Source organism: Haladaptatus salinisoli (assembly GCF_020614375.1).
Taxonomy (GTDB): domain Archaea; phylum Halobacteriota; class Halobacteria; order Halobacteriales; family Haladaptataceae; genus Haladaptatus; species Haladaptatus salinisoli.
Genome location: NZ_CP085330.1, coordinates 218,330 through 276,000 on the forward strand (window position 1 = coordinate 218,330; position 57,671 = coordinate 276,000).

55 protein-coding genes and 4 pseudogenes (1 of these 59 cut by a window edge) are annotated in these 57,671 nt (G+C 54.7%); 37 read left to right on the forward strand and 22 right to left on the reverse strand.

Going from position 1 to position 57,671, the window contains the following annotated elements:
• Nucleotides 1-386: the 5' portion of a DUF6653 family protein gene (locus LIX00_RS21635; protein WP_227357111.1), read on the reverse strand. Its footprint begins 94 nt before the window's first position; only the first 386 of its 480 coding nucleotides appear in the window; its start codon is at nt 384-386; the stop codon falls past the left edge of the window.
• 511 nt (nt 387-897) lie between these two features.
• Between LIX00_RS21635 and LIX00_RS21640 the strand changes: the two genes are divergently transcribed.
• The 3 genes from LIX00_RS21640 (at nt 898) to LIX00_RS21650 (ending at nt 3,225) form a co-directional block, all read left to right on the forward strand.
• The gene (locus tag LIX00_RS21640; RefSeq protein ID WP_227357112.1) at nt 898-1,818 is read left to right on the forward strand and encodes a DMT family transporter; all 921 of its coding nucleotides are present in this window, start codon (nt 898-900) and stop codon (nt 1,816-1,818) included.
• A 72-nt stretch (nt 1,819-1,890) separates the two neighbouring features.
• Nucleotides 1,891-2,574: a TetR/AcrR family transcriptional regulator gene (locus LIX00_RS21645; protein WP_227357113.1), complete on the forward strand. Its 684-nt coding sequence runs from the start codon at nt 1,891-1,893 to the stop codon at nt 2,572-2,574.
• Between the two features lie 144 nt (nt 2,575-2,718).
• The gene (locus tag LIX00_RS21650; RefSeq protein ID WP_227357114.1) at nt 2,719-3,225 is read left to right on the forward strand and encodes a GNAT family N-acetyltransferase; all 507 of its coding nucleotides are present in this window, start codon (nt 2,719-2,721) and stop codon (nt 3,223-3,225) included.
• A 459-nt stretch (nt 3,226-3,684) separates the two neighbouring features.
• On the opposite strand, the gene xacF is transcribed toward LIX00_RS21650, so the two are convergent.
• Nucleotides 3,685-5,133, reverse strand: coding sequence for a 2,5-dioxovalerate dehydrogenase (gene xacF, locus LIX00_RS21655; protein ID WP_227357115.1), 1,449 nt, complete (start codon nt 5,131-5,133; stop codon nt 3,685-3,687).
• 161 nt (nt 5,134-5,294) lie between these two features.
• Between xacF and LIX00_RS21660 the strand changes: the two genes are divergently transcribed.
• From LIX00_RS21660 to LIX00_RS21675, 4 genes are all read left to right on the forward strand, one after another.
• The gene (locus LIX00_RS21660) at nt 5,295-5,687 is read left to right on the forward strand and encodes a Gfo/Idh/MocA family oxidoreductase (RefSeq protein WP_227357116.1); all 393 of its coding nucleotides are present in this window, start codon (nt 5,295-5,297) and stop codon (nt 5,685-5,687) included.
• 21 nt (nt 5,688-5,708) lie between these two features.
• Entirely contained in the window at nt 5,709-5,846 is a 138-nt protein-coding gene (locus LIX00_RS21665) for a hypothetical protein (RefSeq protein WP_227357117.1), read from the forward strand.
• 30 nt (nt 5,847-5,876) lie between these two features.
• Nucleotides 5,877-6,638, forward strand: a complete 762-nt coding sequence (locus tag LIX00_RS21670; RefSeq protein WP_227357118.1) for an NAD-dependent epimerase/dehydratase family protein — start codon at nt 5,877-5,879, stop codon at nt 6,636-6,638.
• A 168-nt stretch (nt 6,639-6,806) separates the two neighbouring features.
• Entirely contained in the window at nt 6,807-7,568 is a 762-nt protein-coding gene (locus tag LIX00_RS21675; protein ID WP_227357119.1) for an IclR family transcriptional regulator, read from the forward strand.
• Between the two features lie 43 nt (nt 7,569-7,611).
• On the opposite strand, the gene LIX00_RS21680 is transcribed toward LIX00_RS21675, so the two are convergent.
• Nucleotides 7,612-8,781, reverse strand: a complete 1,170-nt coding sequence (locus LIX00_RS21680) for a mandelate racemase/muconate lactonizing enzyme family protein (protein ID WP_227357120.1) — start codon at nt 8,779-8,781, stop codon at nt 7,612-7,614.
• Between the two features lie 307 nt (nt 8,782-9,088).
• Here LIX00_RS21680 and LIX00_RS21685 point away from each other — a divergent pair, with 307 nt between their 5' ends.
• The 5 genes and pseudogenes from LIX00_RS21685 (at nt 9,089) to LIX00_RS21705 (ending at nt 14,651) form a co-directional block, all read left to right on the forward strand.
• Nucleotides 9,089-9,967 carry a fumarylacetoacetate hydrolase family protein gene (locus LIX00_RS21685; RefSeq protein ID WP_227357121.1) on the forward strand — a complete coding sequence of 293 codons (879 nt, stop codon included), beginning with the start codon at nt 9,089-9,091 and terminating at the stop codon, nt 9,965-9,967.
• 512 nt (nt 9,968-10,479) lie between these two features.
• On the forward strand, nt 10,480-11,538 hold the full coding sequence (locus LIX00_RS21690; RefSeq protein WP_227357122.1) for a sialidase family protein: 1,059 nt from the start codon (nt 10,480-10,482) through the stop codon (nt 11,536-11,538).
• A 327-nt stretch (nt 11,539-11,865) separates the two neighbouring features.
• Entirely contained in the window at nt 11,866-12,750 is an 885-nt protein-coding gene (locus LIX00_RS21695) for an aldo/keto reductase (RefSeq protein WP_227357123.1), read from the forward strand.
• 14 nt (nt 12,751-12,764) lie between these two features.
• Entirely contained in the window at nt 12,765-13,484 is a 720-nt protein-coding gene (locus tag LIX00_RS21700; protein ID WP_227357124.1) for a class I SAM-dependent methyltransferase, read from the forward strand.
• A gap of 79 nt (nt 13,485-13,563) precedes the next feature.
• Nucleotides 13,564-14,651 (forward strand): annotated as a pseudogene (locus LIX00_RS21705) (M24 family metallopeptidase).
• Nucleotides 14,652-14,765: 114 nt separating this feature from the next.
• On the opposite strand, the gene LIX00_RS21710 reads toward LIX00_RS21705, so the two are convergent.
• Both LIX00_RS21710 and LIX00_RS21715 read right to left on the reverse strand, forming a co-directional pair.
• Nucleotides 14,766-16,265 carry an alpha-N-arabinofuranosidase gene (locus LIX00_RS21710; protein ID WP_227357125.1) on the reverse strand — a complete coding sequence of 500 codons (1,500 nt, stop codon included), beginning with the start codon at nt 16,263-16,265 and terminating at the stop codon, nt 14,766-14,768.
• Between the two features lie 85 nt (nt 16,266-16,350).
• Complete coding sequence (locus LIX00_RS21715; protein WP_227357168.1) at nt 16,351-18,255, reverse strand: glycoside hydrolase family 127 protein; 1,905 nt, start codon at nt 18,253-18,255, stop codon at nt 16,351-16,353.
• A gap of 545 nt (nt 18,256-18,800) precedes the next feature.
• Here LIX00_RS21715 and LIX00_RS21720 point away from each other — a divergent pair.
• From LIX00_RS21720 to LIX00_RS21755, 8 genes are all read left to right on the forward strand, one after another.
• Nucleotides 18,801-19,937 carry an ABC transporter ATP-binding protein gene (locus LIX00_RS21720; protein ID WP_227357126.1) on the forward strand — a complete coding sequence of 379 codons (1,137 nt, stop codon included), beginning with the start codon at nt 18,801-18,803 and terminating at the stop codon, nt 19,935-19,937.
• A 158-nt stretch (nt 19,938-20,095) separates the two neighbouring features.
• On the forward strand, nt 20,096-21,424 hold the full coding sequence (locus LIX00_RS21725) for an extracellular solute-binding protein (protein WP_227357127.1): 1,329 nt from the start codon (nt 20,096-20,098) through the stop codon (nt 21,422-21,424).
• Entirely contained in the window at nt 21,414-22,337 is a 924-nt protein-coding gene (locus LIX00_RS21730; protein ID WP_227357128.1) for a carbohydrate ABC transporter permease, read from the forward strand. Before LIX00_RS21725 ends, LIX00_RS21730 begins: the two co-directional genes overlap by 11 nt.
• A complete protein-coding gene (locus LIX00_RS21735; RefSeq protein WP_227357129.1) occupies nt 22,334-23,194 on the forward strand; it encodes a carbohydrate ABC transporter permease in 861 nt (286 codons plus the stop codon). The genes LIX00_RS21730 and LIX00_RS21735 overlap by 4 nt, the downstream gene beginning before the upstream one ends.
• Nucleotides 23,195-23,211: 17 nt before the next feature.
• Nucleotides 23,212-23,823: a hypothetical protein gene (locus tag LIX00_RS21740; RefSeq protein WP_227357130.1), complete on the forward strand. Its 612-nt coding sequence runs from the start codon at nt 23,212-23,214 to the stop codon at nt 23,821-23,823.
• Nucleotides 23,824-24,590: 767 nt separating this feature from the next.
• Nucleotides 24,591-25,478 carry an SMP-30/gluconolactonase/LRE family protein gene (locus tag LIX00_RS21745; protein ID WP_227357131.1) on the forward strand — a complete coding sequence of 296 codons (888 nt, stop codon included), beginning with the start codon at nt 24,591-24,593 and terminating at the stop codon, nt 25,476-25,478.
• 677 nt (nt 25,479-26,155) lie between these two features.
• On the forward strand, nt 26,156-26,473 hold the full coding sequence (locus LIX00_RS21750) for an ArsR/SmtB family transcription factor (RefSeq protein WP_227357132.1): 318 nt from the start codon (nt 26,156-26,158) through the stop codon (nt 26,471-26,473).
• Between the two features lie 4 nt (nt 26,474-26,477).
• On the forward strand, nt 26,478-26,879 hold the full coding sequence (locus LIX00_RS21755; RefSeq protein ID WP_227357133.1) for a VOC family protein: 402 nt from the start codon (nt 26,478-26,480) through the stop codon (nt 26,877-26,879).
• Nucleotides 26,880-27,444: 565 nt separating this feature from the next.
• On the opposite strand, the gene LIX00_RS21760 is transcribed toward LIX00_RS21755, so the two are convergent.
• Complete coding sequence (locus LIX00_RS21760; protein WP_227357134.1) at nt 27,445-27,681, reverse strand: hypothetical protein; 237 nt, start codon at nt 27,679-27,681, stop codon at nt 27,445-27,447.
• A 249-nt stretch (nt 27,682-27,930) separates the two neighbouring features.
• Nucleotides 27,931-28,572, reverse strand: a complete 642-nt coding sequence (locus LIX00_RS21765; RefSeq protein WP_227357135.1) for a dihydrofolate reductase family protein — start codon at nt 28,570-28,572, stop codon at nt 27,931-27,933.
• 142 nt (nt 28,573-28,714) lie between these two features.
• On the opposite strand from LIX00_RS21765, the pseudogene LIX00_RS21770 reads away from it, so the two are divergent.
• The 4 genes and pseudogenes from LIX00_RS21770 to LIX00_RS21785 all read left to right on the forward strand — a co-directional run.
• Nucleotides 28,715-28,978: pseudogene (locus LIX00_RS21770) on the forward strand (ABC transporter permease); the annotation flags it as partial.
• Between the two features lie 182 nt (nt 28,979-29,160).
• Nucleotides 29,161-29,673: a hypothetical protein gene (locus tag LIX00_RS21775; RefSeq protein WP_227357136.1), complete on the forward strand. Its 513-nt coding sequence runs from the start codon at nt 29,161-29,163 to the stop codon at nt 29,671-29,673.
• 1,014 nt (nt 29,674-30,687) lie between these two features.
• Nucleotides 30,688-30,906 carry a hypothetical protein gene (locus tag LIX00_RS21780; protein WP_227357137.1) on the forward strand — a complete coding sequence of 73 codons (219 nt, stop codon included), beginning with the start codon at nt 30,688-30,690 and terminating at the stop codon, nt 30,904-30,906.
• A 188-nt stretch (nt 30,907-31,094) separates the two neighbouring features.
• Entirely contained in the window at nt 31,095-31,454 is a 360-nt protein-coding gene (locus LIX00_RS21785) for a DUF7344 domain-containing protein (RefSeq protein WP_227357138.1), read from the forward strand.
• A gap of 204 nt (nt 31,455-31,658) precedes the next feature.
• Here the strand turns inward: LIX00_RS21785 and LIX00_RS21790 are convergent, their stop codons facing one another.
• From LIX00_RS21790 to LIX00_RS21805, 4 genes are all read right to left on the reverse strand, one after another.
• On the reverse strand, nt 31,659-31,910 hold the full coding sequence (locus tag LIX00_RS21790) for an SWIM zinc finger family protein (RefSeq protein WP_227357139.1): 252 nt from the start codon (nt 31,908-31,910) through the stop codon (nt 31,659-31,661).
• Between the two features lie 262 nt (nt 31,911-32,172).
• Entirely contained in the window at nt 32,173-32,547 is a 375-nt protein-coding gene (locus LIX00_RS21795; protein WP_227357140.1) for a DoxX family protein, read from the reverse strand.
• A 150-nt stretch (nt 32,548-32,697) separates the two neighbouring features.
• Entirely contained in the window at nt 32,698-33,348 is a 651-nt protein-coding gene (locus LIX00_RS21800) for a helix-turn-helix domain-containing protein (protein ID WP_227357141.1), read from the reverse strand.
• 120 nt (nt 33,349-33,468) lie between these two features.
• Entirely contained in the window at nt 33,469-34,596 is a 1,128-nt protein-coding gene (locus LIX00_RS21805; protein ID WP_227357142.1) for a hypothetical protein, read from the reverse strand.
• 389 nt (nt 34,597-34,985) lie between these two features.
• Here LIX00_RS21805 and LIX00_RS21810 point away from each other — a divergent pair, with 389 nt between their 5' ends.
• A complete protein-coding gene (locus LIX00_RS21810) occupies nt 34,986-35,549 on the forward strand; it encodes a helix-turn-helix domain-containing protein (protein ID WP_227357143.1) in 564 nt (187 codons plus the stop codon).
• 96 nt (nt 35,550-35,645) lie between these two features.
• Here LIX00_RS21810 and LIX00_RS21815 read toward each other — a convergent pair whose 3' ends face one another.
• From LIX00_RS21815 to LIX00_RS21825, 5 genes are all read right to left on the reverse strand, one after another.
• Nucleotides 35,646-36,089 carry an NUDIX domain-containing protein gene (locus LIX00_RS21815; RefSeq protein ID WP_368410783.1) on the reverse strand — a complete coding sequence of 148 codons (444 nt, stop codon included), beginning with the start codon at nt 36,087-36,089 and terminating at the stop codon, nt 35,646-35,648.
• Between the two features lie 52 nt (nt 36,090-36,141).
• A complete protein-coding gene (locus LIX00_RS26550; RefSeq protein ID WP_497007354.1) occupies nt 36,142-36,462 on the reverse strand; it encodes an AF_0692 family protein in 321 nt (106 codons plus the stop codon).
• A gap of 503 nt (nt 36,463-36,965) precedes the next feature.
• A complete protein-coding gene (locus tag LIX00_RS21820; RefSeq protein ID WP_227357144.1) occupies nt 36,966-37,958 on the reverse strand; it encodes a Gfo/Idh/MocA family protein in 993 nt (330 codons plus the stop codon).
• The gene (locus LIX00_RS26025; RefSeq protein ID WP_255679372.1) at nt 37,955-38,077 is read right to left on the reverse strand and encodes a hypothetical protein; all 123 of its coding nucleotides are present in this window, start codon (nt 38,075-38,077) and stop codon (nt 37,955-37,957) included. Before LIX00_RS26025 ends, LIX00_RS21820 begins: the two co-directional genes overlap by 4 nt.
• Before the next feature lie 81 nt (nt 38,078-38,158).
• On the reverse strand, nt 38,159-39,112 hold the full coding sequence (locus LIX00_RS21825; protein ID WP_227357145.1) for a TIGR03557 family F420-dependent LLM class oxidoreductase: 954 nt from the start codon (nt 39,110-39,112) through the stop codon (nt 38,159-38,161).
• Between the two features lie 423 nt (nt 39,113-39,535).
• Between LIX00_RS21825 and LIX00_RS21830 the strand changes: the two genes are divergently transcribed.
• The 7 genes from LIX00_RS21830 to LIX00_RS26185 all read left to right on the forward strand — a co-directional run bounded on the left by LIX00_RS21830 (nt 39,536) and on the right by LIX00_RS26185 (nt 47,114).
• Nucleotides 39,536-40,948: an ABC transporter substrate-binding protein gene (locus LIX00_RS21830; protein ID WP_227357146.1), complete on the forward strand. Its 1,413-nt coding sequence runs from the start codon at nt 39,536-39,538 to the stop codon at nt 40,946-40,948.
• Nucleotides 40,945-41,856 (forward strand): carbohydrate ABC transporter permease, encoded by a 912-nt coding sequence (locus LIX00_RS21835; RefSeq protein WP_227357147.1) that lies wholly within the window; start codon nt 40,945-40,947, stop codon nt 41,854-41,856. The genes LIX00_RS21830 and LIX00_RS21835 overlap by 4 nt, the downstream gene beginning before the upstream one ends.
• The gene (locus tag LIX00_RS21840) at nt 41,853-42,695 is read left to right on the forward strand and encodes a carbohydrate ABC transporter permease (protein WP_227357148.1); all 843 of its coding nucleotides are present in this window, start codon (nt 41,853-41,855) and stop codon (nt 42,693-42,695) included. Before LIX00_RS21835 ends, LIX00_RS21840 begins: the two co-directional genes overlap by 4 nt.
• Nucleotides 42,696-42,697: 2 nt before the next feature.
• Nucleotides 42,698-43,804 (forward strand): ABC transporter ATP-binding protein, encoded by a 1,107-nt coding sequence (locus LIX00_RS21845; protein WP_227357149.1) that lies wholly within the window; start codon nt 42,698-42,700, stop codon nt 43,802-43,804.
• Between the two features lie 116 nt (nt 43,805-43,920).
• The gene (gene thrC / locus LIX00_RS21850) at nt 43,921-44,976 is read left to right on the forward strand and encodes a threonine synthase (RefSeq protein WP_227357150.1); all 1,056 of its coding nucleotides are present in this window, start codon (nt 43,921-43,923) and stop codon (nt 44,974-44,976) included.
• A gap of 200 nt (nt 44,977-45,176) precedes the next feature.
• A complete protein-coding gene (locus LIX00_RS21855) occupies nt 45,177-46,226 on the forward strand; it encodes a Gfo/Idh/MocA family protein (RefSeq protein ID WP_227357151.1) in 1,050 nt (349 codons plus the stop codon).
• A gap of 705 nt (nt 46,227-46,931) precedes the next feature.
• Nucleotides 46,932-47,114 carry a methyltransferase domain-containing protein gene (locus LIX00_RS26185; RefSeq protein WP_227357170.1) on the forward strand — a complete coding sequence of 61 codons (183 nt, stop codon included), beginning with the start codon at nt 46,932-46,934 and terminating at the stop codon, nt 47,112-47,114.
• Nucleotides 47,115-47,426: 312 nt separating this feature from the next.
• On the opposite strand, the gene LIX00_RS21865 is transcribed toward LIX00_RS26185, so the two are convergent.
• From LIX00_RS21865 to LIX00_RS21880, 4 genes and pseudogenes are all read right to left on the reverse strand, one after another.
• Nucleotides 47,427-48,188 (reverse strand): ZIP family metal transporter, encoded by a 762-nt coding sequence (locus tag LIX00_RS21865; protein ID WP_227357152.1) that lies wholly within the window; start codon nt 48,186-48,188, stop codon nt 47,427-47,429.
• A gap of 67 nt (nt 48,189-48,255) precedes the next feature.
• Nucleotides 48,256-49,446, reverse strand: a complete 1,191-nt coding sequence (locus tag LIX00_RS21870; protein ID WP_227357153.1) for an epoxide hydrolase family protein — start codon at nt 49,444-49,446, stop codon at nt 48,256-48,258.
• Nucleotides 49,447-50,183: 737 nt separating this feature from the next.
• Nucleotides 50,184-50,474, reverse strand: a pseudogene (locus LIX00_RS21875) (hypothetical protein); the annotation flags it as partial.
• A 217-nt stretch (nt 50,475-50,691) separates the two neighbouring features.
• Nucleotides 50,692-51,186 carry a hypothetical protein gene (locus LIX00_RS21880; protein WP_227357154.1) on the reverse strand — a complete coding sequence of 165 codons (495 nt, stop codon included), beginning with the start codon at nt 51,184-51,186 and terminating at the stop codon, nt 50,692-50,694.
• A gap of 249 nt (nt 51,187-51,435) precedes the next feature.
• On the opposite strand from LIX00_RS21880, the gene LIX00_RS21885 reads away from it, so the two are divergent.
• Nucleotides 51,436-51,816, forward strand: coding sequence for a DUF1428 domain-containing protein (locus LIX00_RS21885; protein WP_227357155.1), 381 nt, complete (start codon nt 51,436-51,438; stop codon nt 51,814-51,816).
• Between the two features lie 128 nt (nt 51,817-51,944).
• Here the strand turns inward: LIX00_RS21885 and LIX00_RS21890 are convergent, their stop codons facing one another.
• Entirely contained in the window at nt 51,945-52,325 is a 381-nt protein-coding gene (locus tag LIX00_RS21890) for a nuclear transport factor 2 family protein (protein ID WP_227356641.1), read from the reverse strand.
• A 140-nt stretch (nt 52,326-52,465) separates the two neighbouring features.
• On the opposite strand from LIX00_RS21890, the gene dacZ reads away from it, so the two are divergent.
• Nucleotides 52,466-53,272 (forward strand): diadenylate cyclase DacZ, encoded by an 807-nt coding sequence (dacZ, locus tag LIX00_RS21895; protein WP_227356645.1) that lies wholly within the window; start codon nt 52,466-52,468, stop codon nt 53,270-53,272.
• 12 nt (nt 53,273-53,284) lie between these two features.
• On the opposite strand, the gene LIX00_RS26190 is transcribed toward dacZ, so the two are convergent.
• Nucleotides 53,285-53,569 (reverse strand): DUF2061 domain-containing protein, encoded by a 285-nt coding sequence (locus LIX00_RS26190; RefSeq protein WP_368410777.1) that lies wholly within the window; start codon nt 53,567-53,569, stop codon nt 53,285-53,287.
• 445 nt (nt 53,570-54,014) lie between these two features.
• Between LIX00_RS26190 and LIX00_RS21905 the strand changes: the two genes are divergently transcribed.
• The 3 genes and pseudogenes from LIX00_RS21905 (at nt 54,015) to LIX00_RS21915 (ending at nt 57,566) form a co-directional block, all read left to right on the forward strand.
• A complete protein-coding gene (locus tag LIX00_RS21905; RefSeq protein WP_227356647.1) occupies nt 54,015-55,739 on the forward strand; it encodes an L-lactate permease in 1,725 nt (574 codons plus the stop codon).
• A 3-nt stretch (nt 55,740-55,742) separates the two neighbouring features.
• Nucleotides 55,743-56,168, forward strand: a pseudogene (locus LIX00_RS21910) (2-keto-3-deoxygluconate permease); the annotation flags it as partial.
• 63 nt (nt 56,169-56,231) lie between these two features.
• On the forward strand, nt 56,232-57,566 hold the full coding sequence (locus tag LIX00_RS21915; protein ID WP_227357171.1) for a nickel pincer cofactor-dependent isomerase, group 22: 1,335 nt from the start codon (nt 56,232-56,234) through the stop codon (nt 57,564-57,566).
• Nucleotides 57,567-57,671: the final 105 nt, after the last annotated feature.

A 57,671-nucleotide genomic window follows, 5' to 3' on the forward strand; every position in this document is an offset into this window, starting at 1 on the left:
CACACTGTTGTCGAGATTGGTTTTTGTTTGTATGCAGCATAGAGCCCATAGAGTCCGACAGGGATGCTCACCGTGTTGAGAATCTGTGGGTAGCCGAGACCGATGAGAGGATTCCCGTCATTCGTCCAGCGTTCTTCGGCCCTGACTACTTTGTACATCCAGTCATCTGATTCTTCGGTAGGTTCGCGGAACAGCACCGGATTGAGGATCATGAACAGCACGGCGAGTCCTAACACCTTCCATTTCCGGTGGTAGAGCGCGCCCACGATCACGAACCCCGCTGCCATCCGACTCCAGCCGCTCTTCGGATTGGAGTGTCTGGCCCAGATGGTCTCCTTGTCCGTCAAATTTCGGAACGCATCGGTCACTCGATTCACCACCTTCATGTGCACTGCCTATCTTTGTGAGGCGTTCCATATAATCATAAGCTTTCTTCGCCTAATCGTGAGGGGGCAGTCACAGTGGATCCCCGCCGACCTATTCTCGCAGCTGCATCGACCATACGCCGTTCTCGTGAGGTACTACCATACGTGAATCAGTTCGTGGCGCACCGTCGAACTGAATTGCTCTCAACCGTGTTGTTCGTAGGCGCCCATGTGAGCGCGATCGTGATCTCCTCTGTTGCAGGGTCGTACTTTGTAACTCCTGTCTGTCATTGCGCTCGATGTGAGATTTCCCAGTCGATCGTTTCGACCGGCAGGTTGGGAAAGTACCCGTTCGCTGCGCACCCGGAGTCAAACGCGGGAAATACGCGCCTCCGAGTAACGAAAAGCGTTCGATATATCTGTTTATATGTAAATACGAGAGATTATGACGATGATTCGGATTCAGTCATCTTGTGAATGCCAGGACTGGCTCACCGTAAATTAATTAATCGGTTAGTTAAATGGTGGGGATATGGATTCGCGCCATCGAAATGCGGCATTCTTCCTCACCGCGGCGATTCTCACTGGCGGGATGTATGTCGCCAATAAAGCTGGGCTTCCGTATCTCCCGCCCGTTTTCTTCGCCTCACTGCGATTTCTCACTGCCGCAACTCTCCTCCTTCCGTACGTTGCGATCCGCACGGAACCGCTCCACCCGCAAACGCACACCGATTATCTGACGATTCTCGCCAGCGGTGGGCTGGTGGTTGGAGCGGCGAACGTCTTTCTCTTCGTCGGACAGCAGTACACCACAAGCGCGACGGCGGCGATTCTCATCAGTCTCAGCCCGATTCTCACCGTCGGACTCGCCGCTGTCGTTCTGCCGAGCAACCGTCTTACACGGAGAGGTGTAGGAGGAGTTGTTCTTGGACTCGTCGGCGTCAGCATTGTCGCGCATCCAGATCCATCGAATTTCTTTTCAGTCACAGTGATCGGGATGGGGATCCTCTTTCTCGCCGCGGTTTCCCTCGCCATCGGCGGTGTCGCGCTCCGCCACTTACAGAGTTCACTGTCTCCGCTCGCGATTACGGCGTGGGCCACGCTCGTCGGCGGGCTCGCGATGTTCATACTGAGTCTTGCACGTGGTGAGCCCATACAGACCGTCTCGTGGACACCGGTTGCACTCCTCGCGGTCGTGTACAACGGGATTATTGCAACGCCGATCGGCTACGTCGCGTATTTCAGCTTACTCGAAGCCGTAGGACCCGTTCGAGTGAACCTCCTCACATACGTCTCTCCGCTCGTCACGGCACTCCTCGGATGGCTGCTTCTCGGAGAACAGCTTTCGCTACTAACCCTCGTTGGATTCGTCGTCATCGCGACGGGGTTTGTCCTCATCGAGTATCAAAGCCTCACACGAGAAGTCAGCCGACTCCGACGTGCGCTCCCTTAGGATGGGATGTCGTACGAGAACACGTCTACGCGTCGGTGGGCTTATGATGCTAACTAACCGATTAATGGACCAATGAGTTCCCCAGAGGATCGACAAGAACGAGCGGGATCAGCTGAGACTCGGGCAGCGATTATGGAGGCGACTCATCGAGCGCTCTGCAAGCACGGGTATGCCAACCTCTCGATCCAGAAGATCGCCGACGAGTTCGAGATGACGACTGCTGTGCTGCATTATCACTACGACACGAAGGAAAAGCTCCTTTCGGCGTTTCTGGAGTATCTTCTGGACAACCTCGTCGACGAACACACAAACCAGTTCGATATCGAGGCAATCGAGGACCCTCATGATCGACTCCTCGTGATCGTCGACGCCCTGCTCGTCGTCCTCGTTGGAATCGACAACCCGGATCGGCCGATCGAACGGGCCGATGACCGTCCGCCGCTCGGCGGAGAGGAACTCAGCATGGCGCTGTTGGAGTTGCGAGCGCAGGCTGGTCGAAACGAGTCTTTTCGTGAACAGTTCACCGTCAACTACGACTACGCCTGGGATCTGATGGTCGCGACGATCGAAGAGGGCGTAGAGCAGGGTGTGTTCCGCGAGGTCGACCCCGGACAGGTTGCGACCCTCCTCCTCGCGACGATGTTGGGCGGGCGTGCCTATCACGTCTCGCTCACGCACGACGATGTCGCTTCCACGGTGCGTAACGCACTTGTCGACCTCATCCTTGACGATCTTCTCGTCGCACGCGACGACTGAGCTCAATCCCATGCGAGCGGTTTACGTTGATTTTTCGAAGAGAGACTGAGAGCTTACGAAAACTTTACAAGGGAATCTAACTAATCGATTGATTAGATATGACGGCCCAACTCGACTCACGGTTCATCGCCTCGGAGGTCACCCATGCCTGAGATTCAAACTGGCTACATTCCCGGCGCACTCGGTCGTATCATCGAACTCCACGAAACCTACTACAGCGAGTACTGGGATCTCGATTACGAGTTTTCACGTGAAGTCGCCGTAGAACTCGCGGAGTTTCTCGGGCGCTATGATGATGCAGACAACCGACTCTGGTTGGTGATGAGTAACCCCGACACTGACGACGAACGGGAGGTCATGGGATCGCTCGTCATAGACGGTGGTCACAACGATGACGAAGAGGGCGCACGTCTCCGCTGGGTTGTCCTCGCACCAGAACTCCACGGGCAGGGCCTCGGCCGTGAATTGATGAATCGAGCAATAGCGTTCTGCGAAGAGGTTGGCTTCGAGCGGGTATATCTGTGGACGTATGAAGGTCTCGAAGCGGCGCGTCATCTATACGAGGAGCGCGGATTCACGCTCGTCGAAGAGGAGACTCGACAAGATTGGGGACCGGAAATCACCCACCAGAAATTCGAGATCTTCCTCTAAACGGTTCACTGTTTGATGGCCGAACGCAATCACCAAGGGAAACGATACAACCCCGCAAATACGTCATCACGGGTGCGAGAAACTGTACGCACCTGCCCCTTGGTTGGGAGTACCTTGGACAGTTTGGCCCGAATGTGATGTTCGAAGGTACGGGGTGTGGCGGTGTCGTGATCGTCGCTCTGCCTCGTCAGCGGGATGACTCGACCACCCCCGAGAACAGCGGTGTTCCCTTCTGGAACCAAAATAAGTAAGGGTCATTTGAGTGGAGTTGCGGGACGAACTTTCATCTTCAGCGGACCTATGATGCGTGGTTTCGGCCGAGTCAGTGAGGGAAGACTTTCTCAGATCGGCCCTCAATTCCCCCGTCTTGTCGAACGAACAATAGTAACGAGGGACTTCTGAGATCGCCGACAGCGAAACTCTCAAACATCGGCTCTCTCCCGGACTGAGTAATCTCGGTCAGTAACTGTCGTACACCGTTTTCTCTATCGTGTAGAAGTCCAGTCCCGCGTCGCCCTGTTCGCGCCACGTCTCGCTGGAGGACCGCTTGAAGCCGCCGAAGGGGACGTGGAGTTCGAGGCCTGTCGTTTTCTCGTTTACCTTCACCACGCCGGCTTCCGCCTCGTCGACGAACCGGTTCGCTTCTGCGTGGTCGTCGGTGACGATGCTCGCCGAGAGGCCGTAGGAAACGTCGTTCGCCACCGCCAGGCCCCCGTCAAAGTCGCTCACCTCGATGACGGCGACGACCGGTCCAAAGACCTCCTCTTGGGCGATGCGCATGTCCGGGGACACGTCGACGAACACGGTCGGTTCGACGAAGTAGCCCGACTCGACCTTCGCTCCCGCGGGGACGCCGCCGCCGGCGACCAGCGTCGCACCCTCGCCCTCGGCGATTTCAATGTACTTGAGTGTCGAGTCGCGTTCGCCTTGGCTTACCTGCGGCCCCATCTCGTGCTCCGCGCCGGGACCGATATCGACCGACTTCGCACGGTCGACGAGTTCGTCGACGAACTCGTCGTAGACGCTCTCGTGGACGATGGCGCGGGAACACGCGGTACACGACTGACCGGTCGTCCCGAACCCCCCGTTGGCGACGATTGTCGCCGCCTCTGCCGGGTCGGCAGAGGACGCGACGACGGTCGGGTTCTTGCCGCCGAGTTCCGTCTGAACGCGCTTGCCCCCCTTGGTCGCTCGCTCGTAGACTATCTCTCCCACCTCGCTACTGCCGGTGAACGACACCGCGTCCACCGCATCGTGTTCGATGAACTCGCTACCGATAGTGCTCCCCGATCCCGTGACGACGTTCAGCACGCCGTCGGGGAGACCCGCCTCCTCCAGCGCCCGCGCGAGTTCGAGGGCGACGCCGGGGGCTAACGACGCCGGTTTGAGAACGACCGTGTTCCCCGTTGCGAGCGCCGGCGCGAGCTTCCACGCGGGGATGGCGATGGGGTAGTTCCATGGTGTGATAAGGGCGGCGACACCGACCGGTTCCTTGACCGTGTAGAGATTCTGATTCAGAGTGCTAGAGCATTTTATCGTTCCGCCGAGGTCGGCCGCCTTCCCGGCGAAGTAGTGGAAGATGTCGATAGCGCGTTGAACCTCCCCGCTGGCTTCTGCGTAGGCCTTGCCCTCCTCCGCGACGAGCAGATCCGTTAGTTCGTCCTTGCGGTCATCGAGCAGAACTCCAGCCGAGCGGAGAATTCTGCCGCGCTCCGGCCCGGGCGTCGCCGCCCACTCCGCCGCTACGGCAGCGGCGGATTCGACTGCCTCGGTTGCGTCGTCTTCGGTGGAGGATTGATAGCGCGCGACGACCTCGCTCGGATTCGCAGGGTTCTCGACGTCGAAGGTTTCGCCAGATTTCGATTCGACCCACTCTCCGTTAACGTAATTCCGCTTGTACTCTGACATCATACGCCGATTCTTGTCGACCCTATACGATTCTTTCGGTACGAGGAGGTTTGACGCCGACAAACCGCGATGCCGGAAGTCCACTGCACCTTCGCCGGTCACCTCGAATTTAAAGTCATGGCAGTTAATGACTACCTGTGCCGCGTCAGACAGCGGACTGAGTGGTGTGGGAGTCGGGAACCCTTCAGATTGTGAGGGTGGGACTCGGCTGGAGGACGTGCGAGCAGACCATCCCGGCGGTCAAACAGCCGAAGTTTTGTGAGACGACCGCCGCCAGTGGAAGCCGCGAAAGGGCCAAAGACGTCGCCGACGAAACCTCGACCGTCACCGTAGCCATCACCTACGAGGAGTTCGTCGACGACGAGGCGATAGGGGTGTGCGATGTGGTGTACGTCTGTACGCCGGACGTGTATCACCTCCTCTACGTGGCAGTTGCGTCCGAACACAGGAAGGCAATTCTCCGCGAGAAGTCGGTAGAGGCGACGCTGGACCGAGCCGAAAAACTCGTCGCGGCCACCGAGAACGTACCGCTGATGATCCCCTATCGAATGTAGACTGACCCCTAAGTTCGTCGAATGCGCAAACTCGTCCGCGACGGAGCGATCGGCGACCGGGTCGCCGTCCGTGGTCACATGGGGCAGCGGATGCTCGACGTGGTTTCGACCGACCTCGACCAGTGGCGACTCGACTCGGAACTGGCCGGCTCCTCCTAATTTTATATTTCCCCGATGTGACGTGAGCGTATGGCCCAAATTGTCATCACCGGTGCGGCAGGAAGCGTCGGTTCAGTTGCTCGCAGTGGACTACAAGATCACGATGTGACCCCCGTCACCCATCGCGAGCACGACAATCTCGATAGTATCGTGCTTGATGTGGAAGATCGAGTGGCCCTCATGACAGCTTTCGAGGATCAGGATATAGTTGTCCACCTCGCCGGGAACCCCTCGCCGGAGGCCGAGTGGGAGAGCGTGTTGTCCACGAACATCGGCGGGACGTACAATATATACGAGGCGGCGCTAGCCAACGATGTCGACCGAGTCGTGTTCGCAAGCACGAACCATATTCATCAGATGTACAACATCGATCAGCGTAGCCGACCGGAGACGGTCCGCGAGAACGCGACCGCCGTCAGACCCGACGCGCCACACCGCCCGGATTCGTACTACGCCGTCAGCAAGGTCGCTGGTGAGGCGCTGGGGAACTACTACGCGATGCGACATGGACTTGAGGTCGTCAACCTCCGGATTGGGTGGCTCCTGACGGAGGAAGAATTACTTGAGCGCCAAGCTGACGATTCAGCAATTGCACGCTACGCTCGCGCAATGTGGTTGAGTCCAGACGACTGCAGGGACGGTATACGAAAGGCGGTCGAGACGCCGCTAGATCGGAACCCCGTCTCGGTGAACCTGGTGTCTGCCAACCAGGAGCGATACCTCTCGATAACCGAAACGCAGCGCCAACTGGGGTACGCCCCGGTCGACAACTCAGCCACTGTTGTGGAGTAATAACTCCATACTACTCCCGATCGTGGGACGGTCAGTCGCGACTCAAATATTCAAGGACGGAAGCAACATAACGGTGATACGGCTGTTTACTCAAACAGCGAACGCTTTTCGATACACTTCCGGCATCACCGGAACGATTATATGGATAAATTTCATCTGTTGTAGCGCATGCCAACGCAAGACACACCAGTCCAGGCGACTCAAACCACGATTCGCATCATCGAGGCATTACGTGAACTCGAAACCGCTGGCATCTCCGATATTGCCGACTACCTCTCCGTGCCAACGAGCACGGCTTTCGATCACCTGCGGACGCTCGAACGGAACGAGTTCGTCCGCAAGGAGGGCAACAAATACATTCTCGGAACCCGATTCTTGGAGATCGGCGGGTACTGCCGAAACAACGATCACCTCTACCAAATCGCCGAACCAGAAATACAGAAGATGGCCCACAAGACGGGCGAACACGCGAATCTCATGATAGAGGAATTCGGTCGGGGAATCTTCTACGCAAAGGCCGAAGGAGAAGATGCGTTCCAACTCGATACACACATCGGCAAACAAGTTCATCTTCAGACCACCGGTGCGGGGAAGGCTATTCTCGCCGAACTTCCCAAAGAGCGGGTGGAAGAAATCATCGACATTCACGGCCTCCCAGCGATTACCGAAAATACCATTACCGATAGAGACGTCCTTTTTGAGGAACTTGACACGGTTCGGGAGCAAGGGTTTGCGACGGATACCGAAGAACGGATTCAGGGTGTTCGATGCGTGGGTGCGGCGCTCACCGAAAGCAGTGGCGAGGTGATTGGCGCGGTGAGCGTCTCTGGTCCGAAGAGTGGAATGAAGGACAAGGATTTCTTCGAGAACATTCCGGAGTTGGTTTTGCGAACTGCAAACGTCATTGAGGTGAATATGAAATATCGATAATGTGACCGCATATGATCGTCTTCCGATAAAATTGAACGATCCGTTAATTCAGTTGGCGTGTCTCCCAGTCCTTTTCGAAGAGGTTGATGGTGTGTACGTGATCCTCGCTGTACTTGTGTTCCTCGACCATGTCCATGTCGAGTTCAATACCGTAGCCTGAGCCGTCTGGGATGTGGACGTGGCCGTCCTGTACGGATACTGGTTCTTGTAAGAGGTCATCGACCCATTCGACGTCGTACGTTTGGAACACTTCTTGGATCATGAAGTTCGGGACGGTCGCACACAGATGCGCGTAGATTGCCGTCGCGACCGGCCCCTGCGGGTTATGCGGTGCGAAGCTGACGTGATCTGCCTCGGCGATGCCTGCAATTTTCTTTCCTTCGGTTACACCACCAGTGTTCATCAGATCTGGCTGAACGATATCAACGTCAGTTCGGGTGACCAACTCGAAGAAGTCGTGTTTTGTCATATGGCGTTCGCCCGTTGCGATGGGGATCGGCGATTTGTCAGCTACTTCCCCGAGACTGTTGATAGAGTCCGGTGGACAAGGCTCTTCGAACCACGTCGGTTCGAACTCGTCGAGTTTGCGTGCAACGTCGACGGCTTGACCGGCGGTGAAGCGGCCATGGCCCTCAATGAGCAAGTCGACGTCCGGCCCAACAGCTTCTCTAACAGCCCGGACGATGTCGACTGAGTGGTTAAGTTCCTTTTTACTCATTCGCTGCCAGGCGGTACTGAAGGGATCGAACTTCATCGCGTCGTACCCGTCGTCGACGACACGTTTTGCTGCTCGGGCGAACCCTTCCGGTTGCCCGTCAGCATCGGTGTACCAACCGTTTGCGTACGCGCGCAGCCGGTCACCGTGAACCTTCCCACCGAGGAGTTCATAAACGGGCTTATCGAGCAGCTTTCCCTTGATGTCCCAGCAGGCCATGTCCACTGCCGAACAGACCGTCGTGTTAATGACGTTCTTCGAGAACCACTCATCGCGGTACATCTCCAGCCAAATTTGCTCAGTGTCGAATGGATCCTTCCCGATAAAGTAGCTCGACATCTCCTCGATTGCTGCTGCGACCGTCCGCGGTTTATCGTGTGTTGTGGCCTCTGCGAGTCCGGTGACACCCGCATCGGTTTCGAGCTGGACGAATACCCATGGTTTCCATGGATTCGCGACGATATACGTTTCTACGTCTGTGATACTCGTCTGCGACATACATGAATGGGGGATAAGCGACGTATTAAATCCACCGACTCCTCTCAAGTTAGGGAGTTATCTTGATCACCGGTACTATAGCCGTTCCCACTCAGATTGTAGCGCTGTTTCCGTTATTACCGGAAACGAAGTACGCAGCTGAATCACACTAAAACGGAGTGTTTCACGTCCGAACTCCTACCCATTACAGAAATAGAATTGTAACGCCAAGGCGCTTGTGTTTTCCGCTCATACCGGAAGCATAGCTTTAATTCAACTCATCTCCGGAAGAGAAAGGTATTTGTGAACAGCTCTCCGTGGAAGGAGTATGCGATATTATCGCATCGAACGAGAAGACTCCGTCTCACTCATCGCACGTGAGGATTCGACAGCATACGATCTTACAGCGACCGACCAAAGTCCCACCTCTTTCATCGAGTTGGCTTCTGCAGCGTCGCTGACCGACAGACGTATCGATGAAGTTGCCACCGACTTGGCGGAAGATGCTCCGATCGTAGACATCGAGACCGTCCGAACGCACCTTGTCCGTCCTATTGACCCCGACGAAGTGTGGGGAGCTGGGGTAACGTATGCCATCAGCCAAGAGGCGCGACAGGACAAAGGCGGACTCGCCGAGTCATACGTAAACGCTTACGAGGCTGACCGCCCCGAAGTATATCTCAAGGGAACCCCGAGTCGGACAGTTGGACCGAACGACGCAATTGGTATTCGGGGTGACTCCAATTGGGATGTCCCGGAACCGGAACTCACCTTGATACTCTATAAGGGGGACATCGTCGGCTACACCGTCGGAAACGACGTCTGTAGTCGAGATATCGAACAAGAGAATCTGCTCTATCTCCCACAGAGCAAGATCTACTCGAAGAGCTGTGCAATCGGTCCCTGTATTGCAACCGAGGAGACCGTTGGGGATCCGCTTGACGTGAAGATGGAACTGACCATTACACGCGACGGTGGAACCGTCTTCCGAGACTCTACTTCAACGAGCGAAATGGTTCGAACCTGTGAGGAACTGGCCTCGTATTTCAGCCGTTACAACAAAGTCCCGGAACTGACGGCACTGCTGACGGGAACCTCGATCATCCCCCCTGACAACGTAACGCTTGAAGAAGGTGACCAAGTCGCTATCGAAATCGAGAATATCGGAACCCTCGAAAACACCGTCGAGACTCTCGAAATTTCCTAAGAATCAAAGTCGCCATTAATAGTCCACGCCCGACGCCACTATAAGATTGACACCACTTTGGCATCCAAGCCGGCGATGAAGCTCGGTATCCCATTTTAGTTGGGATACCGCCAACATCACCTGTCAACCGTCTTCTCGACGGTCTGGGTGCGTAGTGATGTCGTGCCGCTAGTCCCACTTTGATATCACCAAAATGTTTATTACTATTAATACCAATTGTACTGAATACAGTAACGGTGATACACATGACATTACGTGATGAGAAGCAACACCAGACGGTAGACAGGCGAAGCTTCCTGTCGAAATCAACCGGTATCGTGGGCGGAGTGACCGTGATCGCAGGCGGTAAAGGTCACGCTGCCGCCGAATCCATGGGTCGCTCGTCGAGATCAAACAGCGAACGGGCGCATCGTGGTGATGCCCTGTTCAGGCCAGCAGAGTGGGCCAAACCGTACGGGACAATGTATCCTCGTGCGACGCGGTTGAATCACGATGACTCAGGACGTGACACGTTGCTGGCGACATTCGAACACTATGAGAGTTGGGGACGGCCGCCAGAGTACGACGATAAGCCGTATTTCCCGATCTACCGTAGCGTGAACGGTGGTCAGACGTGGTCAAAGTTCTCGGAGCTCCGCGATACGCAGAGTGAGTGGGGGCTCCGATACCAGCCTAACCTCTTCGAACTACCGACCGACGTCGGTCCTTGGGACGCCGGAACGGTACTCGCAGGTGTGAATTCGATCCCGAACGATCTATCTGAAACGTCGCTCGAACTCTACGCGAGCGAAGACCACGGGAAGACGTGGGAATACGTAAGTACGATCGTGACCGGCGGTGAAGCTAGGCCCGCAGAGGACGATCCGGTCTGGGAACCGGAATTCGCTATCTCTACAGACGGGGACCTTGTGTGTTACTACTCGGTCGAACGAGACGGATACTGGACACAGCGCCTCGCACACAAGGCGTCGTCTAACGGCGGTCTAACGTGGGAGTCTGAGACCATCGACGTAGCCCTCGAAGACAGACGGCCTGGAATGCCTGTCGTCCAGAAGCTCCCGAACGGGAGCTACATGATGGCCTGCGAGATTGTCGTCCCTGGTGGGGAGGTCCACGTCCGCACGTCGCCGGATGGCCTCGACTGGGGCGATCCGTCGGATCCCGGTACCCTCGTCGAGACGAACGATGGCCGGCAGCTCTGGAACGGACCCAGCATCACGTGGACGCCCCGGGGAGGTCCCGACGGAACGGTCCTCGTAGCGGCGAAGACGCTCCGCTATGGCGACGGAAGTCAGGCACCTGGAAGCGGCCGGACACTCCTCACTACGACCGACCTTTCCGGGAAAGGGGAGTGGACCCCGGTTTCAGGACCATTGTGGTACGACGACGAGATCGACGTCGAAGAGCAGTACCCCGACGCGGAATCGGCCGCAGGCGTCGGTTGGACGACCGACTTAGTCGTCTCGGAGAACGGGAAACAACTGCTCTCAATAACGTCGACGTACGCCAGCGAGGTCGATCTCTGTGAGATCAGATACGCGAAGCGGCCGCTACCGCTAAAAGACGTGTAGCGATCGCAGCAGGCCCTCTCTCTGACTTTCTCCACACGGACATTCGCGCTTCGTGTTTGTGCTCTCTGTGTTGGGACAAAGCCGGTGAACTCCCGTTCTGGCCACATCGCTCCGACCGCACCGTTCACCGTCCGTAACCGTCGACCAAACGAATCAGAGAACCGCGATCGGAACCGTCGCTTCGTCCGGGCGGCCGTCTGATACGCCCGGTACCAACGGGGCGGACTTCGCCGACGGCAGCAAGTGATCCGGTTCATCGACCGGTAGAATACCCTGATGGGTGGGTTATCCACCAACTGTTATGTGCATCGCCCCTGATCCACAGGTATGGAAACGCGTCCACTGGGCGAGATTGAGCATGACAGCACCGTGATGACGTTCGGCGCGATCGCGCTGAACTGGCTCGAACAGGAAGGGGCCGACCAGATGGTGGAACTCGTCCTGGATCACGGAGTCAATCACTTCGACGTGGCCCCGACTTACGGCGACGCTGAACTGAAGCTGGGACCGAAGCTCCGCCAACACCGCGAGGATATCTTTCTCGGGTGTAAGACTCAGGAACGGGGCTACGAGGGTGCGAAGCAGAAGCTCGAACAATCGCTCGACCGCCTCGGCGTGGACACCATCGACTTGTATCAGGTCCACGGCCTAGAGTACGAGGACGAACTCGATAGGATCTCCGACGACGAAGGTGCCCTCGAAGCGATGCGGGAGGCTAAGGCCGACGGCGTCATCGATCACATCGGGCTGACCAGCCACGGGAAACCCCAGCTCATCCTCGAGGCAATCGACCGCATCGACGATCTCGAGACGGTGATGTTCCCGCTAAACCCGGTCGTCGTCGGGAAAGACGACGAGGACCACGACTACCAGGCGGTGCTCGAGCGGGCAAACGAAGAGAACATCGGCACGCTCAGCATAAAGGCCTTCGCGAAGGGGTCCTGGCCGCCGACCGAGGAACTCCCTAAGCGGGACCGCCCGTACGCGAATTGGTACCAGCCCGTCGACACGCCCGAGGAGATCCGCAACCGATTCGACTTCGCCGCCTCGCAGGGCCTGACCAGCGTCGTCAGTCCCGGCGACCCGAAGCTCGTCGCGATGGTGCTCGACGCCGCGAGCCGGTATGACGGTATGGACGAGGCGGCCCAGCGATCACTCGTCGAGGAGGCTCGCCACGACGAGAGCCCCGTCCCAGAACAGCTCCACCATTGAACCCGGAGTTCCCGATGGACGTTCCCCAGACGGTGACGGTAGCGCTCGAAGACCGCCCCGTCGACGGGGCGACCTGCCTTGAGGCAGGTGCCGGCGTCGGGAACGCGACCGCCGGGCTGCTCGCGAATGGCGCCCGCCGAGTCTATGCTATCACTAACGACGGCGACCATGCGACGATGGTCCGCGAACGAATCGGGCGTGCGGAGGCCGACCGCACTGCTGTGATCGAAGCGGACCTCACGAACACCCCGCTCGCAGCCGACTCCGTCGACCTCATCACCGCCCACGCGCTGTTCAACGTGCTTCCGCCCTCGGCGCTTTCCGCAGTCGTCGAGGAACTAACTCGTGTCGCGGCTCCGGGCTGTCACCTCGTCATCGACGATTACGAACCGCTCCCCGAGGACGCTGCGGTGAGCGACCTGTTCGCCGTCCAGAACGCGGCCGCCGAGATCGCGGCCGGTCGTCCGGCAATGACCTTCTACCCGTCAGCAGTCCTCCGACGCCTCTTCGCCGGGTACGGCTGGGCGTTCGAGCGGGAACGGACGCTTCTCGATCCCGTCCCCTGGACCGCCAGCCACGTCGAGGCCCACGCGAACGCGGCCCGATCTAGAGCCACGGAGTTGACGGTAGAACTGGGCGATCCACTGATTGCCGAGGTCGATCGCCTCGTCGATGCGATCGGTTCAGAGTCCGCGGGAACGATGTACAGCGTCGTCATGCGGCGCCTGGACTGACCGGTTGAGGACTCAGACCGGGCGACGATCCCATCGGACTTTATGGGGAGCGCGGACTTTGATCCACCAACGTCGACCCATGACCGAACAAACTAAGCTCGATCGGTTAGACGAGTATCTCGCGACGAACGAACTCGAGTCGGTGTGGTTCGCGACGCCGCCCATGTTCGCCTGGCTCACCGGCGGCAGCAACCTAATCGCCCGCGAAGGGGCAGCAGGCGTCGCCGCCGCCGGCTACGACGGCGGGGAGATCACCGTCGTCACTGCGAACATCGAGGGCCAGCGGCTCCTCGACGAAGAGATCGACGCCGACATCCGCCTCCTGGAGTACCCGTGGCACGAGAGCGGCGTCGAGGAAGCTGTCACGGAGGTCGCGTCGAAGCCCGCGGCTGCGGACTTTGCGTGTAGTGACTTTGACCGGATCGAACAATTAGAATTGACGCAGCCGCTGACCGAGGCCGAAGTCGAGCGCTATCGGGCGCTGGGCCGCGAGACAGCCGCAGCTGTCGAAGCGGTCGCGAAAGACGCGGCGCCGTCCAACACCGAGCGCGAACTGGCCGCACAGCTCCACCAGGCGCTCCAGCGACGCAGCATCGAGTCCCCGTGGTCCTCGTCGGCGGCGAGGACCGCGTCCAGCGCTACCGGCACTTCACCCCGACTGACACGGACGTGGGCGGCTACGCGATCCTGACCGTCGTCGGTGCCCGCCGCGGTCTCAACGCCGCCGTCACGCGAACGGTCGCGTTCGACGCCCCGGACTGGCTTGAGGAGCGCTACGAGGACGTCGCCAGAGTCGCGGCGACCGCCGCTGCTGCGACGCAACGTACGGGCGCCGACGACCGCACTGCCGGCGACGTGTTCGAGGTGATCCAATCGGCGTACGAGGAACTGGGCTACGGGGCCGAGTGGGAGAACCACCACCAGGGCGGCGCACTCGGCTACACTTCGCGGGAGTGGATCGCGACGCCAGACCTCGACGCGCCCGTCGAACTGCCGATGGCCTACGCTTGGAATCCGACCGTCGAGGGCGCCAAGTCCGAGGACACGGTCCTCGCGACCGCTGACGGCGTCGAGGTACTCTCAACGACTGGCGAGTTCCCGACGCTGACGGCAAACACCGTCGGCGTCAACGGCGAGATGGTGCTCCCTGATATCCTCTGGAAGTAGTGTCGGTGACTGACAGATTGCGCTTCCCTGGCGGCTAGGCAATGGCGCGCGGGATTACGAACACGTCGGTGAGAGGCGAGTTATTCGAAGCAGAGTCGAGAATGGGGGGTCCGTCTACTGAACGGAGATGCCGGCTACCGTAGAGGGTTCCAGTTCCACGGTCAGGGTATCGCTCTCTACCGTGACGTTGAGGTCCTCCGCAGCGAACGCGTCGGCGTTGCTCGCGTCGATTTCAAGGTCGGGCTCCTGTCCCTCGAACAGGACCTCGGCGTCGACGTCCGCGGCCGTCAATGCCGCTCCCTCGATGTCGATTTCGACGGTGTGGGCCCCACGGCAGTCCAAGTTGGTCACTGTGACGTAGGTGTCGCCTTTATCATCGACGGAGGCAGAGGCGCGAACTAACGGCAGTTCGTCGTCGTCGACGTCGCGCGTGGGTGTGTCAATTGATGTTTGAACTGCCTCGTTGCCCTTGTGCGGCGCATACAGATCGAAGACGTGGTAGGTCGGTCGCGCCCATGCCTCATCGCCCTCCGTCTCAACCAGACACTGGAGTACGTTAACAGTCTGAGCGATGTTAGCCATCGTCATCACGTCGCTGTGGTGGTTGAAGATATCGAGGACGGCTGCGGCAGAGAGCGCGTCGATGACGGTGCCGGGCTGTTCGAGACCACTCTCGGCGACGGCCTCGGTGTGCCAGGCACCCCACTCGTCGATGATGACGCCGATGTCGCGGGTGGTCGCCACGGCGTCAATCGCCGCAGCGATGCGCTCGACGTGTTCGTCCATTTCCAGGGCCTCGACGAGGAACTTGTCGTACTTCTCCTCGTCAGCCTCTGCGACGGACATCGTGCGTCCGTAATAGTGGTGGAGCGTGAGGTGATCAAGAGGGAACTCGACGCCCCAGTTCGTGTTCCCGATTTCCTCCATGAAGCGCCGGTTCCAAGTGTGATTCTCGAAGCCACAGGCGATCAGCTCGAGGTCGTGATCAAGCATTAGATTGTCCATCGACCCGACGTAGGTCGCGAACCGGCGGTACTCCCGGGCGTACTGTTCGGGCGTCATCTGGCCGCCACAGCCCCAATTCTCGTTGCCCAGTCCCCAGTACCGGACCTCGTATGGCTCCTCGCGACCGTTCTCGCGACGACGGTCGGCGAGTTTAGTGTCGCCGTCGTAGCAGGTGTACTCGACCCAGTTGGCCGCTTCCTGCGGGTCCCCGGAGCCGACGTTGGTGGCCAGGTAGGGTTCCGTACCGATACGTTCGCACAGGTCCAGGAACTCGTGAGTGCCGAAGGTGTTCGGTTCCTCGGGGGCCTTCGAGCGATCCTGTGACCAGAAGAGGTTCCGCCGACGGGGGCGCTCGTCACGCGGACCGACGCCGTCCTCCCAGTGATAGTCGTCGGCGAAACAGCCGCCGGGCCAGCGCAGGACGGGCATATTGAGGTTGTCGAGCAGCGAGACGACGTCCTCACGGAATCCCCCGCCGTCGCTCTCCTGGCTGTGCCAGATGCCGTCGTAGATACATCGCCCGAGGTGCTCCGAGAAGTGACCGTGTAGCTCGGGTTCGATACGGTCGATACCCGCCTCTGTGTGGACGGTTATGCGAGCGTTTGTCATGCAAGTAGTCGATATTTCGTCCCTAGGATATAAAACAACTGGTTTGCCTGAATCACATAAGCGCTGCGCCGACGTCGTCGGGCCGCTACGTAACGCGAATCCACACCTGCATCTCGCCGGGTTCCCGGCTGTCCCATGCGTAGTAGGGCACCATCGAGAGCTGTATGGACTCGATGTCCGTCTCCTCGTCCGGGCGGTATAGCGACCCGTCCCATCCGTCGAGCGACGGCACCTCGGCGTCCGCCTGGAGGACGGTCACTCCATCGAGCAGTTCGTCGCGGTGCTCTTCGTCGATTGCGGCTTCCGAAGAGAGTGCATACTGGTGTATCGGTCGGTCGTTGTCGACCGCCTCAGCACAGTAGACGAGTGGACCCCGTTTGACGGCGACGCGGCCCGCATCACTCTTGACCTCGGGGTGGGCGCGGACCAATTCCGCGTCCTGATTAAAGTGGACGTCGATCGTTTCGCCGCTCCACTCGCCGTCGAGTTCGACGTAGTCGTCGTTCTGGTTGACATTTCCCCCGTCAACTGAGATGGAGACGTCGGCCGCCCACTCGGGGATCCGAAGGCGGATCGGGACTGGTCCGTCGGTGTCGACAGTGAGCGTGACCTCTCCAGACCAGGGCAGAGAATTCGACTGGGTGAGCTCGACGTCAGTCCCATCGACCGTGGTTGTCACGGTACTGCCGACGTACTGGTTGACGGTGAGCACCCCGTCGATGTTCGAGTATATGTACTGCCCAAGCGACGCGAACATGCGCGCCGCGTTTGGCGGACAGCAAGCGCACGTGAACCACCCTTTCCGATGGTGATCACCGGAGCTCTCCAGCGGGTTTTCGTAGAAGAACCGTGTACCGTCGAGCGAGATTCCAGCAAGAAATCCGTTGTACATCGTTCGCTCGATCAGATCCGCGTACTTCGCCTCGCTCGTGAGTTCGAGCAATCGCTGATTCCAAAAGATACTCCCGATGGCAGCACACGTCTCGGCGTAAGCATCCTCATTTCGGAGGTCGTAGTCCTCCGTGAAACCCTCGTGTTCGCGCTCAGGGCCGATGCCTCCTGTCACGTACATTCGCTTCGTGGTCATGTTCTCCCAGAGACGCTCCACTGCGTCGAACAGCTCCTCGTCGCCGGTCTCTGCGACGAGGTCGGTAACCCCCGCGAAGAGGTACACCGCTCGCACCGAGTGGCCCTCAACTTTCTCCTGCTCTCGGGCGGAAGTGTGGGCCTGCGCGTATGTGCCGACGTACTCACCATCTTCGTCGAGGAGGGGGCTACCTCCACCTTCGGCAGGGATGAGCGCGCCGTCGTTCCACGAGCGACCGCCGATCTCGCTGGGGTGTTCGAGTTCCCACTTGAGTCGGTCATCGTGGCCTCGGAGGTCGACGAAGTACTGCGCGAGGTCGAGATAACGTTTCTCGCCCGTGGTCCGGTACAGTCTGACGAGCGCGAGCTCGATCTCCTCGTGTCCCGGAACGCCGTCTATCTGGTCGCCGAAGATGTCGTCCACGTGGTCGGCGAAGTCAACGGCCACGTCGAGCAGTGACTCCTCACTGGTGGCCTCGTAGTGAGCGACTGCCGCCTCAATCAGGTGGCCGCCGCAGTACAGCTCATGCATGATGTTAAGATTCGTCCACTTCATCTCCGGCTCGACGAGTTGGAAATACGTGTTGAGGTAGCCGGGGTCCTCCTGTGCAGCGGCGACGAGGTCGATCACTTCGTCGACCCGCTCTCGGAGGTTGGTGTCATCGGCCTTCGCGAGTTCGTAGCTTGCCGCTTCGAGCCACTTGTATGCGTCGCTGTCTTGGAACCACATCCCTTGGAAGCCGCCGTCCTTCCCGTCGCGGGCCCGCCGGAAGTTCTCCAGCGTTCCGGACTCCTCGAGCTGTTCGTACTGGTACTCAATAGTCACCTCCCGGTTCCGGGTTATCCGGGGTGACCAGAACTGGTCGTCAATTTCGACGTCTGAAAGTGCTATCTCGTCTATCAGTTGGCTTGTATTCGCTCATTGTATCTCGTTGACGGGTTATCGTCGGTCTGGTCGACTGTCCCGTTCCTGCGGTCCGCTAAGTATGATTTTCGTCCAGTGCAAATTGTACTCTTGGTCACTTCCCTATTAACGGTACAGGGAACTATCTGATCAGTAACTTGTTGCTTGGATAGGGGCAGTGGGTTGTACACCGCGTCTCCGGTTTCGTCGAACAGATGGATTCTATCCGGGTCAATAGAGATGCCGGTCGTCCGGCCGGGGTCGAAGTGTTGCGACCCGGTACCCGTGCGAGTAATCCGCCCTCGCCCTCGCCGATATCGAGATGGGCGATAGTGTACGAGCCCATCTGCTCGAAGACGGTGACTTCGGCCGTGCAGTCGCCCTCCTGTGGCGATACGACCGGTCTTGAAAACTTCTTTGTCTTAGAGCCTTGTTGCATCGTATCCCGTCTTTACCGTTAATATTCAGACAGATATCGTGGTATAGATATTCTACTACACATCTTGGAGAAGATATAAGTACTGGAAACGATAACAACGTCAACTATGAGCGGGATACGCCTAGAAAATGTTAGAAAACGGTATAGCAGGAATATCGTCGCAGTGGACGAATTCAACCTGGATATCGAAGATGGCGAATTCGTTACTATCGTAGGACCATCCGGATCGGGAAAATCAACGATCCTCCGAATGATAGCCGGCCTCGAAGATATTACGGAGGGTGCGATTTACATCGGCGACCAGCGAATCAACGACGTTCAACCTCAGGATCGTGACATCGCTATGGTGTTCCAAAATTACGCACTCTATCCCCATATGACCGTTGAACAGAACATGTCCTATGGATTAAAACTCAATTCGGATCGGTCAGATGAACAAATTGAGAAAGGAGTGCGGGAAGCTGCGGAAATGATGGGGATCGAAGAACAGTTGGACAAAAAGCCTAGCGAACTCTCCGGCGGCCAGCAACAGCGAGTGGCTACCGGTCGCGCAATTGTCCGCGACCCATCCGCCTTTCTGATGGACGAACCACTCTCAAATCTCGATGCGAAACTCCGGGCTCACATGCGTACCGAGCTCCAACGAATCCAAGAAGACCTCAATACGACCACGGTTTACGTGACACACGATCAGGAGGAGGCAATGACGATGAGCGATCGAGTCGTGATTTTAAATCACGGAGAACTCCAACAAGTTGGCACGCCGAGAGAGGTGTTTTCGGAGCCGAAAAATACGTTCGTCGCCGAATTCATTGGAAGTCCTTCGATGAATTTCTTCGATGTACAGTTATTGGATTCGACGCTCACTGGCTCCGACATTACGTATTCACTATCGGAATCTTTTGCTAGTCGCATTCGGAAACGGAGTACGAACGACGAACTAATTCTCGGAATTCGGCCCGAACATATGGCGTTCGCGGATGAAAGCACTTCCAACGGGATCGAAGCAGTGCTCGAAGTGTGGGAACCGATCGGAGATGACAATTACTTGTATCTACGAAGTGGCGATACTGAATTCAAGATGCGCGTCTTGGGTCAGATCGACTGCTCGGAAGGCGATAATATCCATGTTTCGTTCGACGAGTCTGACGCCCATATTTTCGACCGCTCGACGGGGAAGAACATATTATTGACCGATTCACCCAACACCGTTACTTCCGACGCGACTACGCAGGCAAAGTGAGTCCCCAGAAGAATCACCGTCCTATGCAGTCTCCTCTATCTGTAGATTCTACATAGAATAGTATTCTTGGTAGCTACATCATTCTCCTTCCGACATCATTTTTTATGGTGTATGGATTACCAAAACGTTTAACACGGTGTGTCGCGCTGATTGTTAACATGGTAACGTCAGGTGTAGGGAATAACACCTTGTCGAGGAGACAATTTCTCGGTGGTACCGGTGTAGCTGGTGCTACAGGATTGGCCGGTTGTAATTCATACAACGCAATTGTCGGTGAAGCGAAGAAAAGCGCCGAGACAACGATTCAATTCTGGACGCTCTTCGGTGGTGGCGACGGAGCGACGATGGCATCGATTGTAGACCGATTCAATGAACAACAACCGCTAGGGGATGTCTGGATTGAACGACAACGGATCCCTTGGAGTAGATACTATACGAAGTTGTACACCGCTCTGGTCGCAGACAAAGGTCCGGATATTGCAATCATGCACCAGGCGCTAATGGGACGATTTCAGCAAATGCTCGTTCCATTCAATAAGTATCTAAGTGAATCTGCCGAGAAAAAATACGTTTCGACGTTATGGAAACGCATGCGTTTCGGCGATGACCAGTTAGCGCTCCCGCTGGATGCTCATCCAATCGGAGTATACTATAACCCGAAGCTTTTCGAAAAGGCCGGTCTTGATCCACAGTCTCCTCCCACAAATTTCCGGGAGTTTAAAAAAGCCTGTGATACGATCGTGAACAAAACTAATGCTCACGCGTTCGCTCCAACTCCCTATCTCGATCCCATTGGGATGCTTAGAACGTTTATCGCCTTCACCCATCAGCGCGGCGGAGAACTGTTCAACGATTCTTTAACGAAAGCTACGTTCGATGATAAGGCCGGTATGGGAGTAGCGGAGTTATTTAGCGACATAACTGGGAAGTACGGTTGGGATATCCCAAACGCATCGGAGAATAGAGCAGACATTGCGTTCCAAGATAACAAATTAGCAATGACGATAAACGGCACTTGGTACGCGGCTGTTTTGGAGTCACTCGAGGGTTTTGAATGGAGCATGTTCAAGCCATTCGTCGCACCAGGAAAAAAACAAGGTTACACCGAATCAGGAAGCCACACTATCGTGTTACCTCGAAATCCAAATCGAAACGAGCAAAAAACACAGATCGCGGTCAACGTCGCCGAATGGATTACGCAGAAGAATCCTGTATGGGGAACTCGAGCCGGACATTTACCGGCGGCGACCGACGCGTTGAATTCTCAGGCTTTGCGCAATTCACCACTATGGCCGAAATCACTGGCCAAGTTCTTTGAGATGGCGAGCGATGATCAGTTTGCCTACCTACCGCGGACCCCATTCAATGTCAACAACGATTCGACGTGGAGCTTTTTCCCTGATATCTACGCGCACAACGTACCGCCTCAAAAGGGAATACAGCGAGGAGTTAACAGCATCCAGAATTTAATCAACGATGTCAATTAAAGATCGATTCGGTTGGGACAGTCAGCACCGTGTAAGAAAGACTTTTCGACAGCGAGAGACGATTGACGGAATCCTGTTTTCTCTCCCGTATCTCGCTTTTTTCTGTTTATTCCTCCTATATCCATTATTACAGGGATTCTATATGAGCCTCTTCGAGTGGGATCCGCTCTTTCCCTCCCAGTCACAGTTTATCGGCATACAGAACTACGTCTCAATGTTCCAGGATCCAGCGTTTTGGAACGCATTATGGAACACCGTGTACTTCGTCGTTCTCACAGTGCCGACGATGGTAATTTTGAGTTTAGCGCTCGCCCTTGGAGTCAACAAGAAGGTGTTCGGTTGGCGGTACCTACAGACAATCTACTTTAGTCCATATATCCTAACCGTCTCCATTGTTGGAATCGTCTGGTCGCTGTTCTTAATGACCGGATTTGGCCCTCTCAATTATTATCTCGGGTTCATAATGGACAATCCACCAGATTGGCTCGGTTCACCAACGTTGGCGATGCCAGTGCTCGCCCTGGTCACCGACTGGTGGCTTCTCGGCTTCAATTTCGTCATCCTACTGGCTGCACGCCAAAACGTTCCGCAACGACTGTACGAAGCAGCCAGGCTTGATGGAGCAACCCCGTGGCGAGCGTTTCGAGATATCACGCTTCCACAGATGCGCAATGCGATCGCATTCGTCGTCATCATTCAGTTTATACAGCAGTTTCAGGTGTTCGGTCAGCCGTACGTGATGACGAACGGTGGGCCTAACAACGCCACCATGACGCTTGTTTTCTATCTCTATAATGCGGCATTTAGCCAACAGCGGTTCGGCTACGCCGCAGCAATCGGCTATCTGTTATTCGCTATTCTCGTCGGCGTCTCGTACATCAACTATCGGTACATCGGGAGTGATTCAGCATGAGTAGTTCCACCGTCCGCCGGATCAGTGGTATCAATAATGGCAATACACTGCGTACGATAGCGATCCACATTGGGTTGTACGGCGTTGCACTTCTGTTCGTGTTGCCGTACCTCTATATGATTTCACTATCCCTCCAGCCTGAGAGCATCGCAATCAGTTCGACACCTCATTTCATTCCGCCCGAGATCACTTTCGCGAATTACTCGGAATTGATCTCTAGCTCACTGATCATCCCGTGGGTGATCAACACCTTTATCGTCGCAACGGTCGCGACGGTACTCGTCCTGATCGTCGATTCGATGATCGCCTTCTCGCTCACACGGTTAGATTGGCCCGGCCAATCGGTATTGTTGAGCATCATTGTTGCCAGTTTCCTTGTCCCTTTCTACGTGAATCTGGTGCCGCTGTTCACCATAGTGGCTGATCTGGGTCTCGTCAGTAACTTACTTGGCGTAATCCTTCCTGCAGTGGCGAATCCGCTTGGGGTCTTCTTACTTTATCAGTTTTTCCGTGACATCCCCGACGAGTACGACGAGGCCGCTCGACTAGACGGGTTCTCGAATTTCCAGATCTATACCCGTATTATCCTCCCGATTTCGAAGCCGATCCTTTCTGCCTTGGCCATCTTCGTGTTCATCTTCAACTGGAATCAATTCGTTTGGCCCGTGGTGGTACTACAGAGTCAGGGTTCGTTCACTCTCCCGCTCGGATTGGTCGTGCTCCGAGATACCTTCACGTTCCAACCGGGTCTTATCATGGCTTCAGGGGTCATCGCCGCGCTACCGTTGTTCATATTGTTCTTGATATTACAGGATCGCATCATCGAAGCAGTGCAGTTCCAAGGGACAACCGGATGACCACCACAACCACGAGTATGGATCATTTTCGCCGCTCGTTTCAGCAGACGGGGGTTTTTATCTATCAACATAGTCTTTCTCTTGTACTAATAAGCATCTGCTGGTTCGTCGGGTCGATTCCTATCGTAACGTCCGGTCCGGCCACACTTGGCGCGTACTCAGCAATACGTTCGATCCGAGATGGCGACCGGATTGAGACGAGAATGATTCGTCGAACGCTGCGTCGCCATGGCCTCAACGCGACTCTACTAGGGCTTGTTCCCCTTATCGTCGGTGTGATCACGGTAATTTACTTTCAAAAATATACTGTAACGAATTCCACCTTCTATATCATCTTCTCTATTGGTGGTGTGTACTTGTTCTCTTTTATCTCTATCATATCGCTGACGACATTTGTCCGCCTTTCCGATGGGTGTACATTTGTAGAAGCAGTAAAAGAGAGCTACGGCTGGGTAATTCACAACCCACTACTTTCTCTGCTGATCATGCTAACTTCAGGTGTTCTCCTCCTAATTGGTATCGTTTCGATCGTCGGGCTAGTCATCATAATCCCTGCAATTTTATTCAGCTTTCATTTAGAAGTCGTCCAGACCAGTGTGTCGCAAATCGCCCATAACGGTGATCCATAACGGAAGAGGTCGACCGTGGATTTACCAGCGTCATCGATCGGATATCAAACCAGAGAACGGGCCGTTATCGTTGGATTCCAATAGAATCTGTCGAGAATACCAAGGACTCCTCAGGACGATCCAGTGCACATGCATTCGGCGAGATAAGAATGATCTCGTCAAGCCATACATTCTCTTTGCCGATGCGCGAAAACGCTGGTTTTTCATCCGCGGCCATGGTAAGGAGATGTCGAGGGATGACAGCTGCGACTGGTTGGTCGTCCACGGCGTCGGTGATTTGCAGGCCATAGACGATAATTTCGCCCGCCTTGCATGGACGAGTGACGATGACACCGCCAGTCGCCGTGAGCCAGCTTCCGTGTATTCGACACGAACCTCGTCTCGCAACGTTCGTCGGCACCACGCAATTCTGGTGTGCTCTCGGAGGTCGTCGTGACACTGCCAGAAGTGGGGGAACGTTGACGCCGCGCGCGTCGGCACGGATCCGTCGGGGTCGCACTACTTTTCGTCGACTCCGACGTCGTCCGGATCAATTGAAGATTGCCACTCACCGGATAGCTCGACAGTCGGATCGTGGGTCAACACTCGTAAGGGTTCTTGCAGGATTTGATTCATCGCAACTAAATCGCTCTTGTGCATTCAGCGAGTTTGTCTACTTATATACGTATTATAACATTCATAATTATTATAAGCTATAGACTTGCCCGAGGTGTATACTTAATTAGATTCAAAGAGTATCTCGATGTAGATTCAGGAGGATATTGACTATGGTACGAATAGAACGTGTCGCAGACGTGCACGCCGAAACCGGCGAAAATCCTCTGTGGCATCCGGACGAGAAACGGCTCTACTGGCTCGATATTCCGCCGGGGAAACTCTACAGCTATGATCCCAAAACGGATTCAAACGAACTCGCCTACGAGATGCCTGACAAGTCCGCCATTGGAGGATTCACTGTCGAAGCCGATGGAGCGCTACTGCTCTTCGGGGCTGGTGGTCGCATAACCAAATGGGAACCGGCGACGTCTAGGACGACTGTTGTCGTTGATGGCATCGACAGGGAAGCAAATGGCCGATTTAACGATGTTATTGCCACGCCCGAAGGACGGGTTTTCTGCGGGTCGATGCCGACCGAGAACCATCTTGGTTCACTCTATAGACTCGACAGGGACAGATCGGTGACAACCGTCCTTTCGGACATCGATATCGCCAATGGCATGGGGTTTACCGCCGACGAAAAAACGTTTTATTTCACTGAATCGAACGCCCGGCGCATATATGCGTTCGACTATTCCCGTGAAAGCGGAGAACTTTCCTCTCGTCGAACCTTCGTCCAAAAACCGGCGGATAACGGTATTCCCGACGGGATGGTTGTTGACGCTGACGGTTGTGTATGGTCAGCACGGTGGAACGGTGGCGTCGTCGTACGGTACGATCAAAACGGGAGATCCATCAGCAAAATCGAATTTCCGGCTCGCAAAGTGTCAAGCGTCGCCTTCGGCGGCCCGGATTTCGAAGATCTTTACGTGACAACCGCACTTGGGGAGGGTGGTTACCGACCAAAAGAGGGTGACGGTGCCGGAGCTCTCTTTCGAGTAAGTGAACTTCATGTAGGTGGGGTTCCAGAGTACTATTCAAGAGTCGCGACTAAGTAGTTCAGACCAAACGAGGCTGACTGAAGCAAAATTGAAAAGTATTGTTTCAAAATTTCTTACCTGAATGTCTGCCGGTATTTTGTATCGATCTCACTAAGTACCACTTTTACAACTGAACTCCGGAATGGTCTTAATAACGTGAATAATATTTAAGCAATAAAGCGGCTTATGTGATCGCCTACCAGCAGAACGTCTCACGGACTTAACCGCCAAGTATGGATTCTAACAGAGAATTGTGTACTACTAGCTTCAGAATTTTGAAAAAATTCGGGTTACGGCACTTCCGTGTTAAGTCACCTTTTCGCACGCGAGCGCCGAAAGACTACTTTCGAAGATCGAGTAAGAAATTTTGAAACCCATTGATATCTCTGGGCGAACGGAGAGACGCAGCAGTTCTGGCGTCCAAATAACCGCCGCAAGCTCAGATCGGTCGCAAGAGCGTGCGATCATGCTTCTCCAGGGGTTACCATAATTTTGAATATAAATTTAATCATAGACCCGAAGGAAAAGTGGTCAGCCGGCGGACCATGACTAACACAAGGTGGACCTCGTTTTCAACATGTACTTGACTGAAGTCCGATGGACCGAGCCAGTAGCCTGATTATTTTGCTTGGTCCACTTCACGGCTCACCGGCAGGTTTATCTCTATATGCAACCAAACAGTTGCACGTTGTCCTATGGACTCTAACGACGACGTATTCCAAGCGCTGTCCGACAGCACTCGGCGGTTGATCCTAGAGGAGTTGACGGACAACAACGAACAGACGCTCTTCGAACTCTGTGCGCGCCTGACCATGGAGCACGATGTCGACATGTCTCGACAGGGCGTGAGCAAGCACCTCGACGTCCTCGAGGAGGCCGGTCTTGTGACCTCGATGCGTCGCGGCAGAACCAAGGTCATGGAGTTCGCTGGCAATGACCAAATCAAGGAAGCAGCAGCCTGGATGGATCGTCTGACCGAGAGCGACACCGATGCGAAATCCGAGAGGAGCTAACATAATGGAAATATACGTAACAAGCGTACCCGTGGACGACCAACAGAAGGCCTTGGAGTTCTACACGAACGTTCTGGGCTTCGAGAAGAAGACCGACGAATCAAATGGCGGGACGAGATGGTTAACTGTGGTTGGGCCAAAATCGCCCGACGGTGTTGAGCTTCTCTTGGAACCCATCGAGGATGAAGCAATTTCCGAAGAGCTGGAAGCGTACCGCGACTCGCTCGTCACTAACGGCATCCCTTGGACCTCGTTCGCGTGCGAGGACGTAGAGGCTGAATACGAACGCCTGAGCGAGCAAGACGTCGAATTCACCCAGGAACCGATGACCGCCGGGGGCGTCACGATGGCCGTCTTCGATGACACCTGTGGGAACCTCATACAAATCATCCAACAGAGAGGCTGATAGGGGCGACTGAGCCACGTCACCTACCCAGTTAATTCGGATGGATGTTAAAAAATTAGAATATGAAATTCCAGAAGAACAACGACGGTATCTCAAATAATCATGAACTATGACGGGTAATAAGAGAGCATAAGGGGAGGAGGGAGAGTCGTAACAAGAAATCAGAGGCGCGTCGGGCGATGCGGATTCGGTCAAAATGGCAGTCATCCGTTAGTATGGGTGATCGCTTTCTAGTAGGTGGTAGCACTCTCAAACAAAGCAGTCGCTCAGAGCGTGGTCTGGTACGATCTCGATTGAGTGACATCATTCGGATTCCTCGTTGGGATACGCATAGAGCAATTCGCGCTCACAATCCTCATATTCACTTGCAGACCCACTGAAGATGAGATATCGCTCTCGGGTGGTGGCTCCGATCGCGATGGTCTCCAGAGAGCGTCCGTCGTAGTCGAATTCACGACTCTGTTGAACCCTTAACAGATAACACGAACCATGGATTGATGACAGAGGAGGTTTTGGGCAGGGGAAGATACACCCACGAAAAAATTTTGACATCACTCATTCACGCCTATGCTTCAGTGCCTCCCTGCAACGTCCGATACGCTTGAACTCCTTTAGCGAAACTCGCGGTACCTAATATAGCAAACGCGATTGTCACCATCGTGATCCCGTAATTTAGATAGTAACCAACTGCTTTGAGAAATGCGAGAACGCCCATAACCGGAAGCAGATGAAAATAAACATTTTCCTGACCACCAATAGTAAAAGCCCCACTAAGTGCAACAATCCCGAAAAGCACGGTCATAACTGGTGCGTCCGTACCCCACTGACTAACCGAGTACCCTGTTGCCGCACCGCCAGCTAATAGGAGTCCCCACCCGTTAATCCGTTTTCGCCATACCCGTGTATCCATAGTATGGTGAAATATCTCCCTTGATAGAAATGCTATCGGTGTACGATTCGCATCACGAACTCAACAGCCAGTGTGAGATGAAAGATATGCACTCTGACTGAGAACGAGTTTGAACGACTCGCTGTCGTGTCTTAGGTACGTTTATTCTTTCCTTTCCTCTGACTGGGGAACGTATGTACTGATGGCAATTCCCGAACCGACCGTCTTCGTATCCACAAGTCGTAGAGTAGTCACATCGCTCGTCTCTCCGAAGAGGCGCTTGCCACTTCCCAGGATGATGGGGAAGGTCATGAGCCGATACTCGTCGACCAGATTGTGTTGCATTAGCGTGTGCACGAGCCGTGCGCTCCCGTAGACCAGGATATCACCACCCGGCTCTTGTTTCAACTTGGAGACTTCATCCGCGACGTTCTCTTTGATAAGCGTCGAATTGTTCCATTCAAGAGGTTCTTCGAGCGTCGTGGAAACGACGTACTTGGGCATACTGTTCATTTTGTCAGCAAACCCTTCGTCATCGGTCATGGAAGGCCAAGCCGCTGCAAACCCCTCATAGGTCACCCGACCTAGCAGAAGCGCATCGCTTTCCAACACTTCCTCGAGTTTGAACTCGTCGCCTTCGGGGCCACGGTCGAATTGAAACGTCCAACCACCATGCTCAAATTCTTCTCCACCCCCTGGGGCTTCCATCACGCCATCCAATGATACGTACTCCGAGACAACCACTTTTCGCTGCGTTTCGGACGTCTGGTCTGGACTGCTCTCTGCCGTGCCAATGTCACCCATCTGTAATCTTCCCCATTCTTTTGTAGACTAAGAGAAGATCGCACGGAGTATAGAGATATCGGCAGTTTTCAAATATCCTGTCTCGAACAGTTCAAGGAACGGAATCCCATAATGTAGTCAACAGCCATTGGTTGGCACTCACGTCATCGTCGCCGTTCCGTTGGATATCGCTGCAACGCATAATGAGCACGTTAAGCGGATGGTATTAGGTATCGGTAACGTCGCACAGACAATACCGACGCTCGCAATTATCGCCCTCGTCTTCCCACTCCTCGGACTTGGGTTCCTCCCTTCGCTCGTGGGTCTGTTCGCTTACGCACTATTGCCAATTCTCACGAACACGGTAACGGGCCTCGAAAACGTCGATGAGAGTACGGTCGCGGCGGCGCGTGGCATGGGAATGACTGCTGGTTCCGACTAGGGAGACTATCAGTCGAAGAATTATTGTGAGTTGTCTGAGGGTGCAATAACTTGGGTAGTTCACTGAACAGGCTACGAAGGGCGATATCACACTGAAGTGATCCTCAACGGTGCTCAAAGAGCAATTCGTTGCTCATATTTAATAGTTTGTAAGCTGCATCATCAGGTATGGTGGGGAATTCGAATCCGAATGAAGAAGAGTCGATCGGGGCATCATCGGATACGCGTGATGAGTTGCGGACGATAGGCTTTCGACTCCGCGAGATTCAACGATTGTTGGGAATGCGCGTGAAGCAGGAAAATCGGCGACTCGAGACCGAAGGAATTGACCCCGTTTCATCAACTGGCTTCTTTAAGGATATAGATCGGTTAGGGGAGATCTCACAGACCACGATCAATGAAGCTGTAGATTCGCTCGGGGACCTTGGCCTTGGTGACTCCGTTCGTGGAACGCTTAGTGATGGAACCACAATCGAAGGAACAGCGAGCCCGATTGATTATACCCCAGCTGAACACCTTCGGCTGGAAGTTGAATCGGTCGACGATCCATCTATCCGGTATGAACTCATCTCTCATTATAAATCTGGAAAATGGGAGCCAATTCGAGTGCGACGGTATCAAACCGGTGATGACGATTGGATTCCCCGTGGTGTAATCACGAACATTCGCACACCTCCTTAATTATCCCAAACTACCGTCGATTTTCGGTCTTCACTTGATTCATATATTGTTGTGTGATATCCGGATTATTTTATTGTGAGCTTAGAGAGGTAGAGATTCTTAGCCGTTGAGGAAGGGTTCGTCAGCAAGTAAACCAGTTTGAGGAGCACGAGAACGGACATTGCAATCGTCGCGACGACACCGTAGCCGAATCCCGCTCGCAGTCTATGTCCTGTCATACTCACGGAGACTCCGAGCGACCAAATAAGGCTAAGACAAGCTCAGACTGACGGACTGAACGATCCACACCAGGTGAGTGCAACCTAACCCAGTCGGCGATCCACGGGATGCCAGATGGCGTCGAAATCAGTCACCAAGACAAGGATCCCCATCGCTCCGACGAGGACGCTGAGGTTCTTCCAGTCAGGCCCGACGTACAGTATCGCCACGAGCATCACCGGAATCAGGATAGGGCCGCGAGTCGTTCCCCAACGCCGACGAGGAGGAGTACAACAAGTGACCCTTCCGGGGAACGTCGCAAACGTGTTTGTGTGCCCTCTGTCGCACGTTCGGAGAGGATATACATGCACTCGAAGGAACGGAATACGAGGGGTGGGAGGTCGAGTCACTACGAACGGAGTTGATCCATACTTATCTGCCGTATCTGGAAGATCGGAAGGTTCTCGAATACGACGCACGGTCAGAGATGGTTCGGTATCATAGCCATCCGACAGTTAAAGCTGCTCTCGAAACAATCAACGATCAATAACGTTACTGACTGAGCTTTTGCAGAAAAAATCGTAACTGATACAGTCGCTGCCTCAAACAGCCTACAGAAGAGTATGAGATATGAAACGATACAACAAGAGTCTCATTGTTGGCGTTCGACTGGATAAGATCCGAATTTCATCCAAAATATGGTGCGTGATTGTAGTACTCTCGGAAATAGTGGATACCGATGAGAGTATATTCCTATGGTGCTTCTCTCTTGAACGGGGATTGCAAGCACCCTGACATTGAATCTCCGTGATACTAATGGATCCTACTGACAATCTCAAAGAGGTGAGTGCAGCAACAGTCGCCTTTGAAAATGATCTGAAAGCACTCATCTTGGGGGCCTTCGCAGATGGAGCAGCAATCGAAGGGACGTGGGAAATTACTCTCCCCGTCAACGATGCGCCGAATTGGACGGTCGAAATTGCCAAGGTCCGTACTGATGTTCCCACATACGATTCTGAGTTTATCGAAGAATAAGCACTACGATAAATCGTGTCCAATGAGGGAGGACAGATTATGGCAACTGATGTATTACACCATTGTTAGTTAACAGATTGCGAATCTTTAAGCATCGGTACTTCATATCAGCACCTACTCCGCTGAAGTCGGAGAGAAGCTGGCGAGTCGTGTGTTGTGGCGTAGGCTGAGTATGTGCTAAGAAGATTATGAAGACTGAAACGCCAAATGCATCGACAAGCAGCACTGCCACGGGTGAACTCACTCCGACAACCATTTTCGATCTCCTCGCAAATGACCATCGACGATATACGCTTCATTACCTCTCACAAAAAGTCGGGGCAATCTCACTCGGCGATCTCGCAGAACAGATCGCTATCTGGGAAGATGCACCCACGTACGAGCAATACGAGCGTATCCTCACCGGCCTTCACCACAGGCATCTCCCGAAGTTGGTTGCTGCTGGGATCGTGCACTACGATGTAGAAGCCGAGTCGATTGAGCTCCTAGAGACTGCTGATCCGCTACTACCTCATCTCAAGCTCGTCGCGCCGACTGATATTCAGTAACGATCAAATTATCACTCTTCTTCATGCCCCGTAATGGAGAATCTTACTTTTGGGGACGTTCGCTGGTCGGTGATCTTCAAGGCCGTCAGTTGCCATGACATAGATAAAAAAAGGACAGAAGCGAGAATTAGTTTGGCAATTCATTGCGACCTGCACGAACGCACGGGAAGCACGGGAAACCACTAAGGCCGTCACGGTCGCAGTCTACTGACGATTCGTCGTCTCAGCGTCGTTGGTGTCGTCAATATCGTCGTCTTCGCTGTCCTCCGACGGGAAGGCCTCCAGCGTCCCGTCGTCAGTCGCGTTCTTGACGCCAGCCATGACCTTGCAGAATGCGTTCTGGTGAACGTGGTGCGTGTAGGTGCACGCCATCGCGTCGTCCGTCACGTCGTCTAGCGTGACGACGTAGTGGTGTTCAACGGGCTTGTCGTTGCTCTCGTTGGTCACTTCAACCATCCTAGGGGCTTCGACGTTGTAGGAGAATTGTTCCTACTGTGCGCGTTTCTGTATTGTCTCGTCAGCGTCACGGGCTACGGATTGTTTTGTACTCACGGTTTTTCGCTCTAGTTTCAGAAGACCAGTACCGGATGTGCCATCACCCGGCGCGTTTCGACACGGCCGGGGCGCTGTTCTTTCTACCAAGTACTATGTGAAAGATGGTACGAAAAGCGCTAATATACTACGCAGTTTGACTAGACCAGTCGGGTCTCACACGTGCTCATGGTTGGAACGTGAGCAACTCGGGAATCATGACGACGAGTCCGGCCACGAGGAAGACCGCCGCTGGGATTGATGCCGAAAGTGGATCGTCGACCCGAACAAGATGCGTCAGGATCGCCCCGATCATCGTCGTAGCGATCAAGAAACCACCCAGGACACCGAGTATTGGTGCGAATACGAGCCCAGCGAGTAGCCCGAGACCACCAAGAACCTCAACACCGCCAGTCACGATGAGGAACCACTGTGGGTACCCAAACTGGTCGAATTGCGTTGTATGGAAGTCAGTGCGAATGAACTTCACGCCGCCCGAGGCCAACATGATGAGTCCAAGTAGTCCTTGTATGACGAGAATGGCCGTTTCAATTGTGCTCATAGGCATTTGCGACTAAGGCAGCGGCAGGAATCAGGATGCTCCACCATATATGGGGTCGGCTATATACTGAGGAGCAACTCACTGCATGAAATGAAGACCGAATAGTCAACACTCTCTCTCCATGGATGAGGACTACTCTCGTGAGAAAGCTCACGGGACGAGTTCAGCAAAGATTGTCGCTTGGGCTTTTCGGAGGTGCTCGCCCACAGTTTCGGGGCCACAGCCGAGTTCTTCGCCAATATCTTTGTAGGTGGCTGTTCGTGGATCTTGAAAATAGCCTAGTTTGAGTGCAACCGTCACTGTCTCCTGTTGGCGTTCGGTCAATTGTTCGAACAGCCGTGTGGTCGATGGAGAATACTCGCCAATGGCTTCGACAGTGAGGTCGAAAGTTTCAGGAATCTCTGTGAGCGCCGTTTGGATCGTCTGTTGCTCTCCCAGCAGTGTTACCCGCAAGTCGTCGTCTTCGGTGAATGTCATCGGAGTATCGACAACGAGTCCGTGCGTCTGTACGATGGAGTGGAACGTTGTAGCGGTCTCGCTCCATTTCTGGTGAACGTACGCATAGAGACTGCGATCCACCTCAGAGAGATCATACGCAAGAACATCAGAATGAGCATCCAGTAATGCCTCCGCTCGCTCGCGATTTCCGTCGAATTGGACGAGAAGCACACCGGTTCCGTCATCGAGCATCCGTATGTGATCTAGTGTTCGCCGCTTCACTACCGAATCGTTGGCAAACGCTTGTACGATGGGATCATATGCAGACTCAGTGGAAGTGAGAAGGATTGTCACAAATCTCATGTTGAAGAGAATGACCTGCAACAGCAAATGGTTTTAGTGAGGCCACTGTGCCTCGATTCTGTCGTTGATCCCGTGGATTCGATATCTCAGTAAATGTCCCTGTCCAACCAAACTCTGAGATCAGTTTTCACCCGTTATCGTCCTGCCCAGCCCACAGTACCGACACCGGCCTCGTCTGCGGTAGTAGTACGCGAGCGCCGCCACCCCGAGTGCGGCTCCCCAGATGGGCCACAACAGTACCGGACCAATGGCTGCCCAGCCGTCAGTGAGAGTGAAGAAGGATGTACCGAGTACCGTCTTGCGTACGAACATCAGGCCAGCAGTGGTCACCAAGACAGAAACTAGTGAGGCGGGAACGACCGCCAACCAGATGGGAACCCGCGTTCCAGCTAGGCGTGGGAGCCAGCGGGGAAAGGTCTCGCCCCACGGCTGGATGAGCCCGAGTGTGAGAATCGCGCCGCCAAGCGCTACCGTGCTAAGAGCTACTCCTGACCAGAGCCCCCCACTGGCCTGGCCCGTGCGAAGGATTTCCTCGGAGATACCTAACGGGATGCCCAGTTCCCACGCTAACCGTGTTGTGGCATACAAGAGGGGCACAATGACTGCGACGACGGTAGCCCATCTACCCCACCGTGCTGCCGCGGCTGGCGTCGTCCATCCGGTATCGCTGTCAGTGCGCCCGCAATTCCCGCAGGCGTTCCTGCTCCGGCGCTGGTAGGCGACGGCCGCTGCAATCCACAAGAATCCACCTCCTATGAGGATGAATTGATTCACCACCGGCCAGGGTATGGCGTCGAAGAAGTTCTCTGACGGCCAGCCGAAGGGCGCGCCGATCAATACGATAGGTACGAGAGCCGTGGCGAGGAGTCCGCGGGCATCGGGCACCACCAGCAATAGCACGGCTCCGAAACTCCACGCGATGGTGAGGAGCACTGTCCGCGAGAATCCATGCCCCCACGTCCGGGCCATCGCAAGCGCCACCACCGCACCGACCAGCCCCATTGCAGTAATCACTGGCGCAGCAGTCTCAACCTGTACACCCGCCATAATTGATAACGTAGCTCCTCCCGGGTCGTTCTCAGCCCCGAATGGAAATCCACTACCACCGAACGTCCAGTATATTCCGAGCGCGCCGTATATCAACGACCAAACGCTGGCTGCATATGCAACCCACGCTGGCCACCGTACTAGTGTGTGAGAGACCCTTCTCGCGCTGTTTGCCATCTTGTCGTGGAATAGGTCAGTCATCAGTCGTTTCCTCATCGTTTCTTACTGAAGCCGATCTGTTCGCCGAGCTGGCTTGCATATCGTCAACCACACTGGTGTAAACACAGTGAATAGTTCCTCTCATTATGGTTATCCCTCTTGTACTCATAAAGAAATCTGGAAAGGGCATGTGAATGGTGCCGAAGTTCTTCGGCAGTTTTTATATTGCCAGCGGCGTTCGCGTTTCTAAGAGATGGTGATAGGAGGATGGGTGCTAGGCTTACCAACAGATCGATGATTTATCAACACGCTGTACACCGCGTTCCGATGGTCATCCATTCGAGAGATTACCCTTGAGATACATAACTGTCTTAACGGACCCAGGTGACCGGAAATTCGTCTCTCCTTTCGCTTCTCTGAGCAGGAATGTAGTGGCACGCGAATACCTATACCATTTCAATTTATTGGATGACGGGACGGTTGTCCTTCTCTATCAACTTCAGGGTGATCTGGACCACGCGAGGGCAACGTTCGCTGCAAGCTCGACAGTAATACACTATGATGTCCCAGAGCAAGGGAACGGACTCACGTACCTACATTGTGAGATGCAAGAGCCACTCACATCCTTCCTCTCGATACTACACGAAACGGATGTTCTTATGCCCATGCCGGTACAGTTCCTGAGCGATGACCGCTTGCGGGTGAAGTTTATTGGAGATTACAAGCCACTGCAACGAATCCTTGAGAGAGTATCTGAGTTCGTCGATATAGAAATCGAGCAGGCCGGCGAGTATGTGTCCCCAGGTCACCTCAACTCAGTGCTCACTGATCGTCAGCATGAAATCCTGTCCACAGCCATCGAATACGGGTACTACGAAGTCCCACGACAAGCAACAATACAAGAAATCGCTGACGGATTAGGGCTAAGTCAGGCAACAGTCGGCGAACATCTGCAGAAAATCGAAGCGAGAATTCTCTCTCAGGCCGTGCGGTAACCCTCCTTATCAATTGGGGCAACAGTGTGTTCTGTGGACTTCAGTTGGAAGTAAGTGTCGTAGTTCCAGTACGGTCCGGCAGAACTCAAACTCCACTTAGCCGGAGTTGCGTGCTTTTTCGGTGCGATCTATGAAGTGTTCGATGAACTCTGGAACATCAGTTCGAGCTTTGATTTCATCATAGGAAAGCCAATGCACTGCAGCAACTTCATCGGGAGCTCGAGGATAGGCATTACCCGCTACGTATTCACAGAGAACGACAATATTGAGACAGCAAGTACCGTCATCGGCCTCGAACGTTGTGCTACAGATATACTCGATGTCTCCGACCTTGACACCGACTTCCTCATAGAGTTCTCGGGCAGCTGTTTTCTCGATCGTTTCTGTGCCGCCAGGCGACTGTTCGACTTTACCTCCTGGAAACGCCAATAGGCCAGCAGCGTGGTCTTCATTTTCACCGCGTTCGATGAACAGATACTCATCATCTTTAACAACGACACCATCAACATTTACGACGTATCCATATTCTTCAATCATCATATTGCACTGATCAGTATGATTTCCGTTGTTTTGATTTGCCTATTATCGATTCCTAGGACAAAAGAGTCCACCAAATACTGATCCCAAGACTGTCGATGTACCCATAATCGAGTAATCGTAATCCCAGATAATTTGGATTGAACAACGACTGGGTTACGAATGCTTCTTCTATAATGGCATATGTAAGACCGAGAAGCACCATGCTTAACCATCCAAGTTCAAATCGACGTACTGTTTCACGAATTAATAGAGCGCCACCGCCATAGAGAGGGTCAAGCGCCAACAAGGCCCACAGCCATGTGATTGGTAGGTTACCTAGGAGGAATTCACCGATGTCGAAGGAAGTTGATGAACTGGCTCGGAATATCGACATTTCAACATCCGATCTTCACTTGATGAAGACCCTTTCTTCTAACCGTCCACGAGGCAGTCTTCCTCACCTATTTCTCGTTCTTCGTCGGGTTCCCAAAACTTCCTGTGAGCCACGCACTGAGAAGGCGATCCTCGTTGACTTTGAGTGCATCTCGGATTTGTGGCCACGTAGGTTTGCGTTCGTTATTGCCCATTGCAGTGGAACGTCGAGCTTGAGCGACGATATCCGGACTACTACCGGAAACACGGTGTGCCGGATGGAAAAGAACACCTCATAGTGGGATCATAATTAACGCACATTTGAGTGAATGAAAGAATTTAGACGATCATTACACTACTTCATTTATACACTCTTCGTCGAGAACTGTCGTAGCGTACCAGCTACCTTCGCTATTTCACTCCGGTCAAAGTGGAGCACTGAATGTACCACAGCGCCGCTGGACGATGCGGACGCGTACCGTGCCGTCGTCCTGAAGCAGCCAGCGCAGTTTATCGCCATTGTGCTTAGGGATATTTGACGGATACCGCGGTATTGCTCTCATAAGCTTCCTTCGCTGCGTTGGCAACTGCTTGAGCGCGGGCACCGTCTTTGATGGTTGCTAGCATCTCACCGTTACCGTCTATCGCTTCGGCGAACCGGTCGATTTGACGACGTACCGTTCCATCTATTCGATCGTTCACGATTGGCCAGTGACGGCTATCTGGATGGTCGTATCTATCACCGTGAACTGTTAGTGTATCACCGGGCGTCTCCACACTCGCCTTCCCATTCGTACCGACGATTTCGAACGCGGCTTCAATTCGCCCCGGCGTTTCAGACGGAAGCGTCCCATACCCCTCTAAGACACCGATTGCTCCGTCCTCGAATTCTAACAGCGATTGCGTTGCATCAGGAACGTCGATATCGGATAGTTCACCACGTCGAGCGATGCTCGTTACACGAACCACTCGTCCTTGTGTGCTCCAAAGCATGGCGTCAATGTCGTGGATGTTCATGTAATAGAGCGGATGCCCGCGCGCACCGATTCGACGAGATTCCTCGATTGTGATGCCACGTTTGGCCCGCACGGCGACGACATCGCCAAGTTCACCGGTGGTCACCGCCTCGCGCACTGCAGCGTACGCTGGATCATACCGAAGCACGAAACTCACGCCGGTGACCATATCCGTTCGAGTTTCCCGCTCAGCCAACGCTATGGCTTCGTCAATCGATTCGGTGATCGGTTTCTCTAGGAGGAGGTGAATTTCGTGGTCGAGTATCGCATTCGCTTGCTCAGCATGAACCGTTTCCGGCGTCGCGACAATCACAGCATCGACATCGAATACTTCCGAGTACTCTGTCTCTGCTCGATTCGCATCGTATCGCTCCGCGATGGCGTTCGCCCGGGAGGCATTAATATCGACGACCGCATCGAGTTCGAGCGTTGGGTGTTCGCTCGCTGCACGCGCGTGGTTTTCACCCATGAATCCAGTTCCGATGACGGCGACCCGAGTCACGGGCGACCACCCTCCGCTTTTGCCATCCGTTCGAGTTCCGGAGTCGGTTCGAGTGGGATCACGAACGGCTCTTCGAGTGGTATTTCGTATGTGCGAGGTACAACGCGTTCGATCTGCATGAGCGTCGTTCATCACCCGACAATATCAACATTGGTAACACACCGCGTGAACAGGTAAAATCAGCAAACTCGCGTACGGATTCAAATGGAGGGAAGGATTTCATCTGCCGCGACCCGATAGAATTCATCCTGCTCGTAACTCACGTCGGTGATGACCACGTGATCCGCACCCCTTGATTCCTGTACGCCGATCCACCGTATCACATCGTCAGGCGATTCCGCGATGAGGAATGCGTTGTTCACGTCCTCACGTGAGACCCGCTTCGTCGAGGCTTGGAGTTCCCGGGGATCACTCTCGTCCAAATTCTCGGGGAGAACAGTCGAAGCGAACGAATCCATGATCCGATCAGTCAGCCGTTCTTTGTCCCCAAATCCGCCGACGGACTGAAATACGACATCCCCGTCGCCTCCATGGTCGCGGTAGGGCCGTACCACTCGCGATTCGACGTCTGGAACGCCGGCGATAGTGATGAGATGATCCCCGTATTCGGCGGCGAGCCGAGCACTCCTTGGCCCCGTTGCGGCAAAATAAATCGGCATCTCCTGCTCGGGCTGTTCGTAGGGATAGATCGGTTTGAAGACGAAGTGCTCCCCGTCGTAGCCGAAGAAATCATCGCTCGACCAGTAGGTTCGGATAATATCTATCGCTTCTTCCATGCGATCAGCCCGCTCACTCCAAGACGGCCACTCGTCGACGAACGGATGTTCGTTCATCCGTTCACCGGTTCCCACCCCAAGCCGGAATCGTCCCGGATACATCTCGTCGAGCGTTGCGGTCGCGTTGGCGATCACGAGCGGGTGATAGCGATACAACGGTGGCGTTACGAACACCCCTATCGGGATGGATTCGGTTCGTTCGAGTGCCGCCCCCAGCCACGACCAAGCGAATGGTGCGTGCCCGTCCGTGTGGAACCATGGCTGTAGATGATCGCCGAACCAGAGCGAATGAAAACCGGCCGCCTCCACCTTCTCCGCTTGATCGAGATAGTAGCCGGGCGGCTCGTACATCCCACCTAAGTCAATCCCCAGTTGCATACCTCTGATTGGATCCCTTCGATGTTAACCGTTAACTCGCATCATTCCGAGAACCCGTGAACAGGTAAGTTACCCTTCGAAGTCCGGCGACTGGAGAGAGCGAGTAGGGATGGAGAGTTCACGCTAACGGTGAGTACGCAGACGGAGTCGCGTCGATACACGTACGAGCCACGGTCGCGATGTAGCTCTGGCCGCGACAAAATCTCTCAAAAGGTCAGCTGATACCATATTACAAATCATTTCCATTTCGTCGAAAATTCTTGTACAAATTCAGTCGAGAAGCGCTCGAGCTCGCTCTTTGAGAAGTGATCTAACTTGTCAACGATATGCCTTAGAGAGCGAATGTATCGTATTTATTGTGTCGGAGTATTCAGGGCAAATTCTTTAATAGGTTCTTAGGCTACCCTCTCTTGGGTGGGGATCGTGACAAACAATAACACGACACAAGGGAAAAAACCGCGAATCTCTCGTCGGACGTTCCTCGCGACGACAGGTGCCGCCTCGACGACAGGATTGGCTGGATGTCTCTTCGGTTTCGACCAGGGCGGTTCTCAGGGTGGTACGAAGAGCGGACAAAACGCCGTCGAACTCACCTTCTGGCATCAGGAGAGTGTGCCCCACAGAGTGGAGGTTTTCAAGCGGTTTATCGACAAATTCAACAGGGAAAACGACGGCATCAGGGTGTCCCAACAACCACAGAGTTGGGATGCCGTCTTCGGAAAGCTCACGAGCGCACTCAATACGGGCAACGAACCCGATTTCATGTTCTCGCTGCCTGCGTTCACGATGACGTTCCAATCGCAGGGTGCCCTCGTCGACGTAGGGGAAATCGTGGACACGGTCGATAAAGACCGATCCTTGTTCGACAACACTGTCACACCGTTCAGGTATGACGGAGGAACGTGGGGCGTCCCGATGTGGGACATGGTCTTTCTAACCCACTATCGCACGGACAAATACGGTGGACAATCCTGGTCCCCGCGGAATTGGCAGGAATGGCTCAAAGACGCGAGCAACGTCACGAATCAGGATCAAAGCAAGTACGGTATCGTTCTTCCCGCGAACAAGAATCTCTGGACTACCGAAAACCTCTATACACTGATGATCGAGAACGATGCCTACGTTTACGGGCCGGACGGGAAGATCATGTTCGATACCGAAGAGACCGTCGAGACGCTGGACTTCTACAAGCGAATGTTCAATCAGGCCAGTCCTCCGGAGGCGACCGCCTGGGACTGGGCGGAATGGGAACAGGCGTTGCTCCGCGATACGGGATACTCGACGAACGGCTTCTCGTCGTGGGTTCGAAGCCTTCAGGCGACACCGTTGGCCGACAAGTTCGGTGCGATCCAACAGCCTCCACCGAGGGAAGGGATGCCCTCTCGTTCCATCCACTACGTGAACAATATCATGGTGTTCAATGAGAAAAAGAAGAATGCGATTGGCACGTTCATCGAGTGGCTCCATCGCCCGGAGAACTACGGCGCTTGGCTCGCGGAGACCGAACCGACACTCTACCTACCCGTTACGGAAACCGGAAAGAACGCCAAGTCGTTCTGGGATCACGAACTGATACAGCGATATAGAGGGATGGTTCAAACCCAATTCGAGGCGCTTCCGAGGGCGTCCATCTACGGATTCAGGGATATCCACACGAAAAACAACCTCTACATCCCGAGCGTTGGGACACTAGAGGGCTCGCACGCGCTAGCCGAGGTCGTCCAGCAACTGGTGGTGAGGGATAAATCCCCTGAGGAAGCCGCCTCGTGGGGCCAGAACCATCTGGAAAACGTCCTCGGGGTCGGCCCGAGCAAGAAACTAAAGGGGCAAACGTGAGTTTCAGCGAATATCTTCCGGTTCGCCGGTTTCGCACGCGGGGAGATGGGCGGATGCGACTGGGGTTACTGCTCATACTTCCGGCAGTTCTCCTTGTTGCTATCTCCTTGATCTATCCGTTTCTCGGAGCGATCCAGCTCAGTTTTATGAATAGTTCGCTTAACGAATTTGTCGGTATTCAGAACTATCAAGCCATCTTCAGCGGGAACGCGTTCTGGTCGACTGTGGTTAAGAGCTTCCTCTGGACAATCGCGAATCTGGTATTACAGGGCGTTGTCGGGATAGGGGTTGCACTGTTGCTCCATCGCAGTTTCTTCGGCCGCGATGCCGTTCGCACCGTCATGCTCATTCCATTCGTGGTGCCGACCGCGGTTACCGCAGTCGCATGGCAGTGGGTGCTGAACGGGACGTACGGGCCGATAAACACCTGGTTATTAGGTGCCGACGTGATTCCTGCCAGTGTCAACCCGCTTTCGACGGCCTCGTTAGCGTTCCCAACGGTCATTTTGATCAACACGTGGCGATGGGCACCGCTCGTGGCGCTGGTCGTCTTCGCAGTGCTACAAACGATCCCTCGGGAGGAGTACGAAGCCGCTCAAATCGAAGGTGCTGGAATGATCGCCGAGTTCTATCACGTTACCTATCCTCACCTTAAGAGTTCGATGCTCGTACTCGGCCTTATCGGATTCCTTCTCACGTTCAACATCTTCGACCTCATCTGGTTACTCACCGCGGGTGGCCCGGCAGGAATCACGACGACGCTCCCGGTGTTGATCTACGAGATGGCGTTCAACCTGCAGAACATCGGACTGGCGAGCGCGATTAGCGTCGTTCTGTTCGTTATCCTGGTCGCTTTCGTCGTACTGTACTTCCGCCAACGTGAATTCAAGGAGAGTGAACTCGGATGAACATTAACAAGTATACCGCGTATCGTCGATTGACCGACCTGGCACGATTTACGTTGCTCGTCATCGTGCTCGTCGTGTTCCTCTTCCCGTTCTACTGGATGTTCAAATCGTCACTGGAACCGTCGGCGGTACTGTACGGGGATGTTCTCTTAATCCCGGCCGAATACACGACCCAGTATTACGAACGCGTTCTCCAGATCGGATTCCTCAACGCCGTGAAAAATAGTCTCATCGTCGCTATCGGAACGACAGTTCTGTCTACTGCGGTCTCTCTGTTGGGCGCATACAGTGTGCTTCGATATACGTATCCCGGACGGGTGTTCGCGTCTCGGCTTATCCTCTTGACGTACATGTTCCCTCACGTCGCTCTCATCGTCCCGATGTACCAATTGGCGTCTACATTCGGGCTGCTCGGTAACCCGGTTACGCTCATCGTCATCCACTCGATGCTCGCACTGCCCTTTTCCCTTTGGATCCTTCAGGCGTTCTTCGAGGATATCCCTCGAGAACTCGAAGAGGCGGCGCTCGTCGAAGGGGCGACGGAGTTCGGGGCGTTCGTTCACATCACTGTTCCGCAGGCACTTCCTGGTATCATCGCCGCGGGGACGTTTTCCTTCATCCTGTCGTGGGGAGAGTACATGTTCGCCTATGTGCTAATGACGGACACGGCCAGTCACACCGTCCCCGTTGCGATCTATCAACTGCTCGGATCGTACGCCATCGACTGGGGATTACTGAGCGCCGTCAGTGTCGTGGCGACCTTGCCGGTCCTGGCGTTGTTCTGGTTGATGGCGAAGTATCTCGGAAAAGGAATCGCCCGAGGAACGGGTGCACTGTAACCATGGCACAAATCGAATTACGCAACATACGGAAACAGTTCGGCGATACGACTGCCGTCGATGGAATCGATGCGACCATCTCGGAGGGATCGTATACGATGATCCTCGGCCCTTCCGGATGTGGCAAGACGACGACGCTCCGAATGATCGCGGGGTTAGAACGACCCACGGAGGGGGACATCCTGATGGATGGTGAAGTCGTGACGGATAAGCCGGCACGAAAGCGGGATCTCAGTCTCGTGTTCCAGAACCTTGCCCTCTGGGATCACAAGACGGTTCGCGAGAATATGGAATTCGGGCTAAAGATGCGTGATATCGGAAAGGACGAACGACAGAACCGCATCGATGAGATTGCGGGAATACTTCAGATCGAGGACAAACTCGACGTGTCTCCGTCGACGCTCTCCGGCGGCCAACAACAGCGTGTCGCGCTCGGACGGAGCCTCGTCCGTAAACCGGGCGTACTTCTCCTTGATGAACCATTGTCGTCGCTCGACGAGCGGCTCCGACTCGAGATGCGAACTGAACTCGCTCGTATCCATCAGGAACTGGATGTCACGTTCGTTCACGTCACTCACAATCAGGAGGATGCGATGACGATCGCCGACGAAATACTCCTGATGAACGAAGGGCGGGTGCAGCAGTTCGACCGGGCGTTGAACTTGTATCACCGGCCCGCCAATGAGTTCGTCGCCAATTTCATCGGTACGCCGAGCATGAACCTATTCGACGCGGAGTTCGTCGACGATACTGACGTGTATCTTGATGCCGGGGCGTTTAGACTGACGATTCCGGAGGATATGTCGGATCGATACCGTGGACACGTCGTGGAGGATCAAATCCGTGTTGGAATCCGCCCCGATACTCTTCGGTTCGATGCACGGGGACGAAACGGAGACCCATCGTTCGACGCCTCGGTTTCAATAATCGAGACGTTCGGAGATTACAACTGGTATTACCTTGACGCCGGGTTGGAGGACGATATTGTGGTTCAATCGGCGGACGAACGGGTGATGGACTCGGTGGGGACGGGAGATTCGGTCACCCTCTCCATCGGAGCCGACAGGATCCACCTGTTCGACAAATCGAGCGGAACGCGGATTGTCTGATGCCATTTCGCTGCTCACACTGCCGGGAAATACAATCGCCCGCGACGGCCGTTTGTCCGCGCTGTGGTGGATTCATTCAGTACGAAGCGGCGACCGGTGCGGAGTTGCGAGCTGCCGTGGATGGTGATTTCCGGGCAGCGCTTCCCTCCTTTGACGCCGAAATAACGGCGGGAGAGGGTGAAACGCCGCTCGTGGACCTCGCTGTGGGGCAAGACGACCGACGGATCGGATCGAACGTGACCGCAAAACTGGAGTCGTTGAACCCGACGTGTTCGTTCAAGGATCGCGGGAGCGCACTCGCCGTCTCGGCAATCCGCAGTTCGGAGACGTCCTTCGAAGCCGTCGTCGTCGCGAGCACCGGAAATACTGCAACGAGTGTCGCCGCGTATGCCGCGCGCGCCGATATCCCCTGTGCAATTCTCGTGCCTGCGGGACCCTCCTCGGCCAAACTCGCACAGGCCGCAGCGCACGACCCCACGATTTTCACCGTCGATGGAACGTTCAGCGATTGTTTCGATCTCAGTCAACGCGTCGCGGACGAGCGCGTATTGAACGCGACGGCGGTCTATTCCGCGAATGCATTCGTCGCATCCGCGAACCGGACCGTCGCGTTCGAACTTGTCCACCGACTCGGTAAGACTCCCGATTGGGTTTCAGTTCCAGTCGGTGCTGGGCCACTTCTAGGCGGGGTGTATCTCGGGTTTCGCGAACTGCGGGATGCGGGAATCACGGGCTCGGTACCCCGGATGCTCTGCGTGCAGGCAATGGGATGTCACCCAATCGTTCGGGCCGTCGAAGACGAGACACCGGTTACGTCGTGGGATCGTCCGATTCGGACGAACATCGGGGCAATCGCTGACCCACTCCGTGGATATGCCGAAGACGGTGAACACACTCGGCAGGCGATCCTTGCGAGCAGCGGAACAGCGGTCGCACTCGATGACGCGACGATCAAGTCGTGGCAGAAGACGTTGGCGTCCGAAGGAATTTACGCGGAATCGGCGAGTGCGGCGAGTGTCGCGGCGATTGCCCACTGTGATGCCGTTGCAGAGGACCATTCCGCCGTCGCGCTCGTTACCGGGCACGGTTTGAAAGAGCCATCGAGCAACGAAGTGCCGACCAAGGACATCGATACGGATATCGACACCGTTCGGGACGCGCTTCTCAACTGAACTCCGTGTACTCGGCAATAATTCTGGATAACGTGCGGATGCAGCCGTCATCATCGCTCATGTCGAGTCGACGACATGCACGCGGAAGCAACCCTTTAGCCCATTGTTACCGAAAAGCAGTATGTGCCGACGATTGAAGCGGAGCAAAGACGCGGTTCTAACCGAATCCCGAACGCAAGCAAGGTGGGAGTGATCAACTCGTGAGCGCCGATATTGGAATCGTCGGATTAGCATCGTTTTACGGTCCCGCCTATGCCGAGTGCGCGGCCCGCGAGGGTGACGTCTCGGTGACTGCCGTGGTACAGGGCGAGGCGACCAACGACCAACTCGCGCGCCTCTCCCGACCGACGGCGGCAGCATTCGCATCCGACTACGACTGTACTATCTACGATTCGGTGGCTGAACTGCTGGACGATGCTTCGGTGGATGCTGTGGTCGTCGCGAGTCGGACTACGCGCCGTGCCGACGACGCGATTCGAGCACTCCAATCGAAGCGACCCGTTCTCACAGGGAAACCGGCGGCCGCACATGCGAGCGACGCACGACGATTGGCCAAAGTAGCATCCGACGCGAATCTTCCGACTGTCACGACGAGTCCGGCGCGTTTCGATGATGCAGTCCAAGGACTTTCCGAACGAGTCGAGCGTGGTGAGATCGGTAATGTACTTCGTGCTACTGCTTCGATCAGACACGATCGCGTCCCTGAAGCGGGGATAGAGGCAAACGCCGAACACGCCCCCGGGGAGGCTGGCTCCGCCTACGCAATGGCATTTTACACCGCAGACGCACTGCTCTGGCTGATCGAATCGGAACCAAAACGTGTATATGCGGAGTATAGTAACCGGAACACGCCGTATAGTTCGCATCCCGATTTGGGGGTTGCGACGGTTCAGTTCGAAAACGGGAGTATCGGTTCGATGACGATGACTTACTCAACTGACTGTCGGGATCCACTTGGCAACTGGGAGTTCGAAGTCGTCGGGAGCGACGGAATGATCAGAACCCGACAGGAGGGTTATGAAGGGATTCACTGGCAGGGCGAATCCGCCAACCGAGTACCGATGCTGTTTAAACGGACACAGAGTCCCGTATTGGAACGACAATTCACGGCGTTTGTCGATGCAGTACGGGAGAACGGCGAGTTCGATGCGGTTCCTCCCTCTCCACATCACACCGCAAAGGCACTCGCTCTCTGTGAAGCGTGGGAACGGTCGGCTGAAAGGAAGAAACCGGAAATTTTCGATTATTGAGTTCCAGCCCAGCCGTTATTCCGTCAGATACTATCGAATAAAAGCCTTGAGGTTGGGTTAAGAATCGAAGAAAGCGCCAAGAAAATAGTTGCTGATCGATATTTCATCAGAAATCAACTCCTCCCGCTACTTTTGCGAGATATTCTCGGCTTTGACATCCCTGTCTGTGAATTTGCACTATGCCGAAACGTGTTGTGAAGAACTATCGTCCCGTATAGATATTTGTGCTTCCGCACTCGGGACACTGTGTGAGCATTCCAACGGGCGGATGCGATACCTTCTTCCAACTATCACCCGCTGGCGCTTCGAAACCACACCGAAGACATCGAAGTTGCTGTCGATCAGTGGATTTGGCCATAGTGGTATTCATTCACACGGGTAGATAGCCTTTCGGGGAACCCTGCTCGAAATTGGCGAAACCTAGAGGCTGAAAGTACCCTACGGAGCCGGCTGCAAGCGAACTTCTAACGCACTGCACATACTGTCTTGGATACAAGAGGGGGCTCAACTGATGCTAGAGTGGGTACAATCGCTTATCGCGTCGCCGGGCGGAAGTGACGGGAGTGGCGAGGCAGTCGATCAAAACGAAGATTCCGACGTCGCTCGCCTCACGGACGCAGAGACGCGCTCCGAGTTCAGTCACGAATATATATCGATAGTACGAACCTTGTCCACGCACTCTCGGATTGTTCGCCGACGCGCTTGTTGGAGGTTGGATGCGGGTACGGTCAGCTTACGCCGTGGATCGCCGACTGTGCTGACGAGCACTACGCGATCGATCCTGCGCGGTCGCTGCTTTCAGCCGCCCATAGGAAGTATCCGGACGTGTGGTTCCAGCGCGCACGGGCGGAGATGCTCGAGCAAATACCACTCGATTTCAATCATTGAAAGTCCTCAAGCACAATGCTCTGTGCGATCAGAAGGAGGCCGAGGCCAAGTACAAGGAGGATAACTGGAGCTAATATTAGCAGCAAGCCAATGATGAAAACGTGCTACGAATGATAGCTTTTGAATCTCGAAATCAATCTTGCCGTTTTTAACCATTCTTAATCTTCTATCGTTAAACTGGAGAAAAGCTACGACGCGAATAGTTATATATTATCCTATAAATTTCGAATTTGACTCCGCTAGTGATTGAAAAGCAATAATCAAAATTAGTCCACCACCTATTTTCCTCGAGTACTCGTCCTCGACTCAAGGCTAGACAGGTATTTTTATGATCAGGAACGCCACAAGAAAGCCGACGACCGTAATCAGTCCGATAAACGGTTGCGCGTTCGCGAACGCTTCGGGAATCATGGACTCGGCGAGCATGGCCAACACGCCGCCCGCCGCGAACGCGAGAATCGTAGCGGGAACTGCCGGGGCAGCGGAGCCAAGCAAGAGGTAACCAGCGGCCGCTGCCATTCCACTAATCAGCAAAATCCCGGTCCAGAGACTGAAGATGTATCTGCTGGAACGACCCGCTTTCTTCATGCCGGTAGCGCTTGAAAGTCCCTGCGGGACGTTCGCGAGAAAGAAGCCGGCGACCAGACCGAGGCCGATCGTTTCACCGGCCAGCACCGACAGGCCAATCACGAGGGACTCCGGAATACCATCGAGGACGGCACCGACCGCGATTGCCAGTCCACTCCCTTTGTATTCCGCTTCCGACGGTTGCTCGACACAATCACCGCAGCGGTTGCGGTGCTTGGCCCCACGCAGGGCTAGCCGCCAATTGATGCCGGAAAATGCAGTTGCACCGAGCACGAATCCGACAGTGGCCGCCATGGGGCCGCCTTCCCTGAACGCCGAATCCATCAAATCGACGGATAAGACGGCGATGAGCACGCCTCCGCCGAATCCCATGGTAGTAGCAATTATACGATGGGACAGCCGACCCCCCAAGGCAACAGCAACCACTGCGCCGATCAGGAGCCCGGATGCTGCCAGCAATCCCCAGAGTGCGGCCTGTGCGATCATCGCCAACTTCGTTTTCTGTTTTTGGGGGGTTTGTTTTGCTTGAGATAACGATTAGATGTGCCTGCACCTAACGCAGCGGTCTGAACGCAGTGCGGATCTCGGCTGTGAACAGCTCCGGCTGCTCCCATGCGGCGAAGTGTCCGCCCTCGTCAACCTCGTTGAAGTAGCCGACGTCTGGGTAAACCGTCTCCACCCAGCTGCGCGGGGCCGGGAAGATCTCGTCGGGAAACGTTGTGAAGCCGACGGGAACTGAGACCGCGGGAGGAGCTTGGCCGGTCTCACGCGCTGCGGCTCGTCCTGTCTCCCAGTACCACCGGGAGGCCGAGGCGCCGGTGCCCGTCAGCCAGTACAGCATGATGTTGTCGAGGATGTGGTCCTGCGTGAGATTGCCCACGGGCTCGTCGTCGACGAACGCGCGGGAGATCTTGTAATAGCTGTCCGTGTCGTGGTCGAGCATCCAGGCCGCCAGCCCAGCGGGTGAATCCAGCAGGGAGTAGCCGATCGTCTGCGGCCGGGTGGACTGCTCCAAGAAGTAGCCGAAACCGTCCTTCGTAAATGTCTCGAGCGCGTTGTGTGCTGCGCGTTCCTGCTCGGATTCCGCCGGCAGCTGATCGACGATGAACGGTGCCCCCGCGAGCAAACTGAGGTGGATGCCGACCAACCCGTCGGGTGCCTGGCGGCCCATTACATCGGTGACGAGTGCGCCCACGTCACCGCCCTGGGCGACGTAGCGGGTGTAGCCGAGCCGGCCCACGAGCTCCGCCCAGGCGCGGGCAATGCGGCCGGAATCCCAGCCGAGCTCGGTCGGCTCGCCCGAGAAGCCGTAGCCGGGCAGGGACGGCAGAACCAGGTGGAATGCGTCTTCGGCGCGTCCGCCGTGGGCGGTCGGGTCGGTCAGCGGGCCGACGGTCTCGAGCATCTCGATGACCGAGCCGGGCCAGCCGTGTGTCATGATCAACGGCAATGCGTTCTCGTGTCGCGACTTCACGTGGATGAAGTGGATGTCCACCCCGTCAATCTCGGTCGTGAACTGAGGCAGTGCGTTCAATCGTGCCTCGCATGTGCGCCAGTCGTACTCGGTCGTCCAGTAGTGCGCGAGCTCCTGCATCGTTGCGAGCTGCACGCCCTGCGACCGATCCTCGACGAGCTCCTCGGACGGCCAGCGTGTTGCCGCAAGGCGTCGGTGGAGGTCTTCGAGTTCCTCTTCAGGAACGTCGATGTTGAAGAATTCGACGTCGGTTTGGCTCCCTTGGGGCATGATATCATCCCACATCACGTCGGGATTGCTGGAGGGAATGCGGCGGATTTGCTTAGTTATGAACTTTGGACAGCGATGAAAGCCTGTCTTCACCCCGAGAAACGGTTTCCTACCGCGAAACGAGCCTGGTTACTCACGAGGTGACTGTATTCCCCGTCGAGAGCTTGGATCGACAGCCGAGTCCGCCATAACCGCTGCTCGCCCCGGTCGCATCAACGTCTACTACGAGGTAATGCTTCGTTGTTGGATACAGCCCCCAGAATGTCGTCTCCTGTAAATCGGAAAGAGACCTCGCCATATCTACCCGTTTATGAATACCGGCGAATTCGTGATGTCTTTCGGTGCAAGATACGCACCCTGTATCTTGCAGTGGTTCACTGAGTTACCGAGCTGCTGTCAGAATTCCCGTGCTGAATACAGAGCGTGCATTTGCCATTTCTCTTCAGTCCATCCCTAGGAACAGCAATTTATGCGGTTGAGAGCCGTGCCTCGATATTGGGGGAGAGTATGGGAGATAGAAACCACCTTCATGTGTGCCGACACTGTGGAAATGTTATGGCAACGTCTACGACGACCGGTCCGCGAGAGTGTTTCAACTGCGGGGGAACGGACTTCTCTCGATATATAAGTATTCCAGAACCACCTGGTGAAAAATAGAAACCACTTCACGGGCAACGATCCACGTCACTGAGTTCGGTCGAAAGAGACGCATCAGAGCTTAGCGGCCATATTTGGGGGTCCTCGACTACGTACAAGTTAATTCGATCCCAGAAATTCCATGCGTAGCCGGACCGCACAAGTTCCCAGGCAGCCCACGCTGCGGTCTCCTCGTCAGAACGTCTGACCGCCTTTTGAAGCAAGCTGGAAACAGTATATCGGTTCACTCCGGACTTGGTCTCGTTCTCGCCACACTCATCGCCGAAATCGTTTGTTGTCGCTCCCTCCCCGTCGTCAGTCTTGTATGTCGCTTCGTCGTCGGTTCGCAATTCCCCATCTGATCCGAACGTGGCCCGTTTCTTCTCGTCCATACGGAGGTCTCAAGTCTAGCGGATAAAATAGGTGGGCAAATTAAGCGCCGACGACCGAATGAGATTTGCGGAATGATACAGAACATCACCTGAAATCTTGGTCCCGAATAATGGCGCAAAGATCGATCTGGGGGCACCGTGGATAGTCTACTGCCGCTTATGGTCTAAGAAGCAGCGATTGACTGTATGACTTCGGCAGCCTCCACTTCTGTCTTATTTATTCCCCAACCCTCCTGTAGGTCACGTCGAAATCCACATCCCATTCAGCCCCATCGTCTGAGCGTTCCGAAGTGCCTTCGATCGTATCGCCATCCTCGCTGAAGGTGCCTGTGAAACGTTGTGCAAACCCAGGTGTGTCCCGCCAAATCTTCCAGACACCATCGCTCAGACTCATGTGGTATACGCGAAAGACGTCACGCGAGTCGGAATAGAGCATTGTGAACTCCTCGTTCGAATCGTCTAGACCGATGACTGACACAGCGGACCGCGGTGCGTTCTCAATCCATTCCGTGGGTGCGTCCGACAGATCAACGGTCTCTGAATGGTGAACGAGGAAGGCACCATCTTCTATCCAATTGAACGTTTCCCGTCCCCCTCGAAACGTTTGCCCGTCTATTCTCACTTCCGTCTCCCACTCACCGACGAGCCGATTTAATCGGCGAAGAACCGGATTCGATTCCGCAGATTGGCTGTTCGCTTCTTCATCAGACATAATCTCCTACTAGGAGGCGGGCCATCATCAAGACTCGTCCGAACATGTTTCGCCTCGTTTTACTCATATTTCATCTAAGGAGTCGGAGAGTTTTGGAGTGGGTGTAATACTACTTATGAGATTAGGTGGTAAAAGCGTAACCTCCTGCTGAATAGAGGGCGTGAAACCAGCAAGGCGATATCTACAACGGAGTGACCTCGGTAAGTCGAGAAAAAGTTCAAGCTCATCCGTGTCCTTTGTACGTAGGTTATGGAACGATACGTCGATGGATTCGTCTTCCCGGTCCCGACTGATAACCTCGATACGTACCGCGAAATGGCTGCTGAGGCCGGACAGCTGTGGATCAACCATGGTCCCCTCGAATACTTCGAAGGAGTTGGAGACGACATGGAGCCAGATATGGAAGGCATGTCGATGCGGACGTTCCCACAGCTTACCGAAACCGGGGAGGATGAATCGGTCGTGTTCCCATTCATCGTGTTCGAGTCACGGGAGCATCGCGACGAAGTGAACGCAAAGGTGATGGACGATCCCGCGATGAACCCAGAAACTTTCGATGAGGAGATGCCCTTCGACGAAGAACAGATGGTCTACGGCGGTTTCCGCTCCATCGTCAGCTACGAGGAGTGATAACGGAGACTCCGCAAGGAGTAGATCGGTCCACGCCTCGATACTACTACCGAACGGCTGCCGTTGCCGAGATATCACACCAACTGGTGTGACGAGATGCGCACCACGAACTGCGCATACACAATCTCTTAGACCATCTCGATTACGTATGAGTCAATAGACTTGATGTTAGTGTCTTTCACATCTCCCTCGAATTTGAACACTTCACAAAATGCGTGAGTGCCTCCACTGTCGGGGGTTATGACACCGGTCACAGCTGCCTTATCACCGTGGGGGATGATGTTTTCGACTGTCACCTCGGAAATTCCATCGAGGAAGAGATCCATCGAGTCCACGATGCTCTGTTTCCCATCGAATGTTTGCTCACCGACGATCACCAACTGAGCGTCGTCGGTGAGCATCGAACGGATTGCCTCCTCGTCGCGCTCTGCGAACGCAACGTAAAAGTCCGAGAGGACCTGCTTTCTGGGCGAGTTGTCACAATTCTCTTCGATCGTGAGTTCGGGCATGATGTCTATGCCTGTTCGATTCGGGCGCTCTTATAGCTGTAGTCGTTTTAAATTTATAGTCCTTGGAAAACCCTCTCCCTCAAGCAATGCACTCTAATGTAGGGAGCCTGTATTGTGGGTAGAATCAGTAGTTGCACAAAATGAACCAGATAACTAGTTTGTTTGGGGAAATCATCGCGGATATTGAAGCTACTCTTTTATTTAGCCCTAGTACTACTAGTTATAACGGATATAATAATATAGTCAATACTGTAGTCATCGCTGAGGAAAACGAATTCGATGACGGACAGTTTATCGAATTGCCTATCGACTTCCGAGACGCAGCCGAACTCTTTCAATTTGGAATCACAGGAGCACTCGACCAGCGATATATTGAAGAGGGAACAACTGTGATTTGTGTAACCAATCTTTTCCATAGTGATGCTGATTCGATTACTCGTGTTTCAGTTGATAGGAATAACAAGAGTGAACTCTATGATTTCTTTGCTCATTCACGTGCTAAACCATCCGTCATCAGAGAGGTGCTCAAATTAGCCATCAGACTGGGAAAGCAAGGGCAGAAAGGTGAACCAGTTGGTGCTCTGTTTTCTATTGGCGATGCAGGCACTGTAATGAATTCATCCCGCTCACTATCATATAACCCATTTGATCAATCCCATGTTCGCGCTGGCGACCCAATAATGAGGGTTATGCTAAAGGAGTTTTCTAGACTTGATGGTGCATATGTCATCTCGGATTCGGGTAAAATCGTGAGTGCCTATCGGTATCTCGAACCAACAATCGAGAATTTCGATATTCCAAAAGGACTTGGAACGCGGCATCACGCGGCGGCAGCGATCACAAACGAGACCGATGCTATCACAATTGTTCTCAGTGAAAGCGATAGTCGCGTTCGGGGGTTCAAGAATGGAAATATGATCTTCAATATTAACCCCGAAATGTACTGATCGTGTGTAGTACTATGACGGCATGCCGAGGGTAATGTGGTCCCACGTCCGTTCATAAAGATAATAGATCACTGTCTTGACTGCACTAATAGCGACGCCAATGTTGAGGGCTTCATTAACGTCACCGACAAGCAACCATGTGATGCCAATCGTGAGAGCAAGCATAAGTACTCGGTAAATGATAGTCTTCATGATGACTCGCCACCGGTTTTGATGGGGTGTAGGGCAAATTATTGACCTATTCTGGGTAACTAAACTCACTCGTATAAATACGTATTCGCAACTCATCAAAGACATTTAGATGGGAATAATCCGGTGGTTTTTGTAGAGTCCGAACGTAATCCGCAAACAGAAACACCATTTGCGGTCGATTCGAAATTTTACATATTTGATATACATTTTAGATATTAGACACGAAAGGGAAGTATTCCGAATTATTGTTGAAAACCTATCAGATGAAATTCGGACTACTTGCCAAACGATTGTAAACCGAGTTTTATCTCCAATGAATCACATGTAGTATGATAATTGTCCAACGGAACTAATCGCTGAGGTCGACCAGAAATTTAGATTTGGCTTCATGAGTGTAAGAGGATTTTTATCAAATTTTCTTAGTTGTATTTATATACCATTTGCGTGTGGTTATCAAACATGGTCTCGCTTCTGTCCGTATTCGACGCACGGAGTACAATGAACAGTCCAGGAGATATGCCAATTACTGTCGGTGTGGGGAGGAACCTCGATGGTTAGCATCGCCGAATTACTGGTGGCAGTTGCTCCGCTCGTGACCATCGCCGTTTTGATGGTAGGTTTCTATTGGCCGGCGACACGTACGATGCCGGTCGCGTGGATCGTCGCAATCGGCGCCGGCGTTTACTGGGGAATGAATACCCAGTGGATTGTCGCTGCGAGCATTGTCGGGTTCATCACTGCAGCAAATATCCTTTGGATCGTCTTCGGGGCTATCTTGCTTCTCTACACTTTGAAAGAGACAGGTGCATTCGATGTTATCAGCCAAGGATTCGCCTCTATTAGCGAGGATCGCCGTGTTCAGGTCGTGCTGCTAGTGTTTCTTATGGGGTCGTTCATTGAGGGGGCTGCTGGGTTCGGCACGCCCGCCGCCATCATCGGACCGCTGCTCGTAGGGCTGGGCTTTCCACCATTGGCCGCCGTGGTCATCGCGCTCACGGGTAATATAATGGCTATCACCTTCGGTGCGGTTGGCACGCCGCTTATCATCGGTATGATTGATATTTTCGAAAACGTGAGTCATATTCAGTCAGCGGTCACTGGCCAAGCGGGCTATGCGAGCGTCGCGGTATGGGTCGGCGAAATCGGAATGTGGGCCGCGACGTTTCACGTTATCGTGGGTATACTTCTTCCCTTTATTGGCGTTGCAATGATGACGCGCTTTTTCGGTGAGGAACGCTCGATTCAACCGGCTCTCGAGATACTGCCACTCACCCTGTTTGCATGGTTTGCCTTTGCAGCGCCGTATTGGCTGACAGCGACGTTCCTTGGGCCTGAGTTTCCTGGTCTCATCGGGGCGATGGTCAGCTTATTTGTGACCGTCGTCACGCTTCGGGCTGGATTTTTCCTTCCCGACGAAGAATGGGATTTCGGCCCGCAATCGACGTGGCCAGAGCACTGGATCGGTGATATCGCCCCTGGCGAATCGGCTGATGAAAAACCGGCGGTCGCCACCGACGGTGGAACGACGAATACCGGCCGCTCAATGTCACTGAAGCTGGCGTGGATGCCCTACGTCGTCCTCGCGAGTTTGTTGGTTTTAACGCGTGTTTGGGACCCGCTGGCGGACTTCCTCACGCGCACGCTCGTCCTCGAATGGACTAACGTCCTCGGTACTGGTCTCGGCGAGAGTATTCAGGTTCTCTACCTTCCAGGCGCGGTGTTCGTGTTCGTCCACCTGTTAACCATCCCGTTGCACGGCATGGATGGTCAAGATGTAAAGAACGCTTGGATCGAGACCACAGAGAAGATCGCCCCTGCCGTCGTGGCACTGCTCTTTGCCGTTGCAACGGTTCAAATCATGCTCCAATCCGGCGACGCGATTGGCGGTAATGGAATGCTCATTGTCCTCTCCGATAGCATGGCAAACCTTACTGGGAAAGCGTACCCATTCCTCGCGCCGTTAGTCGGTGCACTCGGAGCATTTCTTGCAGGCTCGAACACGGTAAGCGACATCCTCTTTGGCACCTTCCAATACGGTGTGGCCACCGAGGTCGGTGCACCACATACGATCCTCTTGGGTGCGCAGGCCGTCGGTGGCGCAATTGGTAACCTTATTGCTGTTCATAATGTTGTCGCAGCCCTCGCGGTCGTTGGTCTCGTTGGTGAGGAAGGCCGTGTCATCCGGCTTGAACTCATCCCTCTCATGTACTATGCGGCCTTTACAGGGATTCTCACCGTACTGTTCAGCTACGTGTTGTTCCCTGGCGTCTTCTGATAGCTGGTCATTCCGCTCATTCTCGGGGCATTTACGAACACATTTTCCCGCGGGCTCTCAAGATCGGCGGCTTTACAACGGCCCTTCGCAAGGACGGCGCCTTGCCATAGATCGCTGCGTTCTTGGTGTGTATGGGTGCGGGAATCACTGTTGACGAGGCTCCTCAGTCGCTCAAGTAGGGTGATGCCATCACAGCGACGAAATTTCTGGTTGGTATGGGAATTGGGTTGGTCGTGGCGAACTTCCTCGGAAATCGCCGCTTCGGTCTCTCGTCGTTAGCGATCATTGCGGCGATGACCAATACGAACGGCGGTCTGTACGCCGCGCTCGTCGGGGAATTGGGTAACGGACGTCGGCGCTATTTCCATCATCTCGATCAATGATGGACCATTCTTGACGATGGTCGCTCTCGGTACGACGCAGCTCTCTTGGCCATCACAAATCCGTCTGTCTTCCGCATTTTTATACTCCTCCGACATCCTCTCTCATGGTATGGATTTAAGCCCCGATCTTGCAGTGTCCGAGGATATCATTCTCGAAGCATGCGGTGACACGGACGTTCCAGAGCTTGGTGTTATTGAACAGGTATGGGAGACGAATCCGATAGCCGTCGATCGGATTCCAGAGTACGCTGGTGCGGCAGTCGACGAACTCACCTTCGACGATGTTCCAGAAGGCGGTGAAGTCGCCGTTGGCGTTGGGAGCCGAGGAATCGCAAACCTCCCGCTCTTGGTGCGCGGTGTTATCGAGAGACTTGATGAGCTTGGCTACGATCCGTTTATCTTCCCCGCGATGGGAAGCCATGGCGGTGCGACGGCAGAGGGACAGCAGGAGATGCTCGAATCCCTGGGTGTCACCGAAGAACGGGTCGGCTGTGAAATACGTTCGAGCATGGAGGTCGTCGAGGTAGGTGAAACGCCTGATAGGAGCGTGCCGGTTGTTGCCGATGCCAATGCAGTGGCGGCGGACGCGATCCTCCCGGTAAATCGGATTAAACCACACACTGACTTTGACGGAACCGTCGAGAGTGGTCTGTCGAAGATGATGGTGATCGGCATGGGCAAACAACGCGGCGCGAAGATCGCTCACGAGTGGGCGATCGAGTGGAGTTTTCGGAATATGATCCCTGAGATTACTTCGCAGTTGCTCAATGCCCTGCCAATCGTCGGCGGTGTCGCGATCGTCGAAGATCAGCACGACGACACGGCTCATATTGAGGGAATTCAGCCCGAGGGATTCCTCGACCGTGAGGCTGAACTCCTCGAAACCGCGTACGAAATCATGCCCAAGATCCCCTTCGACAGCGTCGATGTCCTCATCTTCGATAAACAGGGAAAAGACATCAGTGGTCAGGGATTAGACACGAACGTCATCGGCCGGCGCCCATTCGCGATCAACGAGCCCAAACCAGATCGCCCCGAGATCAAACGGATCTTTGTTCGCGGGCTCACCGAGACCTCCCACGGCAATGCGATGGGGATGGGATCGGCGGACTTCGTGCATCAGGATGTCGCGACTGAACTGAACGCTTCGGACACGCTCATCAATGCGATCACAGCCAGTACGATTCGGGGTGTTCGCCTCCCACCGGTGGTTGAGACGGATCGTGCGGGCTTGGTGGCGGCACTGTCGACGATTGGTGTGATCGACCAGGAGGAGGTCCGTGTCATCAGGGCTGCAGACACGATGCATCTCGGCCGGTTTTATGCATCCCAGGCACTCGTCGAGGAAGCGAAAGAGCGCGACGACCTTCGCGTTATTGCCGACCCTGAACCGATCGAGTTCGACGACGGGCAGTTCACAGCAGCGTCGCCCCAGACTACATAGAGAGTAAGCGGGTCGAGGACAAGTACCTCGACGTCCTCAAACACGCGAAGCACGTTGCCAAGACGAACGACGGGGTGATCGCACGGTTAAGCTATCGCGAAGTCG

Bases quoted from the DNA above. Each gene is read 5' to 3' on its own strand.
- LIX00_RS21640 (WP_227357112.1), top strand. From the start codon at position 898: ATGGATTCGCGCCATCGAAATGCGGCATTCTTCCTCACCGCGGCGATT.
- LIX00_RS21645 (WP_227357113.1), top strand. From the start codon at position 1,891: ATGAGTTCCCCAGAGGATCGACAAGAACGAGCGGGATCAGCTGAGACT.
- LIX00_RS21650 (WP_227357114.1), top strand. From the start codon at position 2,719: ATGCCTGAGATTCAAACTGGCTACATTCCCGGCGCACTCGGTCGTATC.
- xacF (WP_227357115.1), bottom strand. From the start codon at position 5,133: ATGTCAGAGTACAAGCGGAATTACGTTAACGGAGAGTGGGTCGAATCG.
- LIX00_RS21665 (WP_227357117.1), top strand. From the start codon at position 5,709: ATGCGCAAACTCGTCCGCGACGGAGCGATCGGCGACCGGGTCGCCGTC.
- LIX00_RS21670 (WP_227357118.1), top strand. From the start codon at position 5,877: ATGGCCCAAATTGTCATCACCGGTGCGGCAGGAAGCGTCGGTTCAGTT.
- LIX00_RS21675 (WP_227357119.1), top strand. From the start codon at position 6,807: ATGCCAACGCAAGACACACCAGTCCAGGCGACTCAAACCACGATTCGC.
- LIX00_RS21680 (WP_227357120.1), bottom strand. From the start codon at position 8,781: ATGTCGCAGACGAGTATCACAGACGTAGAAACGTATATCGTCGCGAAT.
- LIX00_RS21685 (WP_227357121.1), top strand. From the start codon at position 9,089: ATGCGATATTATCGCATCGAACGAGAAGACTCCGTCTCACTCATCGCA.
- LIX00_RS21695 (WP_227357123.1), top strand. From the start codon at position 11,866: ATGGAAACGCGTCCACTGGGCGAGATTGAGCATGACAGCACCGTGATG.
- LIX00_RS21700 (WP_227357124.1), top strand. From the start codon at position 12,765: ATGGACGTTCCCCAGACGGTGACGGTAGCGCTCGAAGACCGCCCCGTC.
- LIX00_RS21710 (WP_227357125.1), bottom strand. From the start codon at position 16,265: ATGACAAACGCTCGCATAACCGTCCACACAGAGGCGGGTATCGACCGT.
- LIX00_RS21720 (WP_227357126.1), top strand. From the start codon at position 18,801: ATGAGCGGGATACGCCTAGAAAATGTTAGAAAACGGTATAGCAGGAAT.
- LIX00_RS21725 (WP_227357127.1), top strand. From the start codon at position 20,096: ATGGTAACGTCAGGTGTAGGGAATAACACCTTGTCGAGGAGACAATTT.
- LIX00_RS21730 (WP_227357128.1), top strand. From the start codon at position 21,414: ATGTCAATTAAAGATCGATTCGGTTGGGACAGTCAGCACCGTGTAAGA.
- LIX00_RS21735 (WP_227357129.1), top strand. From the start codon at position 22,334: ATGAGTAGTTCCACCGTCCGCCGGATCAGTGGTATCAATAATGGCAAT.
- LIX00_RS21740 (WP_227357130.1), top strand. From the start codon at position 23,212: ATGGATCATTTTCGCCGCTCGTTTCAGCAGACGGGGGTTTTTATCTAT.
- LIX00_RS21745 (WP_227357131.1), top strand. From the start codon at position 24,591: ATGGTACGAATAGAACGTGTCGCAGACGTGCACGCCGAAACCGGCGAA.
- LIX00_RS21750 (WP_227357132.1), top strand. From the start codon at position 26,156: ATGGACTCTAACGACGACGTATTCCAAGCGCTGTCCGACAGCACTCGG.
- LIX00_RS21755 (WP_227357133.1), top strand. From the start codon at position 26,478: ATGGAAATATACGTAACAAGCGTACCCGTGGACGACCAACAGAAGGCC.
- LIX00_RS21760 (WP_227357134.1), bottom strand. From the start codon at position 27,681: ATGACCGTGCTTTTCGGGATTGTTGCACTTAGTGGGGCTTTTACTATT.
- LIX00_RS21765 (WP_227357135.1), bottom strand. From the start codon at position 28,572: ATGGGTGACATTGGCACGGCAGAGAGCAGTCCAGACCAGACGTCCGAA.
- LIX00_RS21775 (WP_227357136.1), top strand. From the start codon at position 29,161: ATGGTGGGGAATTCGAATCCGAATGAAGAAGAGTCGATCGGGGCATCA.
- LIX00_RS21780 (WP_227357137.1), top strand. From the start codon at position 30,688: ATGGATCCTACTGACAATCTCAAAGAGGTGAGTGCAGCAACAGTCGCC.
- LIX00_RS21785 (WP_227357138.1), top strand. From the start codon at position 31,095: ATGAAGACTGAAACGCCAAATGCATCGACAAGCAGCACTGCCACGGGT.
- LIX00_RS21790 (WP_227357139.1), bottom strand. From the start codon at position 31,910: ATGGTTGAAGTGACCAACGAGAGCAACGACAAGCCCGTTGAACACCAC.
- LIX00_RS21795 (WP_227357140.1), bottom strand. From the start codon at position 32,547: ATGAGCACAATTGAAACGGCCATTCTCGTCATACAAGGACTACTTGGA.
- LIX00_RS21800 (WP_227357141.1), bottom strand. From the start codon at position 33,348: ATGAGATTTGTGACAATCCTTCTCACTTCCACTGAGTCTGCATATGAT.
- LIX00_RS21805 (WP_227357142.1), bottom strand. From the start codon at position 34,596: ATGACTGACCTATTCCACGACAAGATGGCAAACAGCGCGAGAAGGGTC.
- LIX00_RS21815 (WP_368410783.1), bottom strand. From the start codon at position 36,089: ATGATGATTGAAGAATATGGATACGTCGTAAATGTTGATGGTGTCGTT.
- LIX00_RS26550 (WP_497007354.1), bottom strand. From the start codon at position 36,462: ATGTCGATATTCCGAGCCAGTTCATCAACTTCCTTCGACATCGGTGAA.
- LIX00_RS26025 (WP_255679372.1), bottom strand. From the start codon at position 38,077: ATGCAGATCGAACGCGTTGTACCTCGCACATACGAAATACCACTCGAA.
- LIX00_RS21825 (WP_227357145.1), bottom strand. From the start codon at position 39,112: ATGCAACTGGGGATTGACTTAGGTGGGATGTACGAGCCGCCCGGCTAC.
- LIX00_RS21840 (WP_227357148.1), top strand. From the start codon at position 41,853: ATGAACATTAACAAGTATACCGCGTATCGTCGATTGACCGACCTGGCA.
- LIX00_RS21845 (WP_227357149.1), top strand. From the start codon at position 42,698: ATGGCACAAATCGAATTACGCAACATACGGAAACAGTTCGGCGATACG.
- LIX00_RS21865 (WP_227357152.1), bottom strand. From the start codon at position 48,188: ATGATCGCACAGGCCGCACTCTGGGGATTGCTGGCAGCATCCGGGCTC.
- LIX00_RS21870 (WP_227357153.1), bottom strand. From the start codon at position 49,446: ATGCCCCAAGGGAGCCAAACCGACGTCGAATTCTTCAACATCGACGTT.
- LIX00_RS21880 (WP_227357154.1), bottom strand. From the start codon at position 51,186: ATGTCTGATGAAGAAGCGAACAGCCAATCTGCGGAATCGAATCCGGTT.
- LIX00_RS21885 (WP_227357155.1), top strand. From the start codon at position 51,436: ATGGAACGATACGTCGATGGATTCGTCTTCCCGGTCCCGACTGATAAC.
- LIX00_RS21890 (WP_227356641.1), bottom strand. From the start codon at position 52,325: ATGCCCGAACTCACGATCGAAGAGAATTGTGACAACTCGCCCAGAAAG.
- dacZ (WP_227356645.1), top strand. From the start codon at position 52,466: ATGAACCAGATAACTAGTTTGTTTGGGGAAATCATCGCGGATATTGAA.
- LIX00_RS26190 (WP_368410777.1), bottom strand. From the start codon at position 53,569: ATGTCTTTGATGAGTTGCGAATACGTATTTATACGAGTGAGTTTAGTT.
- LIX00_RS21905 (WP_227356647.1), top strand. From the start codon at position 54,015: ATGGTTAGCATCGCCGAATTACTGGTGGCAGTTGCTCCGCTCGTGACC.
- LIX00_RS21915 (WP_227357171.1), top strand. From the start codon at position 56,232: ATGGATTTAAGCCCCGATCTTGCAGTGTCCGAGGATATCATTCTCGAA.